This is a genomic window from Streptomyces sp. ISL-43 (assembly GCF_018614195.1).
In the GTDB taxonomy this organism is placed as follows: Bacteria; Actinomycetota; Actinomycetes; order Streptomycetales; family Streptomycetaceae; genus Streptomyces.
The window spans coordinates 57,672-115,106 of record NZ_JAGGOT010000062.1 but is presented as its reverse complement, the minus strand read 5'-3'; the positions used below and the strand labels follow the sequence as shown (position 1 = coordinate 115,106).

The window sequence follows — 57,435 nt, the reverse complement described above, 5'->3', positions numbered from 1 at the left end:
CGCGATGCCGAACATGGCGATGAGCCGGTCGCCGCTGAGTACGAAGGCCAGGAAGACGGAGATCATGATGACCGCCGCCGAGTTGATCACCCGGCTGGTCTCGGCGAGGCCGACGCGCACGGCCCGCTTGTTGTCCCCGGTCTCCAGCCACTCCTCGTACATCCGGCTGACGAGGAAGACCTGGTAGTCCATGGACAGCCCGAAGAGCACCGAGACCATGATCACCGGCAGGAAGGGCTCGATGGGGCCGGCGCTTCCCAGGCCCATCGGTTCGCTGCCCCAGCCCCACTGGAAGATCGCGACGACGACGCCGAAGGAGGAGGCGACGGCGGCGACGTTCATGGCGGCCGCCTTGACCGGGATGCCGATGGAGCGGAAGGCCAGCAGCAGGAGTGCGCAGCCCAGCGCGATGACCACTCCGACGAAGAGCGGCAGTTTGCCGATGATGACGGCGGCGAAGTCGTCGTAGCCGGCGGTCACGCCGCCCACGTGGACCCGCATGGAGTTGCCGTGCCCGGCGCGCGGGATGACCTCCTCGCGCAGCCTGTCGACCAGCTCGCTCGTGGCCCGGGACTGCGGCGAGGAGTCCGGTACGACGGTGACCACGGCCGTGTCGCCGCTCCGGTTGAAAACGGCCGGCCCGGCGGAGGCCACGCCCCTGGTCATGCGGAGCGACTCGGCCAGTCGGTCCACGGCCACCCGGTCGCCGGCGCCGTCGAGGCGGGCGACCACGGTCAGCGGGCCGTTCGTTCCCGGGCCGAAGCCGTCCGCGAGCAGGTCGTAGGCCTTGCGGGTGGTGGAGGTGGCCGGGTTGTTGCCCTGGTCGGAGGTGCCGAGGTGGAGGGAGAGCGTGGGCAGGGCCAGCACCACCATGACCGCCGTGGCGAGGAGGCCGAGCAGCTTCGGGTGGCGCTCGACGAAGGCGGACCAGCGGGCGGCGAAGCCGGTGACCGACTCGGCCCGCGGGCCCTCGACGGCCAGTCTGCGGCGCTCGCGGCGCGAGAGCGCACGCGTGCCGATGCAGGAGAGGAGGGCGGGCAGCAGGGTCACCGAGGCGGCGACGGTCAGGACCACGGTGAGGGAGGCGGCTATCGCGACGCCGTTGAGGAAGTTCAGCCGCAGCACCAGCATGCCGAGCAGCGCGATGCAGACGGTGGCCCCCGCGAAGACGACGGCCCGGCCGGTGGTGGCGACGGCGTTCTCGGCCGCCTCTTCGACCGGCAGGCCGCGCTGGAGCCCCTTGCGGTGGCGGGTCACGATGAACAGCGCGTAGTCGATGCCCACGCCGAGGCCCACGAGGGTGCCCAGCATCGGGGCGAAGTCGGCGACCGGCATCGCGTGCCCGAGGAGGGTGATGCCGAAATAGGCGGTGCCCACGCTGACCAGTGCGGTCGCGATGGGCAGCAGGCTCGCGGCCAGCGAGCCGAAGGCCAGGAAGAGGACCGCGGCGGCGATGGCCACGCCGATCACCTCGGCGAGGTGCGCGCTGGGGGCCTCGGTGAGGCCGATGGCGCGGCCGCCGAGCTCGACCTCGAGGCCGTCGACCTGGGTCGTCGGGTTCTTCGCGGCGTCGACCACGGCCTTCGCCACGGACTTGGGGACCGAGTCGGCCTGCTGGTCGAAGGTGACCACGGCGTAGGCGGTGCGTGCGTCGGCGCTGATCCGGGCGGCGCTCTCGGGTTCGCCGCCGTAGGGGCCGGCGACCGATCCGACGCCGGGCAGCTCGGCTATCGAGTCGAGCGCCCGCGCCATGCGTTCCTCGACGGCGGGTGTCCGCGCGCTCTGATGGTCCGGGGCCCGCCACACGATGGTGTCGGAGTCACCGCCCTGACCGTTGAAGCCCTCTCGGAGCAGGGCGTGCGCCTTGCCCGACTCGGTGCCGGGGACCTCGTAGTCGTTGGAGAACGCCGCTCCGGCGCCGATCGCGGCCGCGGCGGTCCCGCCGAACGCGAGGAGCCAGAGCATGACGGCGACGAGGCGGTGCCGCATGCACCACCGTGCGATTGCTGCCAACGGACGAGCTCCCTGGTGGTTCGGATCTTCACCGGGGAAGGGCCCGTCGCAAAGAACGCTTGAACACTGAACGCTGGACGTCTCAAAACTTATGGTCTACACCTTCACGATCGCAGCGTTCCGTGATCGTTGGCGGCCTTCGTGGGCATCGTCACAAGGGGCCGGGCAGGTGCGGGACCATGGTCACACGGGCTTCGGAGCGGAGGTCCGGCCGGACTGGTCGTCGACCCGGTGGTCGGCCCGGTGGTCGGCCGGGTATCGGCTCGGTAACCGGGCAGCGAGGGCCAGCGCACAGTGAGCACCACCGAGTCCTCCTCCGCGTACCAGGAGTGGTCCACGCCACGCCCCCACACGACGTAGTCCCCCTGCTCGGCGAGCACCACGCTGCGGCCGGGGAACTCCAGCCGGAAGCGCCCGCTGATCAGCACCTGAAGCGCCGTACGCGACTCCCCGCGCACCCATTGCGCACGCTCGTCACCCTCGGGGTGCACACCCCATTTGATCTCCACGTCCTCGCTGTGGCGGGGATCGCCCGGCTGCTTGAAGTGGCCGAGCAGCCAGCCGCGGTCCACTGCGGCGTCGGGTGCGGCCTTGCCGGTGTACACGGCGGGGGTGGGGGGTGCGGAGTCGCTCACCCGGGTGAGGCTAATGCAGTTGTGCAGGTGGTTGACGGCTGGTGAGCTGGCCGGATGACGATCGATCGAGACGACTTGCTGAAACTGCGCGCCGAGTTCGACACCGAGATGCGCCGGGAGGCGCGGCCCGACACGAGCGACGCGCGCGTGGAGCGGGCGGGCTCGGTCGTACGGCAGATCGTGCCCGGATCGGGCGGGAGCACCGTGCTCTGGTCGGACCTGGACGAGGGGACGGCGGACGCCGCGATCGCGGAGCAGGTGGCGTTCTTCAGCGGGCTGGCCGCCCGGGGCGAGATCGCGGGGCCGGAGTTCGAGTGGAAGCTCTACGACTACGACCGCCCCGCCGACCTCGGGGACCGGTTGCGTGCGGCCGGCTTCGTGGCGGAGCCGGCGGAGACGCTGCTGATCGGCCGGACGTCGGAGCTCGCGAAGCTCCCGGCGGAGCCGCCGGCGGGGATCACGCTGCGGGTGGTGACCGACGAGGAGGGCGTGGACCTGATGATGCGGGCCCACCGCGGCGCCTTCGGTACGGACCGCCCGCGCATCAGGGAGCTGATGGTGAACCTGCTGAGGGACGAGCCGGACACGATCGAAGCGGTCGTCGCGATGGCGGGCGACACCCCGGTGTCCGCGGCCCGGATGGAGATGCGCCCGGGCACTTCCTTCGCGGGCCTGTGGGGCGGCGGCACGGTGCCGCAGTGGCGCGGCCACGGCATCTACCGCCTCCTGGTCGCCCACCGCGCCCGCGTGGCGGCGGAGCGCGGCATCCGCTACCTCCAGGTGGACGCGTCGAAGGACAGCCGTCCGATCCTGGAGCGGCTGGGATTCGAGGTGCTGGGGGCCACGGTGCCGTGGGTGTGGGAGGGGTAGTCGCCCCGAACGGCTTCCGCGCCCCGTCCCGACGGGGCAAGATCACAGCCATGGCAGCGACAGAACCCACCCACCGCATCGGGCCGCCCCTCACCGGGGGCGAGCGCGAGACGCTCCGCGCGTACCTCGACTTCCACCGGGCCACCCTCGCCATGAAGTGCGACGGCCTCACCGACGAGGAGCTGCGCCTCCAAGCCTCCCCGCCCTCCACCCTGTCCCTGCTGGGACTGGTCCGGCACATGGCGGAGGTCGAGCGCCACTGGTTCCGCCGGACGGTGGGCGGGGCGGACGTCCCGCACCTGTGGTCGGACAAGCGGGACTTCCAGGCCGCCTACGACGCCTCCGGCTCGACCCGCGCCGAGGCCTTCGCGGCCTGGGAGGCGGAGGTCGAGCACTCCCGCGCGGTGGAGGCGGCCGCCGAGTCCCTGGACGTGACGGCGCACGTCGTGAAGTGGGAGGAGGACGCCTCGCTCCGCATGCTCATGCTGCACATGATCCACGAGTACGCCCGCCACAACGGCCACGCGGACTTCCTCCGCGAGGCCATCGACGGCACGACGGGCGCGTGACCCCGTACGGCGGTGGTCCGGCGGAGCCGGTGCCCGTCAGGGGCGCCAGTAGCCCAGGGCGTTGACACGGGCCTTCGGCACCGCCAGGTCCTTGCGGAGCCAGCTCGTCAGGGTGCGGGTGGTGGCCGTGTCGCAGGCCAGCCAGACGTAGGCGGACCCGGCCTCGCCGAGGAGGGGCGGGAGTTCGGCCCGGACGCGCTCGGTCAGCGCCCTGCCCCCGCCCGCGCCCCGCTCGACCCGGCGTACGTCGTGGCGGTCCGCGTGTACTCGTAGGGGCAGTTCGGCGTCGGTCGCGTGCCGGGTCTCGAACCAGACCGTCGCCGGGGTGTCCGGGAACGCGTCCAGCAGGGAGTTGATCGCGGGCAGCGAAGCCGGGTCGCCGATCACCAGGAGGCGGGCGGGCGCCGGGTCCGGGGCCGTGAAGGCCGTGCCCTGGACGGTCGCCTCGACGGTGTCGCCCGGCGCCACGCGCCGCGCCCAGTCGCTCGCGACCCCGTCGTGCAGGGCGAATTCCAGCGAGAAGGTGCCGGCGGCCGGGTCCGGGTCGACCAGCGTGTAGGCCCGCTGGTGCGGTTTGCCGTCGGCGGCCGCGAACCAGAGCCGGACCCACATCGTCGGGTGCGGCGACCGCCCCGCCGCCGCGAGCAGTCCGCCGTCCGACAGCCGTACGCGCCGGAAGTGTTCGGCGACCTCCTCGGCCCCGGTCACCGTGAAGCGGAAGTCCTTGCCCCGCATCAGTTTGAGGACCACGCCCTCCCAGCCCTTGGCCGTCTTCTCGGCCCCGCTCGCGACGCTCATCGCACCCCTGCCTTCCCTCTATAGTTAGGGCAGCCTAACCTAATGCACTTGGGGAAGAGTGTGAGCCTTGTGAGCACCACGGACGACGGATACAAGGGCGACGACGAGTACGAGCTCTACCGGGACATTTGGGGTATTCCACACCTCCGCGCCCCGGACCCGCTCCGTCTGTCCTACGCCCAGGGCCGCACCACCGCCCTCGACCGCGCCTGGCAGCTGGAGATCGAGCGCCTGCGCGCCGAGGGCGCGAGCGCTTCCCTCCTCGGCGCCGACTCGGTCGCCTGGGACCGCTTCGCACGCCAGAGCCGTCTCGCCGACACCGCGCGCCGCTGCCACGAGGCGCTCGACCCGGAAACCGCCGACTGGGTCCGGGCGTACGTCGCCGGGGTCAACGACGGGCTCGCCTCCGGTGCCGCCCGCGACGCGCGCTTCGCGAACGCCCCCGAGCCCTGGGAGCCCTGGGTCCCGCTCGCCATCTGGATCTCCACCCACATCCTCTTCGCCGGCTTCGCCACGAAGCTGTGGCGCGAGCGCGTGGCCCGCGCCCTCGGCGACGAAGCCGCCACCCTCTTCGCCACCGACGGCCCCGGCACGGCCGGCAGCAACGGCTGGTTGGTGCCGGGCGACCGGACCGCCACCGGATCGGCGATCATCGCGGGCGACCCGCACCGGTTCATCGAGAACCCGGGCGTGTACCAGCAGATACGTATCGCCTGCCCCGAGTACGACGTCCTCGGCCTCGCCGTCCCCGGCGTCCCCGGCATCGCCCACTTCGGCCACACCGGCAGCGTCGCCTGGGCCATCACCAACGCCATGGCCGACTACCAGGACCTCTACGCCGAGCGGTTGCGGCACCTGGCGGACGGCCGGATCGAGGCCCTCGGCCCCGACGGCGCCTGGGAACCCGTCGAGCGCCACACCGAGACCATCGCGGTCGCCGGAGCGGAACCGGTCGAGGTGGAGGTACTGGAGACCGCGCGCGGCCCCGTGATCGTCCGGGAGTACGACGAGGCCGGCGTGAGTGGCGCGGCCGGCGCGGCCGGCGTGAGTGGCGTGAGTGGCGAGGCCGGCGTGAATGGCGAGGCCCGCGCCGGCGCCGCGAGCAGCGAGGAAGACGCGAGCGGCCCGGAAGGCGGCGGCCGGACCCTCTCGCTGCGCTACCCGCCCCGCGTCCGCCGCGACCTCGGCTTCGCCGCCCTGCCCGCCCTCCTGCGCGCCCGGACCGTCGCCGACGTCGACGCCGCCCTGGACGGCTGGGCCGAGCCCGTCAACGTCGTCCACGCCGCCGACACCGAGGGCGGCCTGCTGCACCGCGTCGCCGGGGCCGTCCCGCTGCGCGACCCCTCCAACCGGCTGCGCCCGGTCCCCGCTTCGGACGCCCGCCACGCCTGGCAGGGCTGGGCGAAGACCCCCGCCGAGCCGGTGCAGGGCTTCGCCGTCATGGCCAACGCCCGCGGGATCGCCTCGCCGCTGGGTGTGGAGTTCGCGCCGCCGCACCGCGCCAACCGCATCCGAGAACTGCTCTCCGGATCGGCGGACTGGTCCCCGAAGTCCATGGCCGGCGTACACGCGGACACGCACCTCGCCTCCGCCGCGCCGCTGCTCGCCCTGCTGCCCGCGCTCGACGGCCTCTCCCCCGCCGCCGCCGCGCTGCGCACCCGGCTGCTCGGCTGGGACCGGCACATGGACGCGGACAGCACCGACGCCACCGTCTTCTCGGCCTTCCGGGCGGCGACCGTACGCCGCTTCGCCGCCGACCCGGTTTTCGCCGGCCTCGCGGACGCCCCGGGCGGCCCGGAGGTGTTCCACCCCTGGCTGTACCTGCTCCCCCGCGTCGGCTACGCCCTGGAGGGCCTGCTCACCACCGCCCTCCTGCCCGCCCTGGACCGCGCCGGGCACGTCCGCGCCGCCTTGGAGGAGACGGCGGCCACGGGCGCTCCCGACACCCCGTGGTCCGAGGTGCACCGCCTCGCACCCTGGTCCGCGCTGCCGGACCCGGACACCGAGTGGCCGGGCCTCGGCGGCGACCACGACTGCGTCAACGCCACCTCCACCGTGCCCGGTTTCACCGACCTCGCCTCCCGCGCCTCGGCGGCCCGCTACGTCTGGGACCTGGCCCGCCGCGAGGACAGCCTCTGGGCGGTACCGCTCGGCGCGGACGGCGTCACCGACAGCCCCCACCACCTCGACCAGCTCCCGCTCTGGGCCCGCTGCGAACTCGTCCCCGTCGTCACCGACTGGGCACGCCTCACCAAGGAATCGGCATGAGCACCTGGCCCGCCACCCGGCAGCCCGTCCACACGCACCTCATCGAGGGCTTCGGCACCGTCACCCTGACGCCCGTCGACCCGGTCGCCGACTCCGGGCTGATCCACTCCTGGGTCACCGAGGAGCGGGCCGCCTTCTGGGGCATGGGCGGAGCCAGCCGCGAGCTGGTGCGGGAGATCTACGAGGACGTGGACCGCCGCACCACCCACCACGCCTACCTGGCACGGCGCGAGGGGACGCCGGTCGCGCTGTTCCAGACGTACGACTGCGCGGAGGACCGGGTCAGCGAGTGCTACGAGGTCCAGCCCGGGGACATAGGCGTGCACCTGCTGATCGCCCCCGACGCGGGCACCGTCGAACAGGGCTTCACGGCGGCCCTGTTGACCGCGTTCATGGCGTACGTCCTCGCCGACGGCACGACCCGCCGCGTCATCGCCGAGCCGGACGCCCGCAACGACAAGGCCATAGCCCGTCTGCGGCGCACCGGTTTCGCGCTCGGCCCGGAGGTGGAGCTCCCGGAGATCGACCTCCCCGAGGTCTACCTCCCGGCCAAGCGGGCCCGCCTCCTCATCCTCGACGTGTCGGGAGCTCTGCCAGAAATCCGGTGACCAGCGCCGCCCACTCCTGCGGGCTCTCGGCGAACGGCAGGTGCCCGGTGGCCAGTTCCGCCCATCGGGCACCGGGCAGCGCGTCGGCCACCTCCCGCTGGACATCCAGCGGTACGAGGCGGTCGGCGGTGGTCGCGATGACGAGCGCGGGTACGTCGATCCGCGCGAGGTCGGCGCTCAGGTCCGCCCCCTTCACCAATGCGGCGTGGTCCCCGCCGCCGGGCGGGAAGGACGCGGCGGTGGCGCGGACGGCCGCCTCCACCTGTTCGTCGGTCAGCCCCTCCAGCGCCCGCGGGCTGAGGGTGAGCGGCACGAGGAGCCGCGCGAGCAGCTCGCTCTCCTCGCGCCGGGCCAGCTCCGACCACAGGTCGGTGATGAGCCCGAGCCACTGCCCGGCCCGGGCGAAGGTGGCGGTGAGCACGAGCGCGGTGACCCGTTCGGGGTAGCGGGCGGCGATGCGCACGGCGACGTTCCCGCCGAGGGAGTATCCGAGGACGGCGAACCGCTCCAGCCCCTCGGCGTCGGCGGCGGCGACCAGCTGATCGGCGAGTTCGTCCAGTTCGAGCGGCTGCGTGGCGCGCGGGGTGGAACCGGTGCCGGGGTAGTCGACGCCGACGACGGTGTGGCCGGCGGCCAGGGTGTCGAGGATCGGACCGAAGTTCGACTCGATGGATCCGCCTCCGCCATGGGCGAGGAGCAGGCCGGGCCCGCCGCTCCCCTTGCGGACGGTGCGGGCATAAGTGCTGGTCAGTGTGGTGCTCACGAAAACTCCCCTGATTTCCGTAGCGGTCGCTACAGAAAGAAACGTACCCGATTTAACTAGCGATCGCTACAGAACTCTGGATTTTGTACGGGCGCTGTACGGGTCGACGGTGCGTCAGCCCCCGCCCGGCCGGGGATGTCGCAGGCATGGCAGACGACAACAAGCCCCAGAGGAACGTCTCTTGGCGGGTCCTGGGCGCAATGGCCGCGCATTTCCGCAGGCAGTCGGATTACACCCAGGCGAGCCTGGCCGAGTACCTGCACACCGACCCGGAGACGATCGGCTCCATGGAGCAGGGCCGCCGGCTCCTCCAGCCGCGCATGGCGGCGACCCTCGACGAACTGTTCGAAACGGGCGGCCTGTTGAGCATGTCACTGGCGAAGATCCCGAAGCGGGAGCGGTACCCCGCCTTCGCGATCGACTTCATCACCCACGAACGGGACGCGGAGAGCCTGTTCTCGTACCAGAACTCGGTGATCCCGGGGCTGCTCCAGACCCCGGAGTACGCGGCGGCCGTCTTCGGCTGCCTCTACCCGCCGCTCACCCCGGAGGAGATCGAGGTGCAGACGGCCACCCGGCTGGCCCGGCAGACCATGCTGGCGCGCAAGCCGTGGCCGCCGATGATGCACTACATCCTGGAGCAGTCCGTCCTGGAACGCCCCATCGGAGGCAGGGAAGTCCTCATGGCCCAGCTCCGCCACCTGCGTGAACTGACCGACCTCCCCTTCCTGGGACTCCAGATCATGCCCACTGGGCGCGAGAGCCACGCGGGTCTGGCCGGCCCCATGGTGCTGCTCGAGACCGGTGACCATGACCAGCTCGCCTACTTGGAAGGGCAGGGCGTCAGCTTCCTGCTGGACGACCCCGAGGAGGTCCATCCGCTGAATCTCAAATATGGGATCCTGCGGAACCAGGCGCTGTCCATGGAGGACAGCAGGGGCCTGCTGGACGACCTGCTAGGAGAGTCATGACCCACGAACTGACCTGGTTCAAGTCGAGCTACAGCGGCAGCGAGGGCGGCGACTGCCTCGAAGTCGCCTACCACTGGCGGAAGTCGAGCTACAGCAGCGACGAGGGTGGCGACTGCGTGGAGATCGCCGCCCACACCGCCGCCGTGCACGTCCGCGACTCCAAGGTCACCGAGGGTCCCGTCCTGACCGTGGCCCCCGCCGCCTGGGCCGCATTCGTCACCGCCGCCGCTTGACCATCCCCCTCCCGCGCCGGGAAGCTGATCCCCACTCAAACACTTGGCGCTGGGGGGAAATTGACCAGCCAGAATCTGCACATCGGACCGGACTCGGCGGCAGACCGCTACCGACTGCTCCGGTCCATCGGGCGCGGCGGGGAGGCCGTGCTCTACCTCGCGGAGATCGAGCTCGCCGGCGGAGCCGAACCGGTCGTCGTGAAGGTGCTCGACTCCAAGACCACGATCACCCCGGACGTCTTCGAGCGCATCAGCCAGAAGTGGAACGAGCAGGCGGAGCTGCTGCGCTTCGTCCACCGCCCGGGGGTCGTGGGCGTACGGGAGCACTTCGAGGGGCCTCCGATCCACCGGCCCGGAGAGTCCGGGACGCTGTCCGGGCGGGCCCTCGTCCTGGTCATGAACCATGTCGACGGGCTCGACCTGCGGGACTGGCGGGCCGAGCGGACCCTCGCCACGGCCGCCGAGCGGCGCGAGGTGATGCGCACGCTGGAGCAGCTGGCCGACGTACTGGACTGGCTGCACTCGGGGAAGGCCACCCCGTCCGGGCGCCAGGTGATCCACGGTGACCTGTCCCCCGGCAACGTCATGGTCGATGCCTACGGGCAGGCGACCCTGGTGGACTTCGGCCTCAGCAAGCTGACCGCCGACCACCAGACCGCGGAGGTCTGGTTCACCCCCGGCTACGCGGCCCCCGAGGTCTTCGACGGCAAGCGGACCCCGGGCGCGGACCGGTACGCCTTCGGGGCCATCGCCTACTTCCTGCTGAGCGGGGAATCGCCGCCCGCGACCCCGGAGTTGTTGGCGCAGGCCCTCACCGGGCTGCCGCAGATCGCCGTGCTGGACGCGGAGCAGCGGGCGCGGATCACCTCCATCTACGCCTCCGACCCGCTGAAGCGTCCGGTGAACCTGGCGGGCTGGATGAAGGACGTCCGGCACGCGGTGGTGTCCACGACCACGTCCACCTCGCAGCGGGCGGTCCCGGTCGCGGCTCCGGCCCAGGCACCGGCCCAGGTCCCGCCGAAGCCCGCGGCCCCGCCCCAGCCGTCGGCCGCCCCGCCGTCCGCCCCGCCCGCGGCGCCACTGGCGGCCCCGGCCGTCCCGGCGGCGGCCCCCGCCGCGCCCCCGGCGCAGCCGGTGTACGCCCCACCGCCCACCGAACCGGTGTACACCCCGCCGCCGGTGCAGGCGAGCGTGCCGGAGGGGTACGGTCCCGCGCCGGCCGTCTCCCGTACGGAGCCGCTGCCCGCACCGCCTCCCCCGCGCAAGAAGCGGCGGACCGGACTGGTGCTCGGGGCGGTGCTCGCGGTGCTGGTGGTGGCAGCCGGCGCGGTGGTCGGCGTAAAGCTGCTCGGAGACAAGAAGGACGCGGACGGCGCGAACACGGCGAGCGGCGGGGACAAGGCGGCCGCGTCCTCCCCGGCCCCCGAGAGCCCGACGCCCACCCCGAGCCCGAGCCCGACGCCCAGTCCGTCGAAGTCCACGTCCGACGGCCCGACGACCCAGCCCACGGCGACGGGTTCCCAGCCCCCGTCGGGAGTGGCGCCGGGCGTGAAGGCCGCCGACCTGACCGTCATGGCCCCGGTCAAGGACCTCGGGGGATTCAAGGTCGGGCCCGCCAAGATCAACACCAAGCAGTACGGAGCCGCGTTCATCCAGGAGCGCAGCTGCGACTTCGACGCGTACACGGAGTTCGACCTCAACCGCGAGTGGAAGTCGCTGGAGTTCACCGCGGGGATCGACGACGGCTCGCAGAACGAGAAGGGACGGGTCAGCATCTCGCTCGACGGTCAGCCCGCCGCTTTCTCCGAGCTCGTGGAACTGGGCAAGCCGATCACCCACACGGTGGACGTGAGCGGCGCCCTGCGGCTGCGCGTCAAGGTGGACAAGGGCTGCGACAACGGCACGGTCGTGATCGCCGCCCCCCAGCTCAAGCGGTAGCCCCGGCGCGCCGATACCACGGCGGCCCCGCACCGGTTCTCCGGTGCGGGGCCGCCGTGCGTTGCGTACGGGGAACTACTCGGAGACGCCCAGGCGCTCCAGGATGAGCTCCTTGACGCGCGCAGCGTCGGCCTGGCCGCGGGTGGTCTTCATGACCGCTCCGACCAGCGCGCCGACCGCCGCGATCTTGCCGCCGCGGATCTTGTCGGCGATGCCCGCGTTGCCCGCGATGGCCTCGTCCACGGCCGCGCCGAGCGCGCCCTCGTCCGAGACGACCTTCAGGCCGCGCTTCTCGACGACCTCGTCCGGGGTGCCCTCGCCGGCGAGCACGCCTTCGAGGACCTGGCGGGCGAGCTTGTCGTTGAGCTCACCGGCCGCCACCAGGGCCGCGACGCGCGCGACCTGGACGGGGGTGATGGGCAGCTCGTCGACGACGACGCCCTGCTCGTTGGCGTTGCGCGCCAGCTCGCCCATCCACCACTTGCGGGCGGCAGCCGAGTCGGCGCCGGCCTCGATGGTGGCGACGATGGAGTCCACGGCGCCCGCGTTGAGGATCGACTGCATGTCGTGCTCGGTGACGCCCCAGTCCTGGAGGAGGCGGTTGCGGCGCACGCGCGGCATCTCGGGCAGGCCCGCGCGCAGCTCCTCGACCCAGTCGCGGGCCGGGGCGATGGGCACCAGGTCGGGCTCCGGGAAGTACCGGTAGTCCTCGGCGTTGTCCTTGATGCGGCCGGCCGTGGTGGAGCCGTCCTCCTCGTGGAAGTGCCGGGTCTCCTGCACGATCGAGCCGCCGGAGGAGAGCACCGCCGCGTGGCGCTGGATCTCGAAGCGGGCGGCGCGCTCGACGGAGCGCAGCGAGTTGACGTTCTTCGTCTCGCTGCGGGTGCCGAACTCGGACTCGGGGGTCGGGCGCAGCGACAGGTTGACGTCGCAGCGCATCTGGCCCTTGTCCATGCGGGCCTCGGAGACGCCGAGCGCCTTGATGACCTCGCGCAGCTCGGCGACGTACGCCTTGGCGACCTCGGGGGCCCGCTCGCCGGCGCCCTCGATCGGCTTGGTGACGATCTCGATGAGGGGGATGCCGGCGCGGTTGTAGTCCAGCAGGGAGTGGGACGCGCCGTGGATGCGGCCGGTGGCGCCGCCGACGTGCAGCGACTTACCGGTGTCCTCCTCCATGTGGGCGCGCTCGATCTCCACGCGGAAGATCTCGCCGTCCTCCAGCTGGACGTCCAGGAAGCCGTTGAAGGCGATGGGCTCGTCGTACTGGGAGGTCTGGAAGTTCTTCGGCATGTCCGGATAGAAGTAGTTCTTCCGGGCGAAGCGGCACCACTCGGCGATCTCGCAGTTCAGCGCGAGACCGATCTTGATGGCGGACTCGATGCCGATCTCGTTGACGACCGGCAGCGCGCCGGGCAGCCCGAGGCAGACCGGGCACGTCTGCGAGTTGGGCTCGGCACCCAGCTCGGTCGAGCAGCCGCAGAACATCTTGGTCTTCGTGCCGAGTTCGACGTGGACCTCGAGGCCCATGACGGGGTCGTACGACGCGAGGGCGTCCTCGTACGACAGCAGTTCAATGGCAGTCACAGTGGAAATTCCCTCTCAGCCCAGCAGGACGTCGTCGTCGCCGAGACGCTTGAGCTCGCGGTACAGGATCGCGAGGCCGGTGACGATGGCGGCGGCGGACACGACGGCGTCGATCAGCTTCAGCGTGTCTTGCTCGGTGCGGGCCTTCTTGACCTGCTTGATCACGCTCAAGGCGCCGAAGGCGGTGGTGCCGATCGACAGGTAGGTGCCGGTCTTGGACTTCTTGAAGCCCTTGGCCTTGGACAGTGCACTGGTGCTCACAGCGACGGTGCCTCCTCAAGCAGCGGGTGTCCCCAGCGCTCGATGAAGGCCGCCTCGACGGCGGCACCGACCTTGTAGAGCCGGTCGTCCTTCATCGCCGGGGCGATGATCTGCAGTCCGACCGGGAGACCGTCCTCCGGAGCCAGGCCGCAGGGCAGCGACATGGCGGAGTTGCCGGCCAGGTTGGTCGGGATGGTGCACAGGTCCGCGAGGTACATCGCCAGCGGGTCGTCGGTGCGCTCACCGATCGGGAAGGCGGTGGTGGGCGTGGTCGGGGAGACGATCACGTCGACCTGCTCGAAGGACTTCTCGAAGTCCTGCGTGATGAGCGTGCGGACCTTCTGGGCGGAGCCGTAGTACGCGTCGTAGTAGCCGGAGCTGAGCGCGTACGTGCCGAGGATGATGCGGCGCTTGACCTCGTCGCCGAAGCCGGCTTCGCGGGTCAGGGCGGTGACGTCCTCGGCGGACTTGGTGCCGTCGTCGCCGACGCGCAGGCCGTAGCGCATGGCGTCGAAGCGGGCCAGGTTGGAGGAGCACTCGGACGGCGCGATCAGGTAGTACGCGGCCATCGCGAGGTCGAAGGACGGGCAGTCCAGCTCGACGATCTCGGCGCCGAGCTCCTTGAGGAGGGCGACGGACTCGTTGAAGCGCTGGACGACGCCGGCCTGGTAGCCCTCGCCGGCGAACTGCTTGACCACACCGACGCGCATGCCGGCGACGGAGCCGTTGCGGGCGGCCTCGACGACCGGCGGGACCGGGGCGTCGATGGAGGTGGAGTCGAGCGGGTCGTGGCCGGCGATCACCTCGTGGAGGAGCGCGGCGTCCAGGACCGTACGGGCGCAGGGCCCGCCCTGGTCGAGGGAGGAGGAGAAGGCGACCATGCCGTAGCGGGAGACGCCGCCGTAGGTGGGCTTGACGCCGACCGTGCCGGTGACGGCGGCGGGCTGGCGGATGGAACCGCCGGTGTCCGTGCCGATGGCGAGCGGGGCCTGGAAGGCGGCCAGCGCGGCCGCGGAGCCGCCGCCGGAGCCGCCGGGGATCCGGGTGAGGTCCCAGGGGTTGCCGGTGGGGCCGTAGGCGCTGTTCTCGGTGGAGGACCCCATGGCGAACTCGTCCATGTTGGTCTTGCCGAGGATGACGACGTCGGCTTCCTTCAGCTTGCGCGTCAGGGTGGCGTCGTAGGGCGGGATCCAGCCTTCGAGGATCTTCGAACCGACGGTGGTCGGAACCCCGACGGTGGTGAAGATGTCCTTGAGGGCGAGCGGTACGCCGGCCAGCGGGCCGAGCTTCTCGCCGCGCTCGCGCTTGGCGTCGACGGCGCGCGCCTGGGCAAGCGCACCCTCGCGGTCGACGTGCAGGAAGGCGTGGACCTTCTCGTCGGTCGCCTCGATGCGGGCCAGGTGGGCCTCGGTGACCTCGACGGCCGTGAGGACGCCGGAGGCGATCTTCTCGGCGGTCTCGGCGGCCGTGAGCCTGATGATGCTCTGCGTGTCGGTCATGTTGTTAGTCCTCCCCCAGGATCTGCGGCACCTTGAAACGCTGCTGCTCCTGGGCGGGAGCGCCGGAAAGCGCCTGCTCGGGGGTGAGCGACGGACGGACCTCGTCCGCGCGCATGACGTTCGTCAGCGGCAGCGGGTGGGAGGTCGGCGGGACGTCTTGGTCGGCGACCTCGGAAACGCGGGCGACCGCGCCGATGATGTCGTCGAGCTGTCCAGCGAAGTGGTCGAGCTCTTCGCTCTTCAGCTCCAGACGTGCCAGCCGAGCGAGGTGGGCGACCTCCTCGCGCGTGATGCCAGGCATGCAGCGATCCTCTGGGGGTGGTGAGTGTGTAGGTTTCGCTGCCAATCCTATGGGGCCCGGCCCCCACCCGACGCAACGGTTTCCTCCGGGGGCGGTACGAAGCCTCCAGCGGGGGCCGATTCCACCCCGGTCCGGTCCCTCCGCGGGGCTCCCCCGGCCGCTGCCGGGGGCCGGTCCCCGCAGGGCAGCGGTCAGCCGGTCAGCGCATCACGGGCCGCGGCCAGTGTGGCCGACAGGGTGGGGTGGACCGTGAGGTCCGGGCGGGCCAGCCGCAGCTGGGTGCGGACGTCCGCGGCGCGGGGGTAGCCCGGGTCTGCGCCGACGACCAGACGGCGGCCCGCGGTCGCCGCGGCCGCGCCGAGTTCGTACAGGGTGATCGGCTGGACCGTCAGCGACGCATCGCATGCCGGGAACCAGAACAGCGTCACGTCGGCCAGCCCCAGGTGCCGGTACTCCCACGCGATCTGGATGTCCGTCTGCGAGGGGTCGGACACGTCGAAGTCCGTCCGGCGCGGGTTGAGGACGACGAAGTCGGCCAGCGCCCGCGCCGCCGCCGCCTGCCACGGCGGGCAGTGCGTGATCCCGCCCGCCAGGAAGACCGACGGCGGGTCGCCCGGGGCGGGCCGGTGCACCGCCGGTGCTTCGACGTATCTCACTGGGTCCGCGCCGCGGCCGTCTGCGCCGCCGCCTCCGCCGCCAGTTCGGCCGTGATGTCCGCCGGGCGGCGCCAGCCGCGCTCGCCGCGGGCCAACAGCCAGGCCGTGGCCTCCTGCGGGGGCATCGCCGCGGCGACCAGCCAGCCCTGGACGGCATCGCAGCCGAGGTCGCGCAGCCGCTCCCACGTCTCGTCGTCCTCGACGCCCTCCGCGACGACCAGCAGGCCGAGGGAGTGCGCGAGGTCCACCGTGCAGCGGACGATCTCCGCGTCCTGGGCGTCCACCGCGAGCCGGGCCACGAACGACCGGTCGATCTTCAGCTCACTGACCGGCAGCCGCCGCAGGTGGACGAGGGAGGAGTAGCCCGTACCGAAGTCGTCCAGGGACATCTTCACGCCGTGGCCGGTCAGCCCGGCCATCGTGTCGGCGGCCCGCTGCGGGTCCTCCAGCAGGACGTGCTCCGTTATCTCCAACTGCAGTCCGCTCGCCGGGACCCCGTGCCGGGCGAGGCGCGCGGCCACCGCGCCGGCGAAGCCGGGGGTGTGGACGTCGCGCGGCGAGACGTTGACGGCGACGGGGACCTTGAGGCCCTGGGCCCGCCACCGGGCGACCTGCGCGAGCGCGGTCTCCAGTACGTATTCCGTCAGGTGCGGCATCAGCCCGGAGGTCTCCGCGATGGCGATGAACTCGTCCGGGGAGACCCGCCCGCGCTCCGGGTGCACCCACCGCACCAGTGCCTCGAGGCCGGCCACCTGGCCGTCGAAGCGGACCTTCGGCTGGTAGTGCAGCTCCACCTCGCCGGCGTCGAGCGCCCGCCGCAGGTCACCCAGCAGGCCGAGCCGGTCGGGCGTGTTGCTGTCGCGCTTCGACTCGTACACCTCGACGCCCGTGCGGTCCCGCTTCGCCTGGTACATGGCGACGTCGGCGCGGCGCAGCAGCCCCTCCGCGTCAAGCGCGTGGTCGGGGAAGACGGCGAGGCCGGCGCTGGCCTCCAGGACCAGGGTCAGGCCGTCCAGGTCGAGGGGTGAGCTGAGCTCGGCGACGAGGTGGCGGGCGACGCGCTGGGCGCTGGTGGTGGAGTCGGCGATGGGCAGCAGGACGGCGAACTCGTCGCCGCCGAGCCGGGCCGCCTCGGCGTCCTCCGGCAGGGCCTGTTGGAGCCGGTCCGCGATCTGCAGGAGCAGCCGGTCGCCGGCGAGGTGGCCGAGGGTGTCGTTGACCGCGCGGAAGCGGTCCAGGTCGATCAGCACCAGCGCCGAGCGGGTGCCCAGACGTTCAGCCTGGTCGAGCGCGCTCCAGGCCCGCTCCAGCAGCCACTGCCGGTTCGGCAGCCCGGTCAGCGGATCCCGCAGCTGCTCCTCGGCGCGGGCGCGGGCGATCCACAGCGTGGAGTCCAGGGCGATCAGGGGTACGGCGAACAGCGGCAGCAGGACCGGCTGCGATTCGGCGACCACGCAGATCAGCGGGGCGATGCCGAGGAGGGCGACGGCCACCAGCGCTTGGCGCACCAGCGCGGTGCGGGCGACGGTGGGCAGTCCCCCGCCGCGCGGGGCGAGCGCGAACCACAGCAGGATGCGGGTGACGAGCAAGTAGGCGAGGGCGACCATGATGACTTCGGGGACCGCGTCGGCCTCCCAGCCGGTGGGCTTCCACGGGTGTTCCACGGACGGCGCCTCGCCGAAGGCGGCGAGTACGAGGGCGCCCGCGCCGATGCCGAGGATGTCCGTGGAGCCGTGCAGCAGGCCCTGGCGCCAGCGGTGCCGGCGGGCGGCGCCGACGAGGGTCACCACGGCGAGCGAGACGAGGCCCGCGGGGACCCATCCGTACAGGATGAGGACGCCGAGGGTCAGGGCCGCGCCCGATCCGGTGCCGCCCCACCACCGGTCGCGGCCGAGGGCGACGAGATGGCCGACGATGATGCCGGTGAGCAGCGCGAGCGCCCAGCCGACCGCGCCGCCGGGGAACAGGGCGTGACTGCTTGTCAGCGCGGTGACGATGCCCACGGCGAGCACCGCGGCGGCGAGACCCATGACGACGAAGGGCAGCGCGAGGCGCCCTCGCTCCGCTCCGCCCGCGCCCGTTCCCGTGTCGAGCGGTCGGGATTCCGATGTCCTGGCGCCCAGGACACCGAGCCGGCCCGTCCGCATGGACGGGCGCACCCCGCCGAATTCTGGTGACGGGTCGGCGCTTTCGGTGGGTTTCATGCCCGTCCCTCTCACAGCCGGCGATGCCGATGTCACGCGATGGCCCCGATGTCATGCCATCACGACTGGAAGCGCATCAAGCAGCCGTGCACGACGGGCGCACCCCTCAACAGTAGGACGCGAGAGGCACCCAGGGGCAGCGGTCGGCGGCGGTTGCCCGAATACGACCCAGCCATCCTCATCAGTACGGTATCCGCCGAACGGGTGAGTTTGGACCAGGGCCCTCCAGATCACCCGTCCGATGATCCGACAGCCCACGGCCCGCGACCAGCCATGTACCGGCCTCGGTTCAGCCCTGTACCGGCCGTTCGGCTCCGGATGCCACCTCCGGCCGCGCCTGGCGTGCGCCCGCTCGTACGGCCGCACGCCACGCATCCGTTCACCTTCGCCACTGCCCCGCGACGGCTACCGCGGACGCGGTCCCTCCAGGTACTTACTCCCCTCCGGTGGCGCCGTCCACCGGGAGCGCGGCCTCGCGCGCCGCCTCCGGGCCCTGTTCCAACAGGACGGCGAATCCGGCGTCGTCGAGGATGTGGAGCTTCAGCTGCACGGCCTTGTCGTACTTGGAACCGGGGTTGTCGCCGACCACGACGAAAGAGGTCTTCTTCGACACGGAGCCGGTGACCTTGGCGCCGCGGCTCTGCAGGGCCTCCTTCGCTCCGTCGCGGGTGTGGCTCTGCAAAGTGCCGGTGACGACGACGGTCAGCCCCTCCAGCGGGCGCGGCCCCTCCTCCTCGCCGGAACCTTCCTCCTCCATCCCGACACCGGCCGCCCGCCACTTGCGCAGGATCTCCTGGTGCCAGTCGACGGCGAACCACTCCTTGAGGGAGGCCGCGATGATCGCCCCGACCCCGTCGGTGGCGGTCAGCTCCTCCTCGGTGGCCTGCTCGATGCGCTCGATGGAGCGGAACTCGCGGGCAAGGGCCTCCGCCGCGACCGGTCCGACGTGACGGATCGACAGGCCGTTGATGATGCGGGCGAGCGGGCGGTCCTTGGCGGCCGCGATGTTCTCCAGCATCGACAGGGCGTTCTTCTTCGGCTCGCCCTTCTGGTTGGCGAAGACCGTGACGATCTTCTCCTCGCCCGTCTTCGGGTCCCGCTTGGGCAGCCCGCTGTCCGGGTCCAGGACGTAGGCCTTGATGGGGAGCAGCTGCTCGATGGTGAGGTCGAAGAGGTCGCCCTCGTCCAGCAGGGGGGGCTGGGCCGGCTCCAGCGGGCCGGTCAGCGCGGCCGCCGCCACCATGCCGAAGTTCTCGATGTCCAGGGACTGCCGGCCGCCCAGGTAGAAGAGCCGCTCGCGCAACTGGGCGGGGCAGGTCTGGGCATTGGGACACCGGACGTCGATGTCCCCCTCCTTCATCGGCCGCAGCGCCGTCCCGCACGCGGGGCACTCGGCCGGCATCACGAACTCCCGCTCGCTGCCGTCCCGCAGGTCCACCACCGGGCCGAGGATCTCGGGGATGACGTCGCCCGCCTTGCGCAGGACGACGGTGTCCCCGATGAGGACGCCCTTGGCCCTGACGACCTCCTGGTTGTGCAGCGTCGCGAACTCGACCTCCGAGCCCGCCACCGTCACCGGCTCCACCTGCGCGTACGGGGTCACGCGCCCGGTGCGGCCGACGCCGACCTTGATGTCGATCAGCTTGGTGTTGACCTCTTCGGGGGCGTACTTCCAGGCGATCGCCCAGCGCGGGGCGCGCGCGGTGGAGCCGAGCCGGCCTTGGAGTGCGATCTCGTCGAGCTTGACGACGACCCCGTCGATCTCGTGCTCCACCGAGTGCCGGTTCTCGCCGAAGTCCGCGATGAACCCCCGGACCTCGGCGAGCGAGGAGACCACCTTGTTGTGCCGGGCGGTGGGCAGACCCCACTCCCGCAGCAGCTCGTACGCCTGCGACTGGCGCTCGATCTCGAAGCCCTCGCGGGCGCCGATGCCGTGCACCACCATGTGCAGCGGACGGCTCGCGGTGACCTTGGGGTCCTTCTGACGCAGCGAACCGGCCGCGGCGTTGCGCGGGTTGGCGAAGGGCTTGCCCTCGGCCTCCACCAGCCTGGCGTTGAGCTCCTCGAACTTCTCCATCGGGAAGTAGACCTCGCCACGGATCTCGACCAGGGCCGGGATCCGGTCGCCCTTCAGGCGGTCCGGGATCTCGGCGATGGTGCGGACGTTGGGCGTGATGTCCTCGCCGGTGCGGCCGTCGCCGCGGGTGGCGGCGCGGGTCAGGCGGCCGTTCTCGTAGGTGAGGTTGACGGCGAGGCCGTCCACCTTCAGCTCGCAGAGGTAGTGGTAGTCGGAGGTGTTGGCGTCCCGGGCCACGCGCTCGGCCCAGGCCGCCAGTTCCTCGTCGTCGAAGGCGTTGTCGAGGGAGAGCATCCGCTCGCGGTGCACGACGGAAGCGAAGTCCGTCTGGTACGCCCCGGCCACCTTCTGGGTGGGCGAATCGGGTGTACGCAGCTCCGGGTACTCCTCCTCCAGCGCCTCCAGGGAGCGCAGCAGCTTGTCGAACTCGGCGTCGCTGACGACCGGCTGGTCGTTCACGTAGTACCGGAAGCGGTGCTCCTCGACCTGCTCGGCGAGCAGCGCGTGCTGCTCGCGCACCGCCGCCGCTACGGCCGTGTCGCTGCCCTGCTTCTGTTCGGCTGCCATGCCGTGTCCTCCCGTGGCCCGTCCTGATCCATCACTCAGGGTTGTCGGCGAGCGACCTCGCCGCCCTGACGCAGTGCGCCTGAACGGCGCGCGCGTAGGCGGGCGAAGCGCCCGCCAGTCCGCACGACGGAGTGACCACGACGGACTCCGCCAGAGTCCCCGGGGTCAGCCCCAGCCTGCGCCAAAGCTTCCTGACACCCATGACGCTACCGCCCGGGTCTGACAACGGGCCGTCGGTGCCGGGCACCACTCCGGCGAAGAGTTTCGTACCGCCTTCGACGGCTTCCCCGATGACGTCGTCCTCGCGCTCGGTGAGCAAGGAGAAATCGAACGACACGCCCGAGACGCCGGCTCGCCGCAGCAGGCCGAAGGGCACCTCGGGCGCGCAGGAGTGGACGATGACCTCCCCGTCGTGGACGGCGAACAGCTCCCGCAGCGTCCCCTCGACGACCTGCCGGTCGACGGCGCGGTACGTGCGGTAGCCACTGGCGGACCGCACCCGCCCGAGCAGGACCGAGGTGAGCGAGGGCTCGTCGTACTGCAGCACGATCTCGGCGCCGGGGATGCGCTTGCGGACGTCGGCCAGGTGCTCGCGCACCCCTTCGGCCAGCGAGCCGGCCAGGTCCCGGCAGGCGCCGGGGTCCTGGAGCACGGCCTCGCCGCCGTGCAGCTCCAGGGCGCCGGCCAGCGTCCACGGCCCGACCGCCTGGACCTTGAGCTTCCCCTGGTACCCCTGGGTGAACTCCTCCAGGGCGTCGAGGTCTTCGCCGAGCCAGGAGCGCGCGCGCTTGCTGTCGCGGCCGGGGCGGTCGCTGATGCGCCAGCCGCTCGGCTCCACGTGCGCGTACATGTCCACGAGCAGGCCGAGGGAGCGGCCGATCATGTCCGAGCCGGGTCCCCGGGCGGGCAGCTCGGCGAGGTACGGGAACTCCTCGAAGGACCCGGTGACGGTCCTGGCGGATTCGCGGGCGTCACCGCCGGGGAGCGAGCCGACGCCGGTGGCCCCGCCGGCGGCACTCATCGGCCGGGACTGACGGAGAGGTCGCTGACCACGGCGTCGCGGGGCAGGTCGACGGCCATCACGATGGTCGTCGCGACGGACTCGGGGTCGATCCAGTCGGCGGCGTCGTAGGACTCGCCCTCCTGGGAGCGGACCTTTGCCTGCATGGGGGTGGCGGTGCGGCCGGGGAAGACGGAGGTGACGCGGATGCCGTGCTCCTTCTCCTCCGCCCGGAGCGAGTCCGCGAGGGCCTTGAGGCCGTGCTTGGAGGCGGCGTACGCGCTCCAGTCGGCGTGGGCGGCGAGGCCGGCGCCGGAGTTCACGAAGACGACGGTCGCGTGGGAGGCCCGCAGGGTGGGGAGCAGCAGGCGGGTCACCTCGGCGGGGGCGATGAGGTTGACGTTGAGCTGCTGGTGCCAGGTCTTGGGGCGCAGCTCGCCGACGGGGCCGAGGTCGACGATGCCGGCGATGTGCAGGAGGGAGTCGATGCGTTCGGGGATGGGCTGCTTGGAGAAGGCCCACGACAGCCGGTCGGGGTCGGCGAGGTCCCCGACGAGCGCGCGGGATCCGGGGTACCGGTCGGTGAGCTGCTTGCCGCGGGCGGCGTCGCGTGCGAGCAGGACGAGGTCGTCGCCGCGGGCGTGCAGGCGGTCGGCGACGGCGGCGCCGATGCCGGAGCCGGCGCCGGTGATCAGGTGAGTGGCCATGCCTCCCATGCTCGCAGGTGCCCCGCCCCCACCGGCCCGCCGTATCCGCCCGCGCCGCCGCGGCCGTCTCGGGGGCCCGGGGGGCTTGGGGGGCTTGGGGTCAGAGGCCCGCCGCTTCGCGGAGGGCGGCGGCCGTCTTCGAGGCGTCGTAGTCGGCGGGGACGCCGTCGACGAGGATGATGTCCCCCGCGATGTGGTCGGCGCGCAGCGGGATCAGCGCCTGGTAGGCGGCGGAGGCGTACCAGGCGCGGGCACCTTCGAGGTCCGGGAAGGCGATCATGACGATCGTGCCGGGCCAGGTGCCCTCCATGACCTCGACCTCGCGGCCGTGCACGATGAAGCGGCCGTCGAAGGGATCCATGGTGGCCTGGATCTCCTCGATGTAGCGCAGGATGTCCTCGTTCATGGTCTCGGGGCGTATGTGGGCGATGGCGTAGGCGGTCATCTCGGGCCTCATCTTCGGTGCGGGATCGGCTTGTTGATCCGATCCTGCCCCCCGACGACCCCGAAGGCGATTACCTCCGGGGTCATCGGCGGGTGTGGTGTCAGCCCGCGAGGTAGGCGCGGATGACGGTCACCTCCGCCTTGTTGCCCGTCCGGTCGGTGACGGTGGCCCGCAGGGAGACCGTCCCGCCCTTCGCCGGGGTCCGCACGGCGACCTCGCCGTCCTGCACGCGCAGCGGGTGCCAGGTGTGGCCCTCGTCGTAGGAGACCCGGACGCGCAGGGAGGCCGGGGCCGCGGCCGCCGGGCCCTGCACGGTCACCGGGAACGTCACCGTCCGGCCGGCCGGCAGGGTGCCGTCCAGCGCCGGGCGGGCGTCGAAGCGGACCACCGAGACCGGGAGCGCGGTCGGCCCGTCCGTCTGCTTCGAGCGGAACCACCAGGTCGCGGTGACCTCCGAAGAGGTCCCGGAGAGCTCGGGGCGCACCCGCGTCGTCGTGGTCAGCTCGTACGCCGCCTCGCCCGCCGGGACCGCGAACGGCCCGCTCGACGCCAGCGGGGCCTCGCTGCGGCCCGCCACCACGCCGTCGCGGCGCAGGACCGTGCTGCCGGTGGCGGCGTAGACGTCGCCGACGTGGTTCGCGCCGTCCGCCAGCAGCGGCACGGAGCCCGTGATCGAGTCGCCCTCGCGGAACACCCCGTGGACGGCGTCCGCGCGGGGCGCGAAGACCGCCGTGTTGAAGTGCTCGCGGTAGGTGCGGCCGCCCGTGAACGTGCGCCCGCTCTCCGCGGAGTACGTCGCCTCCTCCAGCGGGAAGCCGTTCCCGTCCTGGCCCGCGCTCTGGGTGAACGAGAGGTCCCACGTCACCTTGTCGACGGTCGACACGTACACCGTGCTCGTGGTCGGCAGCGGCCGCCGGAACGACAGCGAGGTCGCGGAACGGCTGTCGGGGAGGTTGCCGATCGCCATGAGCGAGCCCTCCTTGCCGGGAGCCGAGGCGCCCTGGCCGATCTTGAGGGCCGCCAGGTCGCGCGGCTTCAGGTGCCGGGTGTAGCCGGTGGCGAGGCTCCGTACCGGGCTGCCCAGCACGGCGTGGTACTCCGCCGACGCGCCGTCCTGCCAGTGCACGTCCCACTGCTGGCTGAGCGCGCCGGCCTCGGCCCGCGGACCCAGGTGCCGGGTGCGGAACCCGGTGAGCGAGTCGAGCCAGAAGCCGAAGCCGTACTCCTCGCCGCCCTCGCGCAGGGTGTACGTCGGCATGGCGAACTGGGCCTCGGCCGACTTCGACGGGACCGTGATGTCCACCGGCCGGGTGGTGCGCGCGTCGAGCGTCACCGTGGTGTCGCCGGCGATGTCGAGCTGCGGCTGGACGATCCAGTCGGCCCTCTTGGTGAAGTCCAGCGGGTCGACGACGAGGGACGCGTCGAGCAGGTAGCCGCCCTTGGGGACGCGCAGGGTGACGGTGCCGGAGGCGTCGTACGCCTCGAAGCGCCGGGCCGCCGCACCGCCCTTGGTGCCCTGGAGGGTGGTGCCGTAGTCCTTGGCCGGCTTCCCGTCGCGTCCGACGTGCCGGAGCGTCAGGTCGTAGGACTCGGTCTCGCGTTCGACGACGGCGGCCGTACGCACGCTCTGGCCGCCGCCGGTCGCGGTGGCGGTCGCGTACGCGCTGTACATGCCGTCCACCGCCCCGCCGGGGCGGGTGTCCACGGTCAGCGCGGTCTCGGCGGTGCCGCCCGCCGGCACGGTGAGCTGCCGGGCGCCGAGGGTGAAGAAGCCCTCGGGCGCGGGCTTGCCGTCGGGGCCGCTGCCGGTGACGGCGAGGTCGAGGGTGACGGGCGAGCCGCCGAGGTTCCGGTAGGTGATCTTCCGCGACTGCGGGGTGTCGTCCGCGTGCGGCCAGCGCTGCTCGTCGAAGGCCAGCGCCCCCTCCTGGGCGACCACGCTCTGGCCGAGCGCGGTCTCGACGGCGATCCGGCCGGTGCCCTGCTGATACGGGGTGTACGCCGTCCCCTCGGCGGAGGCGCTCAGCGCGCCCTTGAGCTCGGCGCCCTTCCAGGCCGGGTGCTGCTGCTTGAGCAGGGCGGCGGCGCCCGCGACGTGCGGGGTGGCCATGGAGGTGCCGGAGATCGTCAGGTAGCCGGCCGGGTCCTGGCCGGTCTCGCGGTCGATGACGCTGCCGGGGGCGGCGGCCGCGGTGATGTCGACGCCGGGCGCGGTGACGTCCGGTTTCACGCCGCCGTCGCCGATGCGCGGGCCGGTGCTGGAGAAGGGGGCGAGGACCTCCGCGTCGTCGACGGCGCCGACGGTGAGCGCGGCGTTCGCGCTGCCCGGGGAGTCGACGGTGCCGGGGCCTCGGCGGCCGCGGTTGCCGGCGGCGACGGCGAACAGCACGCCCTTCTCGGCGCTGAGCTTGTCGACGGCCGCTTCGAGGGGGTCGAGCTGGGCGGTGTCGGGGGCGCCGAGGCTGAGGTTGACGATGTCGGCGCCCTGGGCGACGGCCCATTCCATCCCGGCGAGGATCCCGGAGTCGTCGCCGGAGCCGCGGTCGTCGAGGACCTTGCCGTTCAGGAGCTTCGCGCCGGGGGCGACGCCCTTGAAGGCGCCGGCCGAGCCGGAGCCCGTACCGGCGGCGATGGAGGCGACGTGCGTGCCGTGGCCGAAGTGGTCCGCGGCGTCGGCGGCCCTGGAGAAGTTCGCTTCGGCGACGACCTGGCCCGAGAGGTCGGCGTGGGTGGCGTCGATGCCGGTGTCGAGGACGGCGATCTTGACGCCGGCGCCGTCGTACCCGGCGGCCCAGGCCTGGCCGGCGCCGATCTGCCGGGTGCTCTTGTCGAGGGTGGCGGTGCGCACGGCGTCGAGCCAGACCGTCGCGATGCCGGGGGCGGCGGCACGGCGGCCGGTGTCCCGCCCGGGGTCGGTGAGCGCCTCCCAGACGGCGGCGGCGTCCCGGGGGGCCGCGCTGACGGCCTCGGCGTCGAGGGTGGCGTACGTCCGGGTGACGTCGAGGCCGTCGGCGGCGCGCAGGGCGGACCGGGCGGCGGTGGCCCCGCCGGCCTCGTAGCCGACGATCAGCCGGAGCCGGCCGTCGCGGCGGCCCTGGTACTCGGGGCGGCCCAGCTCGGTGACGTCGAAGAGCCGGGGGTCGAGCTTCCCGGCGCGGATCAGGGGCTGGGCGTCGTACGGCAGGACGCTGGTGCGGCCGTTCTCGCGGCGCAGCGAGACCGGTATGTGCTCCCGGCCCGCGGCGCGTTCGAGGGCGATGGGCTCGCCGCCGGCGTCGAGGACGACGCGGTCGCCGGTGATGAGGGTGACGCGGGTGGCCGAGGCCGCCGGCGCGGCGGATGCCGCCGGTTGCGCGGATTTCGCGGCGGCGGAGCTCGGTGCGGGCGCGGCCGAGGCCGGGGTGGTCAGCCCCGCCGCGAGCGCGAGAGCGGCGGCCGCGGCGACCGAAGCCGCCGCCCCCGCCCTGCCGTGGTGGTTGCGCACGTAGTTCCCCCTGAGAGAAGAGTGCAGGAACCAGGCAGTATGCCGACGGAGTGACGGGCCATCAATGCTCTGTAGTCGTAAGGGAGTTGGGCTGGAATGTGCGGCGGTAGCCGATCGGGGAGACACCCAGTGCCGTCCGCATGTGCTGGCGCAGGGAGTTGGCGGATCCGAAGCCGGACCGGTGGGCGACCAGGTCGACGGGCAGGTCGCTGGACTCCAGCAAGTGGCGGGCCACTTCGAGGCGTTGGCCGGTGAGCCACTGGACCGGGGTCATGCCCACCTCGTCGCGGAACCGCCGGGTGAAGGTGCGCAGGCTCATGCGGGCGTGAGCGGCCAGTTCGGCGAGCGCGATCGGCTCGGCGAGGCGTTCCAGGGCCCAGGCGCGGGTGGCGGTGGTGGTGGCGATCGTGGGCTCCGGGACGGGCCGGTCGATGTACTGGGCCTGGCCGCCGTCGCGCCACGGCGGTACGACGCACAGCCGCGCGGCCCGGTTGGCGACGGCCGTGCCGTGGTCCCCGCGGATCAGGTAGAGGCAGAGGTCGACCCCGGACGCGACGCCCGCCGAGGTGAGGATGTCGCCGTCGTCGACGAAGAGCACCTCCTCGTCGAGCTTGACCTGCGGGAAGGCCCGCTGGAACTCGGGCGCGTGCACCCAGTGCGTGGTCGCGGCCCGGCCGTCGAGCAGTCCGGCGGCGGCCAGCACGGTGGAGCCCGTGCAGATGGACACGATCCGGGTGCCGGGCCGGATCGCGGCCAGGGCGTCCGCGATCGCGGGCGGCAGCGGGGCGCCCCGCATCAGCTCGTCCATGGCGTGGGTGGGCGGGACGACCACCGTGTCGGCGGCGGCCAGCGCCTCGGGCCCGGAGGAGACCCCGATGGTGAAACCAGCGTCACTGGTCACGGGCGCGCCGTCGGCGGTGCAGACGGTCACCTCGTAGAGCGGCTTCCCGGCCTCGTCGAGGGCATTGCCGAAGACCCGGGAGGGGATGCCGAGCTCGAACGGGGGAACCCCTTCGAGAGCGAGTACGGCGATTCGGTGCGGGCGCGGGGTCATGGCCAGATCCTGTCACATGGTGGCCGTACGGCCAATGCCATGACCCCGCTCCGGAGCCGAAGCTGGTTCCACAACACCGGACACACCTGAGGAGAAAAACATGCGCGCCATCGTCGTCAGCCAGTGGGGCGGGCCCGAGGCACTGACCGAAACCGAAATGGAGCGGCCGGAGCCGGGCGTCGCCGAGATCCTCGTGCGGGTGCGCGCGGCCGGCGTGAACCCGGTCGACTGGAAGACCCGCGCCTCGGGCGGCCTGATCTCCTGGGGCGCGGTCCCGGTGGTCGGCTGGGACGTCTCCGGCACGGTCGAGGAGGTCGGCCCCGGCGTGACCCTGTTCCAGCCGGGCGACGAGGTCTTCGGCATGCCGCGCTTCCCGCACCAGGCGAGCGCCTACGCCGAGTACGTGACGGCCCCGGCCCGGCACTTCGTGCGCAAGCCGGCGAACATCGACCACATCGGCGCGGCCGCGCTGCCGCTGGCGGCCCTGACCGCCTACCAGTCGCTGGTCGACACGGCGGGCCTCGAGGCCGGACAGCGGGTCCTGATCCACGCGGCGGCGGGCGGCGTGGGCCACCTCGCCGTGCAGATCGCCAAGGCGTACGGGGCGTACGTGATCGGCACCGCCAGTGCCGGCAAGCACGAGCTGCTGCGCTCGCTGGGCGCGGACGAGCTGATCGACTACCGCTCGGCCGACTTCGCCGAGGCCGTCGGCGAAGACGTCGACATCGTGCTGGACTCGGTCGGCGGGGACTACGGGCAGCGCTCGCTGGCGGTCCTCAAGCCCGGCGGGCACCTGGTGACCCTGCCGAGCCCGGACGACGTACCGGCGGACGCGCCCGGCGTACACACCGGCTGGACCCTGGTGGAGCCGGACTACGCGGGCCTCAAGGCCGTCGCCGCGCTGGTGGCGCAGGGCAAGCTGCGGCCGCTGGCCGAGGCCGCGAAGGCGCACGAGATCGGCGAGCGCGGGCGCACCACCGGCAAGATCGTGCTGACGGTGGCCTGAGCACCGGAGCCCTGCCGGAGCGCCGGGGCTCCGGGTCCCAGGGCTCCGGTCCGCGCCTAGACCGCCGCGGTGGTGGCCCGGGTGGTCGCGGAGATCGTGGCGGAGCCGACCACGCGCGTGTCGTCGTAGAGCACGATCGCCTGGCCGGGGGCCACTCCGCGGACCGGCTCGGTGAAGGAGACGCGCAGCTCGCCGTCCACGAGCTCGGCGAAGACCTCGGTCTCGCCGCCGTGGGCGCGCAGCTGCGCGGTGTACGTGCCCGGCGCGGCGGGGGCTCCGCCGCACCAGCGGGGGCGGATCGCGGTGAGGGCGGTGACGTCGAGGGCCTCGACGGGGCCGACGGTGACGGTGTTGTTGACCGGGGAGATGTCGAGGACGTAGCGCGGCTTGCCGTCGGGGGCCGGGTGGCCGATCCGCAGGCCCTTGCGCTGGCCGATGGTGAAGCCGAAGGCGCCCTCGTGGGTGCCGACCTTCTCTCCGGTGGCCTCGTCGACGATGTCGCCCTCGGCCTTGCCGAGGCGGCCGGCGAGGAAGCCCTGGGTGTCGCCGTCGGCGATGAAGCAGATGTCGTGGCTGTCGGGCTTCTTCGCGACGGCCAGGCCCCGCTCCTCGGCCTCGGCGCGGATCTCGTCCTTGGTGGTGAGGGTGTCGCCGAGCGGGAAGAGCGCGTGGGCGAGCTGCTTCTCGTCCAGGACGCCGAGGACGTACGACTGGTCCTTGGCCATGTCGGAGGCGCGGTGCAGCTCGCGCGTGCCGTCGTCGTTCAGGACGACGGTGGCGTAGTGGCCGGTGCAGACGGCGTCGAAGCCGAGGGCGAGGGCCTTGTCGAGCAGTGCCGCGAACTTGATCTTCTCGTTGCAGCGCAGGCAGGGGTTCGGGGTGCGCCCGGCCTCGTACTCCGCGATGAAGTCCTCGACGACGTCCTCGCGGAAGCGCTCGGCGAGGTCCCAGACGTAGAAGGGGATGCCGATGACGTCGGCCGCGCGGCGGGCGTCGCGGGAGTCCTCGATCGTGCAGCAGCCGCGGGCGCCGGTCCGGAAGGACTGCGGGTTCGCGGAGAGCGCGAGGTGGACACCGGTCACGTCGTGCCCGGCTTCGACGGCACGGGCGGCGGCGACGGCGGAGTCCACTCCGCCGGACATGGCGGCCAGGACGCGGAGGGGGCGGGGGCTGCTCGGCAGGTTCTCAGTCATAGCACCGTCCAGGGTACGGGGGAACCGGGCGGGGTCACAGCGCGTTATCGGTGGCAGGGGGTGGATCACCATGGGGAGCAAGGGCGACAAGGGCGGTACGGGGGCCAAGGGGGCCAAGGCGGGCGCCGGGGCCGCGGGGTCCGTGGGGGCCAAGCGCCCGGGGCGCACCCGCAGGGCGGTGCTGTTCGGCGGGCTCGGCGTCCTGGCGGTGGCGGCGGTCGCCGGGCGGGACGAGCTCGGGCGGGCCTGGTGGCTGGTGCCGGGGGTGTCCAAGCCGCGCCAGGACGGTGCGCTGGACCATGCGGGGGCGACGTGGACGGCGGCCTCGCCGGCGAACTGGCGGCTGGCGGACCGGCCCGACGACTACCGGGTGGACCGGATCGTCGTCCATGTCACACAGGGCAGCTTCGAGTCCTCGGTGGACGCGTTCAAGAATCCGTTCCACCGGGCTTCGGCGCACTACATAGTCGGCCAGGACGGCCACATAGAGCAGATGGTGCGCGAGCTCGATGTCGCCTTCCACTCGGGCAACCGCTCCATGAACGAGCGCAGCGTCGGCATCGAGCACGTCGGGTTCGTGGACCGGCCGAAGGACTTCACGAACGCGATGTACGAGGCTTCGGCGCGGCTCGCCGCCGACGTCTGCCGCAGGTACGGCATACCCGCCGACCGCAAGCACATCGTCGGCCACTCCGAGGTACCGGGCGCCGACCACACGGACCCGGGCCGCCACTGGGACTGGGACCGCTACCTCCGTATGGTCGGCGAGGCGGGCGCGGGCGCCGCTAGCTGAGGCCCGCCGTGCGGGCGCGGGCCACGGCCGGGCCGATGGCGGCGACGACCGCTTCCACGTCTGCCCTGGTGGAGGTGTGGCCGAGGGAGAACCGCAGGGTGCCGCGGGCCAGCTGCGGGTCGGTGCCGGTGGCCAGCAGGACGTGGCTGGGCTGCGCCACGCCCGCCGTGCAGGCGGAGCCGGTGGAGCACTCGATGCCCTGGGCGTCGAGCAGGAGCAGCAGGGAGTCCCCCTCGCAGCCGGGGAAGCTGAAGTGGGCGTTGGCGGGGAGCCGGTCGGCCGGGTCGCCGCCCAGGACGGCGTCGGGGACCTCTCGGAGCACGGCGGCGACGAGTTCGTCCCGTAGCGCGCCGATCTCGGCGGCGAACCGTTCGCGCCGCTCGGCGGCGAGCACGGCCGCGACCGCGAAGGCGGCGATGGCCGGGACGTCGAGGGTGCCGGAGCGGACGTGCCGCTCCTGGCCGCCGCCGTGCAGGACGGGTACGGGGCTCTGGTCGCGCCCGAGCAGCAGCGCGCCGATCCCGTACGGCCCGCCGACCTTGTGGCCGCTGACGGTCATGGCGGCGAGGCCGCTGTCGCCGAAGCGGACGTCGAGCTGGCCGAAGGCCTGGACGGCGTCGGAGTGCAGCGGGATGCCGAACTCGGCTGCGACAGCGGCCAGTTCGGCTACCGGCATGACGGTGCCGATCTCGTTGTTGGCCCACATGACGGTGGCGAGGGCGATGTCGTCGGGGCTGCGCTCGACCGCTTCGCGCAGGGCCTGCGGGTGCACGCGGCCGTAGCGGTCGACGGGAAGGTACTCGACCTGGGCCCCTTCGTGCTCGGCGAGCCAGTGCACGGCGTCGAGGACGGCGTGGTGCTCGACGGGGCTGGCGAGGACGCGGGTCCGGACGGGGTCGGCGTCGCGGCGGGCCCAGTAGAGCCCCTTGACGGCGAGGTTGTCGGCCTCCGTGCCACCGGCGGTGAAGACCACCTCGCTCGGACGGGCCCCGAGTGCGTCGGCGAGGGCCTCGCGGGCCTCCTCGACGGTGCGGCGGGCGCGGCGGCCGGCGGCATGCAGGGAGGACGCGTTGCCCGTGACGGCGAACTGCGCGGTCATCGCCGCAGCGGCCTCCGGAAGCATCGGAGTGGTGGCGGCGTGGTCGAGGTAGGCCATGATCCCCCGATTCTACGAGTCCCCCGTCCCACCAATTCCCCGCCGGGGTCCGACAGACCCCGGCGGAACCCGGAACCCGCCCCGCCCCCTACCCAACCCACCCAACCCCGACACCCGCCGGCCCGGGGCGCAGCCGCGGCCTGGCGGTGCCGGGCGGAGCCGGCGCCTGGCGGGTCCGGGCGCAGCCGACGCCCTACGGGCCGGGCGCAGCCGAGAGTTGGCGGGCCCGGGCGAAGCGGACGCCGACCGGGCAGGGCGGAGCCGATGCCGACCGGGCAGGGCCCGCCGGGGTCTTGCCTTGCGCCGGCCGCGCCAGGAAGGAGCAGGGCGCGTCAGGAAAGGCCGCGCGGGGCCCTGGCCAGCTGGCGGGACTGGGCCACCAGGCGGTCCGCCGAGTCCCAGACCTCCGCGTCCTCCTCCAGGAAGCCGCCCGCGAGGTTGCGGGTGGTGATGGCGACGCGGAGCGGACCGGGGGCCGGGCGGTGGCGGACGTGGGTGGTGAGTTCCACCGTCGGGGTCCAGCCGACCAGGCCGAGGTCGAAGGAGGTCGGCGGGAGCGCGTCCACGGCCAGGAGCAGGGAGAAGGGGTCCGCGTCGCGCCCGTCGGCCAGCTCGAACCAGGACCGCATCTCGCCCTTGCCCGAGGGCTGCCCGACCGCCCATCCGGCGGTCGCCGGGTCCAGGCGCAGCCGGAGCCGGTCCACGATGGCGGAGCTGCCGGGGATCGGGGCCGGGCCGGCCTCGGGGCCGAGGCAGTCCTCGTAGGCGGGGATGACGGGCGGGAGGGCCGTGGTGTGGACGGCGTCCGGGAGCGTCGCGAGGTCGCCGTAGGAGGCCAGGACCCGGATCCGCTCGATCTCGGCGCCGCTCTCGTCGAACTGGAAGAGGGAGGCCTGGCCGGTGGAGAGCGTCCGGCCGACCCGTACGACCTGGGTGCGGATCACGGCCGGGCCGGGGACCGACGAGGTCAGGTAGTGCGCGGAGACCGTGAAGGGGTCGGGGTGCGGCAGGGCCGCGGACAGGGCGCGGCCGACGAGGGCCAGCAGGTAGCCGCCGTTGACGGCGGTGATGATCGTCCACCCGGCGGAGAGCTCCGCGTCGTACACCCCGGGCTCGCCCGCGCGGGCGGTGACGGCGGTGTCGCGGTCGAACTCGCTCTCGCCGATGGAGGCTTTGGCAGCTGCGTGTGACATGGAACGAAAGTACACCGGGAACCTACTAAGCGGTAGCTTTCTCTTCCGCGAGGCGCTCGCTTACGGTTCCTCCGCCACCGCCGAGCGGCGGTTCCACGCGAGCGGCGCCCGCCAGTGGAAGCGGATCGCCAGGAGCCGCAGCACGAAGGTGGTGACGATCGCGAGGCCGGTCGTGATCGCGTTCAGCGAGTCGAAGCTGATGAACAGCGCCACCATCGAGGCGCCGATGACGGCCGGGACGGCGTACATCTCCCGGTCGCGCAGCAGTGACGGCACCTCGTTGACGAGCACGTCGCGCAGCACGCCACCGCCGACGGCCGTGGCCACGCCGAGCGCGGCGGACGCGGTGAGGCCGAGGCCGAACTCGTACGCCTTGGTCGTGCCCGTCACGCAGAACAGCCCGAGCCCGGCCGCGTCGAAGACGTTGATCGCGCGGTTGATCCGCTGGACCTCGGGATGCAGGAAGAAGACGAGCGCGGCGGCGATCAGCGGCGTGACGAAGAAGCTGAGCTCGCCGAAGGCGGCCGGGGGGACGGCGCCGATGACGAGGTCCCGGAAGAGGCCTCCGCCGAGGGCCGTGACGAGCGCGAGGACGCCGATGCCGAATACGTCGAAGTTCTTGCGTACGGCGAGCAGCGCGCCGGCCGTGGCGAAGACGAAGATGCCCGCGAGGTCCAGGGCGTGCTGGACACCGGGCGGGAAGAGATCGTGGAGCACGGGCCCATTGTGCAGGTCGCCTGGCGGCGTGCCCGAACGGATGGCCGCGGGGCGGGCTCCGGAGGCGGCGGCCCCCGTGCCCGCCGGGCGTCACCCCGCGGGGGTGGGGACCGTCGCCGGGTGCGGCACCGCTGTCGGTGGCTCCGCCCCGAGCCCCGCGCCTCAAACGCCGGCGGGGCCGCGTACGGCCCGGCGGGGCCGGATCCGCCCCGGCGAGGTCGTGAAGAGTCTGCCCCGGCGGCGTCCGGCAGGGAGGCGGGCGGCGCCGGGGCGGGGTGGGCGTCAGTCCGCGACGACCGTCGCCACCGCTTCCGCCGCGCCGGGCAGGGCCGGGTCGCCCGGGGCCTGGTCGGGGGCGTTCTCCGGGTGGTGGCAGGCCACCTGGTGGCCGGTCTTCAGTGCCACCAGCGGCGGCTCCTGCGTCGTGCAGAGCTGCGTCGCCTTCCAGCAGCGCGTGTGGAAGCGGCAGCCGCTCGGCGGCGAGATCGGCGAGGGCACGTCGCCCTTGAGCAGGATGCGGCCGCTCTTCGCGCCGCGCCGCCTCGGGTCCGGAACGGGCACGGCCGACATCAGCGCGGTCGTGTACGGGTGCATGGGCGCCTCGTACAGGGACTTGCGGTCGGCGAGCTCGACGATCTTGCCGAGGTACATGACGGCGATCCGGTCCGAGACGTGCCGGATGACCGACAGGTCGTGCGCGATGATCACGTAGGTGAGGCCGAGCTCTTCCTGGAGGTCGTCCAGCAGGTTGACCACCTGGGCCTGGATCGACACGTCCAGCGCGGAGACGGGCTCGTCCGCGACGACCAGCTTCGGCTTGAGCGCCAGTGCCCGCGCGATGCCGATGCGCTGGCGCTGACCGCCGGAGAACTCGTGCGGGTAGCGGTTGTAGTGCTCCGGGTTGAGCCCGACCAGAGCCAGCAGCCGCTGCACCTCCGCCTTGAGGCCGCCCTCGGGCGAGACGCCCTGGAGCTTGAAGGGCGCGCTCACGATGGTGCCCACGGTGTGCCGCGGGTTCAGCGATCCGTACGGGTCCTGGAAGATCATCTGCACGTCGCGGCGCAGCGGGCGCATGCCGCTCACGCTCAGGTGCGTGATGTCCTTGCCCTCGAACTCGACCTTGCCGCTCGTCGGTTCGAGCAGCCGCGTGATCAGCCGGCCCATGGTCGACTTACCGCAGCCGGACTCGCCGACGATGCCGAGGGTCTCACCGCGCCGGACGTCGAAGTCGATGCCGTCGACGGCCTTCACGGCCCCGACCTGGCGGCGCAGCAGCCCCTTGGTGATGGGGAAGTGCTTGACCAGGCCGGTCACCTTCAGCAGCGGCTCCGGGGAGTCCGCCGCCTGGGCGGGGACCGTGGCCGCGCCCGTACCCGTCTTCTTCATATCGGTCACAGCTTCGGCGCAATCTCTTCGGTCCAGATCCGGTTCCGCTGCTCCGGGGAGAGGTGGCAGGCGGCCCAGTGCCGGCCGTCGCCCTCCGCGGATCCGTCGACCAGGGCCAGTTCGGGCCGCTGGGTACGGGTGATGCCGCCCTTGGGGAGGTCGGCGTACGGGCAGCGCGGGTGGAAGGCACAGCCGCTCGGGATGTTGATGAGGCTGGGCGGCGAGCCCTTGACCGGGATGAGGCGCTCGGTCTGGTCCCGGTCGATGCGGGGCATCGAGCCGAGCAGGCCCCAGGTGTAGGGGTGCCGGGGCTCGTAGAAGATCTTCTCGGCGCTGCCGCGCTCGACGCACCGGCCGCCGTACATCACGAGGATGTCGTCGGCCATCTCGGCGACCACGCCGAGGTCGTGCGTGATCATGATGACCGCGGAGCCGAACTCCTTCTGCAGATCCCGGATCAGGTCCAGGATCTGCGCCTGGACGGTGACGTCCAGAGCGGTCGTCGGCTCGTCGGCGATGAGCAGCTCGGGATTGTTGACCAGCGACATCGCGATCATCGCGCGCTGGCGCATGCCGCCGGAGAACTCGTGCGGGTAGGAGTCCACGCGCTGGCTCGGCTCCGGGATGCCGACGCGGTCGAGCATCTCGATCGCCCGCTTGCGCGCGGTCTTCTTGTCGACGTCGTGGTGGGTCCGGTAGGCCTCGACGATCTGCTTGCCGACCGAGTAGTACGGGTGCATCGCGGACAGCGGGTCCTGGAAGACCATCGCCATCTTGCGCCCGCGCAGGGTGCGGACGTGGTCGGCGTCGGCCTGGACGAGGTCCTCGCCGTCGAGCACGACCTCGCCGGAGATCTGCGGGCGGTTGCGGACGTGGCCGGTGCGGTGCAGGCCCATGATGGCGAGCGAGGTCACCGACTTGCCGGAGCCCGACTCGCCGACGATGCCGAGGGTCTTGCCGCGCTCCAGGTCGAAGGAGAGCCCGTCGACGGACTTGACCAGGCCGTCGTCGGTCGGGAAGTGCACCTTGAGGTCGCGCACCGAGAGGAAGGCCCTCTCCCGCGCCACGCCCTGCTCGGGTACGAAGGCGGGCGCGGCCGCGGAGGCGGCGTCGGTGGTGTGGTTCTCGGTCACGTCAGCCTCACGCGCGGGTCGATGACGGCGTACAGCAGGTCCACGATCAGGTTGGCCAGCACCACGAAGAGCGCGGAGAGCAGGGTGACACCCATGATCACCGGCAGGTCGCCCGCTCCGATCGCGCCGACGGCGGCCGTGCCCAGGCCCTGGAAGTTGAAGGTCGTCTCGGTGAGCACCGCGCCGCCGAGGAGTCCGCCGAGGTCGAGGCCGAACATCGTGACGACGGGGGTGAGGGTGGAGCGCAGGGCGTGCTTGCGGATGACCACGCCCTCCTTGAGCCCCTTGGCGCGGGCGGTGCGGATGTAGTCCTCGCCGAGCACTTCCAGCATCGTGGCGCGGGTGATGCGGGCGTAGGTGGCGGCGAAGAGGAAGGCCAGGGTCACCCAGGGCAGGATCAGCGAGTTGAGCCAGGCCACCGGATCCTCGGTGAGCGGTTTGTAGTTGGAGACGTCGAGCCAGCCGAGGCTGTAGACGAAGACCGCGGGGGCCACCATGCCGGTGAAGAAGATCGGCAGCGAGACTCCGGCGAGCGCGCCGATCATGACGGTGCGGTCGACCATCGTGCGGCGTCTGAGCGCCGAGATCACGCCGGTGGCCACACCCGCGATCACCCAGATGACGGCCGCCCCGAGGGCGAGCGAGAGGGTGACCGGCATGCGGTCGACCAAGGTGTCCCAGACGGGGACCTCGGTCTTGAAGGAGTAGCCGAAGCACGGGGCGGCACAGTGCGTGATCTCGGTGCCGCCGTCGTAGTCACGGCCGGCGAAGATGCCCTTCATGAAGATCAGGTACTGCTCGGAGATGGGCTTGTCGAAGCCCATCTTCACCCGGATGCCCGCCAGGGCGGTCGCGTTGGTCTCGCGTCCGGCGTACATGAGCGCCGGGTCGCTGCCGGTCAGCTTCGGGACCGCGAAGAAGATGCCGAAGGTGACCGCGGAGACCACCAGCAGCGTTGCGGCGACGTTGAAAAGTCGCCGTATGAGGTAGACGAGCACTGCAGTCGGCCGCTCGGGCCGGCGCCCGCCGCCCCTTGTGGGGACGGCAGCCGCCGCCTGCGGCCTTCACCTGCCCTTCGGACTAGCGCATGTGCGGTGAAGGCGAACCAGCTGTGTCTGACGTGTCGTAGGTGGCCCGGGGCCGCCCGGCTGGGCCGGGCGGCCTGGGCTCCTCGACGGTGGCGACTACTTCACGACGCCGATGGTGGCAAGGTCGATCTTGCCCATCGAGTCGTTGAAGTAGACGTTGGTCAGGCGCGGGTTGTGGTAGACGAAGGCCTTGTCGAAGTTGATCGGCAGGTAGAGGGCCTTCTCCATGATCTTCTGGTTGATCTGGGTGTAGAACGGCGCTGCGGCGTCCGGGGTGGCGGCGGAAGCGGCGGTCTTGAACAGCCCGTTGACCTCAGGGTCGTTGATCATGCTGAAGTTGTTGTTGGCGTTCGGCAGGATGAACGATCCGTCGACCAGCGGCTGCAGGTAGCCCGAGCCGGAGTTGTAGTCGGCGCCCCAGCCCATGACGATGATGCCGTAGCCCTTGGCCTTCACGTTCTCGGGCGAACCGATGACGGAAGAGGAGAGCTTGCCGTCGTACTGGTCGATCGTGACCTTGATGCCGACCTTGTCGAGCGCGGCCTGCAGGGACTCGGCGGTCTTGACCTCGGGGGCGCGGTTGTTGCGGACCGCGATCGTGGTCGTGAAGCCTTCAGGCTTGCCACAGGCCTTGAGGGCTTCCTTGGCCTTCTCGATCTGCGGCTCGCCCTTGGTCAGGTTGTACGGGTCGTACTTCTTGTCCGAGCCGGGGATGCCGGGCGGCAGCATGTTCGCGCCGAGGTCACCGCTGGTCGGGCCGCCGCGGGCGGTCTGCAGCGACTTGGGGTCGGCCGCGTAGATGACGGCCTTGCGGCACTCGACGTTGTCCAACGGAGCGACGGTCGTCGGGAAGACGAAGTAGCGGATGTAGCCCGTGAACGGGTTGTCCGCGTTGGCCTTGAGCGCCTCGTCCTTGAGGACCTTGTTCTTGCCGGCCGCCTGCATGCCCGTGCCGTCGACCGCGAGGTCGATGTCACCGGAGAGCAGACGCGCGTCCATGTCGTCCGGGTTGGTGGTCACCGTCATGGAGATCTTGTCCGGCAGGCCCGTGCGGATGGTGTCCGTCTTCGGGTCCCAGTTCTCGTTGCGGACGAGGGTCGCGCCCTTGTTCGCCGTGAACTCCGAGATCTTGTACGGGCCGCTGGAGACCGGCTTGTTGGTGTACGTGGCGCCCGTGTCCTTGGCCGCCGGGACCGGCGAGGAGGACGGCATGGCCAGCAGGTACTTGAAGTCGGAGTTGGCGGTCGCCAGGTTGAAGACGATCGTCTTGTCGTCCGGCGTCTGGACGGACTTCAGACCCATCTTGTCGGGGTCGGCGTCCTTGTACGGGCCGGGGTACTTCTGGCCCTGGTCGAGGATGTCGATCAGGTAGGTGGGACCGCCGGACAGCACGTCCTGCGCGAAGACGCGCTCGATGCCGTACTTGAAGTCCTTCGAGGTGATCGGCGTGCCGTCCTCGAACTTCACGCCGTCCTTGATCTTGACGGTGTACGTCTTGCCGTCGTTGCTCAGGACCGGGTCGGCCGCGGCGAGGTCCGGCACCAGCTTGGTGCCCGCCTCGCCCGGCTTGCTGTCGTACGCGAACAGCTGGCGGATGTAGAGCCGCTGCATGTTCCAGACCCAGCCGTAGTAGGCGCGGGCCGGGTCGAGGTAGTCGACGTCCTGCGGGGTCCAGAGCTTGAGCTCGCCGCCCTTGGTCGTCGACGCGTTCACGACGCCCGTGGTCGCGGCGTTGAAGCCGCTGGCACCGGCGGCCGGCTTGGCGTCCGGCTTCTTGTCCTCGGCCTTGTCACACGCCACGGCCGACAGCGACAGGGCAGCGACCACGGCGGTGGCCGCGAGTGCCTGCTTTCTGCGAATCACGTTGGTCCAACCTCCATTGGTGGGTGAATCGTTGAAGCGGTTCAGCTGCCCTTGGGGTCGAGTGCGTCACGCAGCCCGTCCCCGAAGAGGTTGAACGCCAGGACGGTGATGAAGATCGTCATACCGGGGACGACCATGTACATGGGGTCGTCCTGGTAGATGGGAACGGCGTCGGACAGCATCTTTCCCCAGGAGGCGGTGGGCGGCTTGACGCCGGCACCGAGGAAGCTGAGGGCCGCCTCCGTCAGGATGTTGGTCGGGATGATCAGCGTCGTGTAGACGAGGATCGGCGCGACCAGGTTCGGCAGCAGCTCCTTGATCAGGATGTAGCCGCGGCCGGCTCCGAGGCTGCGCGCGGCCTCGACGTACTCCCGCTCGCGCAGCGAGATCGTCTGGCCCCGCACGATGCGGCCGATGTACGGCCAGCCGAAGAAGCCGATGACGACGATGAGCACGCCCATCCGGACGCCCGAACCCGTGAATCCCCACAGGGAGTTGGGAACGACGGAGACCAGCGAGATGGTGAACAGCAGCTGCGGGAAGGCCAGCAGCAGGTCCATGGTGCGGCTGATGACACCGTCGACCCAGCCGCCGAGGAAGCCGGCCAGCGCGCCCAGCAGGCTGCCGAGGATGACGGAGACGAAAGCCGCGAGGAAGGCGACGACCAGGGAGATGCGGGCGCCGTAGACGATCCGGCTGAACACGTCGCGGCCGTTGGTCGGTTCGACGCCCAGCAGGTAGTCGGAGCTGATGCCGCCGAAGGATCCGAGCGGCGTGCCGAATTCCGGGTCGAGCAGATCCTCGTGGAACTCGTTGGGCGGGTGGCCCAGCAGGCCCACGATCAGCGGGGCGAAGACCGCCACCAGGATCAGGAGGATCACGACCACGCCGCCCGTCAGCGCGACCTTGTCGCGCTTGAGCCGCATCCAGGCGATGCGGCCGGGCGAGCGGCCTTCGATGGCCTTGGCTGGGACGTCGGCTACGGACACGGGAGCGGGCGTCTCCGCGCTCGTGTCATGCAGTGGTGCCGTCATCGTGGTGGGGACCCCTCTCGGCCGACGGGTGAGCCGGCCCATGCCCGCCGCTGTGGCGGCGTTGGTGCGGAGTGGCGCTCGGAGTGCGAGGTGCGGAAGTGCAGAGTGCGGAAGTGCGGAAGTGCAGCGTGCGCCGTGCGGCGCGTGCGGTGCAGGCGGTACTGGTGGTGCACGTGGTGCCGTACGAAACGACAAGCGGATTTCCCGTGGCGAACCCGGTCCTCGGAGGACTGACCCGCTCTTGGGTGGGGAGTCTTCATCGGGCCGTCGATCAGCCGCCAGACCCGCAGGTGAATGGATGCGCAACCGTGATCTGAGGGTCGAGTTCCCGTTATCCGGACTTCACTGCCACCTCAGCGGAGCAAGACCGTCCGTTCGGTACGGAATCGGACATGGCACCCAACTCGGGTTACTAGCGTGCCTATTGGGCGCACATCGGCGGCGAAATCAGGACAACGCAAAGGCCGCACGGAACGACTGTTCCGTGCGGCCTCGGGTGGCTTGATGCCGATGTCTCAGTAGGCGGGCGCCTGACCCTCGCGGTCATAGAAGGGGCGGGTTTGGGCACGCAGCCACATCGCCACCGGATCGTGCTCGTCGGCGAGCGCGACCGTGCAGACCGGCACTCCCTCGGGCACCGCGCCGACCGACTGGCGCATCATCTCCCGCACGGACTCCAGCGCGTGCGCGGAGGCGTCGTACAGGTCGAGCCCGACGGCGAGGTACGGGGACCCGAGCGCGGGCTGCACCCAGGCGCGGCGCAGCGAGCGGACGGCGGGCGTGCGGTGCGCGTGCTGCGTGAGCAGCCCGTAGAACTGCGGGAGCTCGATGGCGGGCTCGGACAGCCGCAGCGGCCCGGCCGGCATCCGGTCCAGGCCGGTGGCGATCCGGCGCAGGTCGGCCCAGGGAATGCCGACGCCGCCGCCCTGGGCGTGGGGATTGAGCCACAGCCCCCAGCGGTCGGGGTACAGGGCGCGGGCGATGTCCCGGCCCGTGACCACCTCGTAGCCCCGGTTCCAGCCGCTGGCCGCCAGCTCCTGCGGGGAGGTCACGCAGGGCGCGTACCCCAGGCTCTCGACCTCCATGCCGCCGTACTGGGCGTCCGGGGAGCCGGGCCGCCCCTGCCAGAGCAGCATCCACAGCCGCCCCTCGGCCAGGGCGTGCAGGAGCGCCTCGTAGCTCTCGTAGCGCCCGGGAGTCACCTGGCGCAGCATGTGCTCGACCTGCCCGACCGCGGCCGTGCCTGACGCACTCACCCGGTACCCCTCTTCGTCTCTTCGTCCGCCCGTCGTCCACGCGTGTCCGCGACCAGCTTAAGCGTGCCTACGGCAGGTAGAAGGGGCGTACGCGCTCACGGATAAAGTCGACGACCGGGTCCTCGGCAGCGTCCAGGAGGATCAACTGCACAGGCCAGGGCGGTACTACGCGGTTCAGGGCGCGGCCCAGGGCGTCCATCGGGGCGTTTCGCATCTCGGGCTCCCATCCCAGCAGCTGGACGCCGATGTACAGCTCCGGCGCCCCGCCCTCGACGCTGGCCAGGCAGCGGTACGCCGCCGCGACGACTCCGGTGGCGCGGAACTCCTCCCCGGCGGCGGCCAGGAAGTCGACCGGATCCTCCTGCCAGTCCGGCTCGTAGAGCCGGACCCGGCCCCCGGTGGCGGGTCCGTCGAGCGGGCTGCGCCCCGTCCGGCAGAGCTCCGCGACGGCGGGCGGGGGCAGCGGGACTCCGACGGCCCCCTCGGGGTTGACCGCGATGCCGAGCTGCGGGGGCAGGCCGCGGGCGAAGTCGACGGCGGGCGCGACGGCGAAGTCCATGGCGGGACCGGCGCAGGCGCGGAACTGTTCCTCGGAGCTGTAGACGGGCACGTAGGCGGCGCCGTTGATCTCCATGGTGGGCAGGCTCAGACTGTTCACCCCGCCGGGCAGCGGGATCCAGAGCGGGCTCCGCCCGAGCACCTCCAGGATCCGCCCGCCGGCGTCCGCCTGCCCGAGCGCCGCCCCGAGCACCTGCTCCAGCTCGTTACCCGGCCACATGTACGCCTCCGCTAGCTCGCCCTCGTCTCGACCCGAGATTAACGGGCGGCTGCGACCCGCCCGCCGCGGGCCACCCGCCGGGGACCGCCCGCCGCGAGCCGCCCGCCGGGGACCGCCCGCCGCGAGCCGCCCGCTGAGCGCCGCCCACACTGAGCGCCGCCCGGCCGGGTCCTAGGAGCGGAAGCCGATCGTCGTCAGCCGCGAGGCCGCCGGGCGGTCCAGCAGGGTCACCGACGCGCAGCCGGCCGGCGGCCGGCCCGACTCGGCCTCGCGCAGCAGCCGGGCCACCGCGCCCCGATGCCGGGCGAAGGCGTACGCCGACACGCCCCGCCCCCGCGCCGCCTGCCCGGCCCGGGCCTCCTCGGGGGTGGTGTCCAGCAGCACCAGGTGCAGGGCGCGGCCGCGCCGCCGGGCGACCCCGGCGAGGAGGGCCCGTACCCAGCTCTGCGTACCGCAGTCGTGGACGACGGCGGAGGCGCCGGAGCGCAGCACCCGCCACAGCCCCCAGTAGTGCGCGATCCGGACCGCCGGCCGGTACACCGCGTACGGCAGCGCGGCCGGCATCCGGAGCTCCCACCGCTCGCGCGCGTCCTGGGAGTCGATGCCGCGGCCCTGCGCTGCCCGCTTGATCAGGGTGCTCTTGCCGCCGCCGGGCAGTCCGGACACGACCACGACGTCCCCCTCGGCGAAGTGGAGCAGCCCGGGGCCCGCGGCCCCGCGCAGGTCCCGTACGGGCGCCGCCGCCTGCGCCGGCGTCCGGGCGACGCCGCGCTGCGTCGGTACCCCGGACACGGACCCCGGCCCCGCGGCCGCCCCCGTAGCCGCGCCCGCGGCCGTACTCGTCGCCGCCAGTACTCCGAATCTCCGCACAGTGATCGCCTCCCCCGCATCGGGTCACCGGGACCCGTCCCCCTGAGTGTAAAGAGACGGTAATCCGGGACCACCGGTTCCGCTCCGCTCGCGGACCCCCTCCACCATTCGGCCGCACACCGTGCAATGATGTGCGCCATCTGGACACCAACTGCATACCGGCCGCTTGAATCCGCGCGGGAGAGTCCCGGCACGCCGCAAGGCGGTGCCCGGGCGCCGAAGGAGCAAGTACCTCCCTTGAATCTCTCAGGCCCCGTACCGCGTGGATGAGGCAGATCTGAAAAGCGAGCCGCGCCACCGCCCCTGAGGGCACCGGCGTCGGCTCCACCCAAGGTGCAAGTCGAAGACCTTCCCCCGGAAGCGGGGAACTCTCGGCGAACCTCTCAGGTTCCGATGACAGATGGGGAGGAACTCCTCCTCGTCATGTCATGCCCTGGGACCCGGGAGCCACACCCATGAGTACTGCCCCCCGCCTGACCGCCCTCGATGCGCTGCACCGTTCCCTCGGTGCGACCATGACCGATTTCGCGGGCTGGGACATGCCCCTGCGGTACGGCAGCGAGCGCGACGAGCACAACGCCGTCCGCACCAAGGCCGGCCTGTTCGACCTCTCCCACATGGGCGAGATCACCCTGACCGGCCCCGAGGCCGTCAAGGTCCTGGACTACGCGCTGGTCGGCAACATCTCGACCGTCGGCGTCGGCCGCGCCCGCTACACGCACATCTGCCGGGAAGACGGCGGGATCATCGACGACCTGATCGTCTACCGCCTCGGCGAGACCGAGTACATGGTCGTCGCGAACGCCTCCAACGCCCAGGTCGTCCTCGACGCGATCACCGAGCGCGCCGCCGGCTTCGACGCCGAGGTCCGTGACGACCGTGACGCGTACGCGCTGCTCGCGGTGCAGGGTCCCGAGTCCCCGGGCATCCTCGCCTCGCTCACCGACGCCGACCTGGACGGGCTGAAGTACTACGCCGGCCTGCCCGGCACGGTCGCCGGGGTGCCCGCGCTGATCGCGCGTACGGGGTACACCGGCGAGGACGGCTTCGAGCTGTTCGTCTCCCCCGAGCACGCCGTGGAGCTGTGGCAGGCGCTGACCAAGGCGGGCGAGGGCGTCGGCCTGGTCCCGGCCGGTCTCTCCTGCCGCGACACGCTGCGCCTGGAGGCGGGCATGCCGCTGTACGGGCACGAGCTGACCACCGCCCTCACCCCGTTCGACGCGGGGCTGGGCCGGGTCGTGAAGTTCGAGAAGGAGGGCGACTTCGTCGGCCGCGCCGCCCTGGAGGCCGCCGCCGAGCGCGCCGCCACGAACCCGCCGCGCAAGCTGGTCGGCCTGATCGCCGAGGGCCGCCGCGTACCGCGCGCCGGTTTCGCCGTGACCTTCGACGGCCAGATGGTCGGCGAGGTCACCTCGGGCGCCCCGTCCCCGACGCTGGGCAAGCCGATCGCGATGGCTTATGTCGACGCGGCGCACGCCGCGCCCGGCACCTCCGGCGTCGGCGTGGACATTCGCGGTACGCATGAGGCGTACGAGGTCGTGGCTCTGCCGTTCTACAAGCGGCAGAAGTAATCCTGTCCGCTGTTCGCGCCAGAACACCAGAACGCCAGGGCCCAGGCCCAGGCCGCACGGATCTCCCGTACGGCCGCTCCCCCGCGCCCCGTCTCGGTACGCAAGACCACCGTTCGTATCCACTCCCCCGCATCCAGGAGAATCAGGTCATGAGCAACCCCCAGCAGCTGCGTTACAGCAAGGAGCACGAGTGGCTGTCGGACGCCGAGGGCGGCGTCTCGACGGTCGGCATCACGGAGTTCGCGGCCAACGCGCTCGGTGACGTCGTCTACGCCCAGCTCCCCGAGGTAGGCGACACGGTGACCGCGGGCGAGACCTGCGGCGAGCTGGAGTCGACCAAGTCGGTCAGCGACCTGTACTCCCCCGTCACCGGCGAGGTCGTCGAGTCCAACCAGGACGTCGTGGACGACCCGTCCCTGGTGAACTCCGCCCCGTTCGCGGGCGGCTGGCTCTTCAAGGTGCGCGTCACGGAGGAGCCGGCCGACCTGCTCTCCGTCGACGAGTACGCCAAGCTCACCGCCGGCAACTGACCCCAGGGGACCGAAGATGTCCGTACTGAACACCTCTCTGCACGAGCTCGACCCTGACGTCGCCGCCGCCGTCGACGCCGAACTCGTGCGCCAGCAGTCGACCCTGGAAATGATCGCGTCGGAGAACTTCGCTCCGGTCGCCGTCATGGAGGCCCAGGGCTCGGTCCTGACCAACAAGTACGCCGAGGGCTACCCCGGCCGCCGCTACTACGGCGGCTGCGAGCACGTCGACGTGGTCGAGCAGATCGCGATCGACCGCATCAAGGCGCTGTTCGGCGCCGAGCACGCGAACGTGCAGCCCCACTCGGGCGCGCAGGCCAACGCGGCCGCGATGTTCGCGCTGCTGAAGCCGGGCGACACGATCATGGGCCTGAGCCTGGCCCACGGTGGTCACCTGACCCACGGCATGAAGATCAACTTCTCCGGCAAGCTCTACAACGTGGTCCCGTACCACGTCGACGAGACCGGCCAGGTCGACATGGCCGAGGTCGAGCGCCTCGCCAAGGAGTCCAAGCCGCAGCTGATCGTCGCGGGCTGGTCCGCCTACCCGCGCCAGCTGGACTTCGCCGCCTTCCGCCGCATCGCGGACGAGGTCGGCGCGTACCTGATGGTCGACATGGCGCACTTCGCCGGCCTGGTCGCCGCGGGCCTGCACCCGAACCCGGTGCCGCACGCCCACGTCGTCACCACCACCACGCACAAGACCCTCGGCGGTCCGCGCGGCGGTGTCATCCTGTCGACGCAGGAGCTGGCCAAGAAGATCAACTCCGCCGTCTTCCCGGGCCAGCAGGGCGGCCCGCTGGAGCACGTGATCGCGGCCAAGGCGGTCTCCTTCCTGATCGCCGCCTCGCCCGAGTTCAAGGAGCGCCAGGAGCGCACCCTGGAGGGCGCGAAGATCATCGCCGAGCGCCTGGTGCAGGCCGACGTCACCGAGGTCGGCGTCTCCGTCCTCTCGGGCGGTACGGACGTCCACCTGGTCCTGGTCGACCTGCGCAACTCCGAACTCGACGGCCAGCAGGCCGAGGACCGGCTCCACGAGATCGGCATCACGGTCAACCGCAACGCCATCCCGAACGACCCGCGGCCGCCGATGGTCACCTCGGGTCTGCGGATCGGTACGCCGGCCCTGGCGACGCGCGGTTTCGGCGCCGAGGACTTCACCGAGGTCGCGGAGATCATCGCGGCCGCGCTGAAGCCGGCCTACGACGCGGACGACCTGAAGGCGCGCGTCTCGGCGCTCGCCGCGAAGTTCCCGCTGTACCCGACGCTCTGACGTCACGCGAAGGGCCCGGTTCCTGCCTGTTTTCCACAGGTACCGGGCCCTTCTCATGACCATTGGCCCCATCCAACCTGCCGATCGCCACTGATTTGTTCAAATTCATGGCAAATAGGCTTCGAAAAAGGGATTCGCCGACTCGACGGCCTCCTCGGCAGGACGGACAGCACACCTCATGGACATGAGCGCAGCCGGCAAGAAGGGACTCAGCCTCTTCGCGCTGGTCATGATCGGCATAGGTTCCATCTTCGGATCGGGCTGGCTCTTCGGAGCGGGCACAGCGGCCCAGGTCGCCGGGCCCGCGGCCCTCGTCGCCTGGGTGATCGGCGCCGTCTTCATCGGCATGATCGCCATGTCCTACGCCGAAGTGGGCGCGGCCTACCCGATCCCCGGCGGCATGGCCCGGTACGGCTCCATCTCGCACGGCCCGGTACTCGGCTTCATCACCGGCTGGGCGGTGTGGATCGCCGTCGCGTCGCTGATCCCGATCGAGTCGATCGCGGCGACGCAGTACATGTCCTCGTGGAGCTACGGCTGGGCCAAGGACCTGGTCGACGCCCAGTCGCACCAGCTGACCGGCTTCGGCATGTTCGTGGCGCTCGCGCTCACCGTGCTGCTGTGGCTGTCCTGCTACTGGTCGGTCCAGCTGCTCGCGAAGATCAACTCACTGCTCACCATCGTCAAGTTCGCCATCCCCGTCCTCGCCGTCGTCGCCCTCGTCGCCTCCGGCTTCCACACCGAGAACTTCAGCTCGCACGGCGGTTTCGCCCCCAACGGCTGGACGGCCGTCCTGACCGCCGTCACCACCTCCGGCGTCGTGTTCGCCTTCAACGGCTTCCAGGCCGTCGTCAACCTCGGCGGCGCCGCCAAGAACCCGGGCCGGGCCATCCCCATCGCCCTGGTCGGCGCGCTCTCCCTCGGCCTGGTCATCTACCTGGCCCTGCAGACGGCCTTCATCGGCGCCGTCCCGCCGGAGCACCTGGCACAGGCCGGCGGCTGGTCGGGCGTGAACTTCAACTCGCCGTTCGCGGAGCTCGCCAAGCTGCTGATGATCCACTGGGTCGTCGTGATGCTGCAGTTCGGCGCCTTCATCTCCCCGGCCGGCTCCAACATCGCCAACGTCGCCTCGGCCGCGTACATGGTCCGGAACCTCTCCGAGACCGGCTTCTTCCCGAAGAAGCTCGCACGGACCCACCCGGTCTACGGGACCGCCCGCCCGGCGATGTGGATGAACCTCGGCTTCTCGGTCCTGCTCCTGCTGACCGTCGGCCACAGCTGGAAGACCCTCGCGCCGGTCATCTCGGCCGCGATGGTGATCTCGTACCTCATCGGCCCGATCGCGGTGGGCGTCTTCCGCATCACCAAGCCCGGCCTGCCCCGCCCCTTCCGGCTGCCGCTGGCCTCCGTGATGTGCCCGCTGACCTTCGTCTTCGCCGCCTGCGCGCTGTACTGGTCGAAGTGGCCCAACACCGGCATCGTCACCGCCCTGACCCTGCTGGCCGCCCCGATCGCGGCACTGGTGCTGTCCCGCAAGGGAGAGAAGAACCTCATGCGCCAGTTCGCCCCGGCCTGGTGGATCGTCTTCTTCCTCGGCGCCCTGTCCCTGCTGTCCTACCTCGGCTCCACCGACTTCGGCGGCCGCGGCACCATCCCGGGCGGCTACGACATCGCCCTGGTGGCCGCCATGGCCCTGGCCACGTACTTCTGGGCCGTGAAGGCCGGGGTCGAGGCCCACTCCGCGGGCCTGCCGGGCCCCGACCCGGTCCTGGACGGCTCGGACGCGGAGCCCGCCGCACCGGAGCGCGAACTGACCCACGCTTGACCACCACCTTCCCGACCCGTCCGGCAGCCGAGCCGTTCACCTCACCGAGTTAAGCTCGTCTGCCGGACAAAATCCGCAGATCCACCCCTCCTGCCCCGCTTTCCACCCACGAGCAGACATAGGAGTCCGCAACCGTGGCCATCTCCGTCTTCGATCTCTTCTCGATCGGCATCGGTCCCTCTTCCTCCCACACCGTCGGACCGATGCGCGCCGCGCGCATGTTCGTGACCCGGCTCAAGAAGGACGGCGTCCTCGCCCAGACGGCCGCGGTCCGGGCCGAGCTCTTCGGCTCGCTGGGTGCGACCGGCCACGGCCACGGCACCCCCAAGGCGGTCCTGCTCGGCCTGGAGGGCCACTCCCCCCGCACGGTGAACGTGGAGACCGCCGACGCAGAGGTCGAGCGCATCCGCACCTCGGGCCGCCTGCGCCTGCTGGGCACCGAGATAGGCGATGGCCACGAGATCCCCTTCGACGAGCCGAACCAGCTGATCCTGCACCGCCGGCGCTCGCTCCCGTACCACGCGAACGGCATGACGCTCTTCGCGTACGACCAGGCCGGCACCCCGCTGCTGGAGAAGACCTACTACTCGGTCGGCGGCGGCTTCGTCGTCGACGAGGACGCGGTCGGCGAGGACCGGATCAAGCTCGACGACACGGTGCTGAAGTACCCCTTCCGCAGCGGCGACGAGATGCTCCGCCTCGCGAACGAGACCGGCCTGTCGATCTCCTCGATGATGCTGGAGAACGAGAAGGCCTGGCGCACGGAGGACGAGATCCGCGAGGGTCTGCTGGAGATCTGGCGCGTCATGCAGGCCTGCGTCTCGCGCGGCATGTCCCGCGAGGGCATCCTCCCCGGCGGCCTGCGGGTCAAGCGCCGGGCCGCCTCCACGGCGCGCCAGCTGCGCACCGAGGGCGACCCGATGATGCACCGCAGCGAGTGGGCGACGATCTACGCGATGGCGGTCAACGAGGAGAACGCGGCCGGCGGCCGGGTCGTCACCGCCCCGACGAACGGCGCGGCGGGCGTCCTGCCGGCGGTCCTGCACTACTACATGAACTTCGTGCCGGGCGCCGACGAGGACGGGGTGGTCCGCTTCCTGCTGGCGGCGGGCGCCATCGGCATGCTCTTCAAGGAGAACGCCTCGATCTCCGGCGCCGAGGTCGGCTGCCAGGGCGAGGTCGGCTCGGCCTGCTCGATGGCGGCCGGCGCCCTCGCCGAGGTCCTGGGCGGCACCCCGGAGCAGGTCGAGAACGCGGCCGAGATCGGCATGGAGCACAACCTCGGCCTGACCTGCGACCCGGTCGGCGGCCTCGTCCAGATCCCCTGCATCGAGCGCAACGGCATGGCGGCGGTCAAGGCCGTCACCGCGGCCAAGATGGCGATGCGCGGCGACGGCTCGCACAAGGTGTCCCTCGACAAGGTCATCAAGACCATGAAGGAGACCGGCGCCGACATGAAGGTCAAGTACAAGGAGACCGCCCGCGGCGGCCTCGCGGTCAACGTCATCGAGTGCTGACGAGCCCTTCGTCTCCCTCCCGTCCCCGCTGACCCGGACACAAGCGCCCGCGCCGAGCCCGCCCTCCCCCCGGAGGGCGGGCTCGGCCCGTTGTGCGAAGTCGGGCCGAGGGGCCCTGCCGGACGGGACCTTTGGACGGCGGGGGCGGCCCGCGGGTGGGCTAGCTTGCCCGAGTGGGGTGCGAGAACCCGACCCGAGAGAGAGGCCGCCCGCATGACCGGCATCGAACACCGCGTCCTCCCGCTCCGGCTGGAGGCGGCGCCCGCCCCCATCGCGATGCGGGGCGTCTTCGTGTACCGCAGCGACCGGCCCTACGAGGTCCGCGTCGACTTCGAGGCCGCCGGGCTCCACCTCGCGCGCTGGGTGTTCTCCCGGGAGCTCCTGCTCGACGGCCACGTCTGTGCCACCGGCGAGGGCGACATACAGGTGTGGCCGCGCTGGAAGGGAGCCGAGCCGCGGATCTTCCTCGCCTTCAGCGACGGCGACCAGTCGTGCGTGGTGTCCGCGCGCGCGAAGGACGTCCGGGAGCTGTGCCGGCGGATGACCGAGATGGTGCCCCGCGGCCAAGAGCAGCGGCACTACGACCTCGACGCCGAGCTGAGCGCGCTCCTGCCCGGCTGAGTCCGGTGCAACCGCGCTCGCGCGGGCGGCGTCTTCCCTGGTGACACCAGTCCCCGTCTCTCGAGAATCAGGGGGACGTCATGAACCGTCCACGCCGTCGGCAGGCCGCCGCACTGGGTACGGGCGCACTGCTCGCCTCCACCCTCGCCTTCGCCGCACCGGCCTCCGCGGCCTCCTCCTCCCTTTCCTCCGCCTCCAGCACCGCGCTCGTCGTCAATGCCCGCTGGGGCGGGCACTGCACGTACGACCGGCTGGTCGTCGACCTGCGGGGACGCGTCCCCGCGGTCACCGTCACCCCCGTCCCCAAGCTGGTCTACGACGGGTCCGGCAAGCCCGTACCGCTGGCCGGGCGGTACTTCCTGGAGATCCGCCTGAACCCCGCCGCCGGACACGACGACGCGGGGCGCAACGTCTACCACGGGCCCAAGGTCCTCAAGATCTATCTGCCCAAGCTGAAGGGCGTCGCCCTGACCGGCGACTACGAGGGTTACGTCACCCTCAGCGCCGCCTTCGACACCAAGCCCGCCTTCACCTCGTTCAAGCTGCACGGACCCGAGCGGTTCGTGCTGGACATCGCGCACCGCAACGTGTGCTGAGCGCGGCGGCGCTCACCAGGCCGAGGCACGCGGCCATCGCCTTCTGTCCGTGGACGTTGGGGTGCGTGGACTCCTCCAGCGTGCCCTGCGTGTTCGTGTAGTCCAGGAAGCGGAACCACTCGTGCTCACGCGGGTCCGGTCCGCCCTGGTCCACCTGCTCGGTGCCGAGCGCGCACACCTCGTGCCCGGCCAGCGCGTCCCTCAGGTCCATGAAGTCGGTGCCCTTGGCGACCGCCACCGACTCGACCATGCCGCCGATCTGCGGGACCAGCGTGTACGCCGCCCAGGTCGCGTCGCGGTCGTTGAAGGGGCAGCCGTCCTTGAACATCCGGTCCGAGTCGTTCTGCGACAGCCGGAAGGACTCCCCGCCCGGGAGCGGTGACGGGTAGGACTGCAGGACGAGGCGGTAGTCGCCGTCCGCGTAGCCGGCCCCCCGCATGGCGGAGCGGATGTCGTCCACGACCGCCGCGACCTTGGCCTTGACCCCGGGGAGCTTCCCCTCCACGACCGGCGCCTGCTTCTTCCAGCACAGCCGCCTGAAGTACCAGTCGTACGCGCAGTCGCCGATGATCTGGCCGAAGCCGAGGTCGTTCCCGCCGATGGACAGCGCGATGAGCTTGACCCGCTTCGTCTTCGCGAGCGCCGCCAGCCGGTCCGTCTGCGGGGCCTCGCCGTTGTACGGCTGCCCGCCCTTCGCGGCGCTGAGCACGTTGACGGTCTCGGCGCCGGAGCAGGCGAGGTTGATCCGCTGCTCTATGCCGGGCAGCGGGGCGACCGCGATCTCCGAGACGTCGGAGCGGTGGCAGCCGCCGACCGCGCCGGACGCCCCGTAGACCTTGGCCGGATCGTATGCCGAACCGCTGGTCCAGGCCCGGTCGGTGCCGTTGCGGCTGCCGGCGTAGCGGTCGGTGTTGCCGAGCCAGCGGCCGGCCTCGCCGGAGATGAAGCTGTCGCCCATCGCCACGGCGACGGCCGGGCCGGAGGGCGGCGATGCCGCCGAGGCCCGGGCCTGGGCCGTGGCCTGGGCCGTGGCCTGGGGAACGGTGAGACCGGCCAGGCCGAGCACGGCGGCGGTCAGCAGCGCGGCGGTGCGCGTGCGGGAACGCATCGGGCATGTCCTCTCGGAGCGGTGGGCAGGGGCGTCGCCGGGGCGCGGGGAGGTGGGGTGCGCCCCGGCGCTCCCTGGCCGGAGCGGAATGTGTGGCACCCCTGCTCCGGCCGGGTGGCCAGACGTTACGATCGCGGCCCACCGGCCGCCCATCCGTCGTCCATCCGTCCTCGACGCAGTGTCAGGGAGTCCGCGATGACCCTCGTCTTCTCACTGCTGGGCCCGGTCGGCATCACCCTGGACGGCGTCCCGCTCGCGACGGGCGGGCCGCGCGGGCGGCGGGTGCTGGCGGCGCTGGCGCTGGAGGCGGGGCGGGTGGTCCCGGTCGCCGGGCTGGCGGCGGCGGTGTGGGACGACCCGCCGGCGACGGCGCGCGAGCAACTGCAGAACACGGCCGGGGCGTTGCGGCGCGCCGGCGTGGCGGTGGCGCGCACGGAGGCAGGTTTCGCCCTGGCGGCGGACGCGGCGGAGATCGACGTACGGGACTTCGCGCGTCTGCGCCGAGCGGGAGAGGCGGCCCGCCACGACCCGGGCGAGGCCCGCCGACTGCTGGGACGGGCGCTGGAGTTGTGGCGGGGTCCGGTGGCGCTGGCCGGGCTCCGGGGGCGGGTCTTCGAAGCCGCGTCGGCCCGGCTGGCCCAGGAGCGGCTCGACTGCGTGGAGCACGCGCTGGCCGCGGACCTCGCGCTCGGCCGGCACGCACGGGTGTGCGCGGAGCTGTCGGAACTGTGCGCCGAACACCCCTTGCGGGAGCGGCTGGTGGAGCTGTACATGCTGGCGCTCCACCGCTCGGGGCGGCGCGGCGAGGCCCTGGCCGCGTATGCCGCGGCCCGGCGTCGGCTGGCGGAGCAGGCGGGCCTGGACCCGGGGTCGGAGCTGGCGTCCCTGCAGGCGGCGATCCTCGCCGACGCCCCCGCGCTGCGCCGTCCGCCCTCACCCCCGGCCGAGCGGGCCGCAGGGTGGTTGCGGCCCGCTCAACTGCCCGCCGGGCCCGGGGCGCTCACGGGACGGGACGGGGAGGTGGAGGCGCTGCGGCGCGGGCTGCGCGCCGGCACCGCCGTGGTCTGCGTCGTCACCGGGGCACCCGGGATCGGGAAGACCGCGCTCGCGCTGCGGGTCGCGCACGGGCTGCGCGGGGAGTTCCCCGACGGCCAGCTGTACGTGGACCTGCGCGGCGCCGATCCGGCCGGCGCGGCGGATCCGGCCGAGGTGCTGGCCGGGTTCCTGCGCACCCTTGGCGTCGACGGTCCGGCAGTTCCCGCCGATCCGGGTGAGCGCGCGGCCCTGTTCCGGAGCCTGCTGGCGGACCGGCGGGTACTGGTGGTGCTCGACAACGCGGCGGGAGCGGACCAGGTTCGGCCCCTGCTGCCGGGGACGGGCGGGGGCGTGCTGGTCACCAGCAGGTACCGGCTGGGCGGGCTGGAGCGGCGGGTCGCCCTCGCGCTCCCGCTCCTCGACGAGCCGGCCGCGCTCGCCCTCCTCGCCCTGGCCGCCGGCCCGGAGCGGGTCGCCGCCGAGGCGCGGGCGGCCCGGGAGCTGGTGCGGCTGTGCGGGCGGCTCCCGCTCGCGCTGCGCGTCGTCGGCGCCGAGCTGGCCGCGCTCCCCCACCGGGGCCTGGCCCACCTGGTGGCCCGGCTGGAGGACGAGCGGGCCCGGCTGGACGTGCTCGACGGGGTGCGGGCCGGACTGCGGCTCAGCTACCGCGCGCTCCCGGCCGACGCGCGGGCGCTGCTGCGCGGCCTCGCGCTGCTCGACGCCCCCGACTACGCGGCCTGGACGGCGGCCGCCGTCCTGGACCGGCCCCTGCGGGCCGCCGAGGAGGCGCTCGACGCCCTGACGGCGGCCCACCTGCTGGAGGCCTCCGGCCCGGACGGGACGGGCCGGCCGCGCTACCGCATGCACGACCTGGTCCGCGCCTTCGGGCGGGAGCTCGCCCCGCGGGACGAGGCGGTGCCACGCCGGGTCCTCGCCTGCTGGGTGGCGCTCGTACGGGAGGGCCGGCGCGCCCACCAAGGCCTGGACTACCCCGGGCTCGGCGGCCGCACGGCCGCCCGGGTCCCCGACCCGGCGGTGCTCTCCGGGCCGCGTGCCGACCCGGTGCGCTGGCTCGGCGCCGAGCGGGACGCGCTGGTCGCCACCGTGCGGCAGGCCGCGCGGGTGGACCCGTACGCCTGCTGGGAGCTCGCGGCCGGCGGCGAGTACCTCTTCGACCTCCGCAGCGACCTGGCCGGCTGGCAGGTCGTCCAGGAGGCGGGGCTCGCGGCGGCCCGCGCGGCGGGCGACCGCACGGGCGAGGCGGTGCTGCTGGTCGGGCTGGGCCGGCTGCGGACCTGCCGCGAGGAGTGGGGCCCGGCCCGGGCGATGCTCACCACGGGCGAGGCGCTGTTCGAGGAGCTCGGGGACGCGCACGGGGCGGCGTACGCGGGCTGGCTGCTCTCCTACCTCGACCGGATCCAGGGCCGGCTCGGCGAGGCGGCCCGGCGCTGCCGCCGCATCGCGCCCGTCTTCGAGGCGGCCGGGGACCGCTACGGCCAGGCCCACGCGCTGCGCGGCATCGGCCAGGTGCTGCTCGCGCGCGGCGAGACCGGGCGCGCCCTGGAGGTGCTGCGCGAGGCACTGGCCGTCGCCGTGCTGGGCGGCGCGGCCTGGCCCCGGATGTGCATGCTGCGCTGGGTCGCCGACGCCCACCGGCTGCTGGGCCGGCTGGACGAGGCGGAGGCGGGCTTCGGGGAGGTGCTGGCCTTCACCGTCGGGTCCGGGGACCTGGCCGGGCAGAGCGCGGCCCGGATCGGGCTCGGCCGGATCGCCCAGGACCGCGGGGACACGGAGGGGCCCTGCGCCATCTGCGGGAGGCCGACGAGCTGGGCCGCCGGTCGGGGCAGAGCCTGGTGCGGGCGCTGGCCGTGCCGCCGCTGGCCCGCGCGCTGCTGGCTTCGGGCGACGCCCCGGCGGCCCGGGCCGTGCTGGAGGAGGCCCTGTCGAGCTGCCGCAGGATGAACGCGCGGCCGCTGCTGGCGCAGTTGGAGTCGTCGCTGGCCGAGGTACCGGTGTAGCGGAAGGGGGCTGCGACTCAGCGGTGTTCGGGGTTCGGGAAGTCGAAGCGGCAGCCCGCGTCCCACAGGGAGCGCTGGTTGCCGTGCGCCGGCATCCCGCCGGACCGCTTGAGCAGGGCGGCCAGGTGCATCAGGTTCCAGCTCATGAAGGCCGTGTTGCGGTTGGTGAAGTCGTTCTCGGGACCGCCGGAGCCGGGGTCCAGGTACGAGGGCCCGGGCCCGGCCTCGCCGATCCAGCCGGCGTCGGCCTGCGGCGGGATCGCGTAGCCGAGGTGCTGGAGGCTGTAGAGGATGTTCATGGCGCAGTGTTTGACGCCGTCCTCGTTGCCCGTGATCAGCGCCCCGCCGACGCGCCCGTAATAGGCGTACTGGCCCTGCTCGTTCAGGATCGAGGAGCAGGCGTAGAGCCGCTCGATGACCTGCTTCATCACCGAGCTGTTGTCCCCGAGCCAGATCGGGCCGCACAGCACGAGGATGTCGGCGTCCATGATCTGGCTGTAGAGGACCGGCCACTGATCGCTCTCCCAGCCGTGGTCGGTCATGTCGGGCCAGACACCGGTGGCGATGTCGTGGTCGACGGCCCGGATGAGCGAGGTCCGGGCGCCGGCCGCTTCCATCACGGCGCGGCTCTTGTCGATCAGGCCCTCGGTGTTGCTGGGCTCGGGCGAGCGCTTGAGCGTGCAGTTGACGTAGACGGCGGTCAGGTCGGAGTAGTCGAAGTCGGCAGCCACTCCCCCACCCTCGCCGCCGCCGTCCGGGCCGGCCACCGGACCGCGTCCGTACGGATTGGGGCGGGTTGTTACTGGTCCGTCCGGGCGACTAGGTCATCGGGCCTTGGTGTTCGGGAAACCGGTGGAAAACCGGTGCGGCCCTCGCCACTGTGATCGGGAAGTCCGGCTCCACTCCTGCGGGAAAGCCACTGGGCTGCGCGGGAGGTTCCGCGCTGCCCGGGAAGGCGGAGACAGGACATCAGCACCCGTGAGCCAGGAGACCGGCCGGGGCACGTTGTCCATCCACGAGGTGCTGGAGAGGTCTCCCCACTCATGCATATAGCCGAGGGGCTCTACCTGTGAACCCGTTGGTGGAACTGGCCGGCGCGGGCTACGCCTACGAGGACGGCCCGGCGGTGCTGAGCGGCGTCGACTTCGCCATCGCGCCGGGCCGGGCGCTGGTCCTGCTGGGCCGCAACGGCAGCGGCAAGACCACGCTGATGCGGCTGCTGAGCGGGGGCCTGCGGCCCGGCACGGGCGCGCTGCGGCTCGACGGCACGGCGGTCGCGTACGACCGCGCCGGCCTGACCCGGCTGCGCACGTCCGTCCAGCTCGTGGTGCAGGACCCGGACGACCAGCTGTTCGCGGCCTCGGTCGAACAGGACGTGTCCTTCGGCCCGATGAACCTGGGGCTGCCCGAGCCGGAGGTCCGCGCCCGGGTGGACTCGGCGCTCGACGCGCTGGACATCACCGGGCTCCGGGACCGCCCCACGCACCTCCTGTCCTACGGCCAGCGCAAGCGCGCGGCGATCGCGGGGGCGGTGGCGATGGCGCCGCGCGTGCTGATCCTGGACGAGCCGACGGCCGGCCTGGACCCGGACGGCCAGGAGCGGCTGCTGGCCGTCCTCGCGGGCCTCCAGGCCTCCGGCACGACGGTGGTCATGGCCACCCACGACGTGGACCTGGCGGTCCGCTGGGCCGACGACGCGGCGGTCCTGACCCCGCCGGGCATCCGCTTCGGCCCGGCGCGGACCCTCCTCTCGGACCCGGACCTCCTCGCCTCGGCGGGCCTGCGCCAGGCCTGGTCCCCGGCGGTGACGTCCTTCCTGCGCGCGCACGGCCTCCTCGACGCCGACTCCCCCGGCCCCCGCATTCCGGAAGCGCTGGCCGCCTGGCGGTAGACAGGTCCGACGCCCCCGGACAGGCGGCGGGTGCCGTCCCCGCAGCCGATCGCGGTGCTCGGGCTCCCGCAAACCTAGGATGGGCGCATGTCGCTCCCGCACGCCATCCTCACCGCCCTGCTCGAGAAGCCCTCGTCGGGGCTGGAGCTGACCCGGCGGTTCGACAAGTCGATCGGGTACTTCTGGTCCGCGACGCACCAGCAGATCTACCGCGAGCTCGGCCGGCTGGAGGACGCCGGGCTGATCCGGGCGCTTCCCAGCGCGGTGCCCGTGCGGGGGCAGAAGAAGGAGTACGAGGTGCTGGCCGCGGGCAGCGGGGAGCTGGCCCGGTGGGTCGGGGAGAGCCACGACCCGAAGCCGGTGCGCGATCCCCTGCTGCTGCGGATCCGGGCGGCGGCGGTGGTCGGGACGCAGGGCCTGGGCGAGGAGCTGCGGCGCCATCTGGAGCTGCACCGCTCGCAGTTGGCCGTGTACGGGGG

The 57,435-nt window shown here is 72.3% G+C and carries 48 protein-coding genes, 1 pseudogene and 2 riboswitches (2 of these 51 running past the window's edge); of the genes and pseudogenes, 19 read left to right on the top strand and 30 right to left on the bottom strand.

Annotated elements, in window-relative coordinates; all coding sequences use genetic code 11:
* Together J7F03_RS32350 and J7F03_RS32345 are read right to left on the bottom strand one after the other, a co-directional pair.
* On the bottom strand, positions 1-2,013 hold the 5' portion of the coding sequence (locus J7F03_RS32350) for an MMPL family transporter (RefSeq protein ID WP_214955837.1). The gene continues 237 nt to the left of window position 1, outside the view; only the first 2,013 of its 2,250 coding nucleotides appear in the window; its start codon is at positions 2,011-2,013; its stop codon lies beyond the left edge, outside the window.
* A 257-nt stretch (positions 2,014-2,270) separates the two neighbouring features.
* Positions 2,271-2,648, bottom strand: a pseudogene (locus J7F03_RS32345) (signal peptidase I); the annotation flags it as partial.
* A gap of 54 nt (positions 2,649-2,702) precedes the next feature.
* On the opposite strand from J7F03_RS32345, the gene J7F03_RS32340 reads away from it, so the two are divergent.
* Positions 2,703-3,518, top strand: a complete 816-nt coding sequence (locus J7F03_RS32340; protein WP_214955835.1) for a GNAT family N-acetyltransferase — start codon at positions 2,703-2,705, stop codon at positions 3,516-3,518.
* A gap of 50 nt (positions 3,519-3,568) precedes the next feature.
* Complete coding sequence (locus J7F03_RS32335; RefSeq protein WP_214955834.1) at positions 3,569-4,087, top strand: DinB family protein; 519 nt, start codon at positions 3,569-3,571, stop codon at positions 4,085-4,087.
* 36 nt (positions 4,088-4,123) lie between these two features.
* Here the strand turns inward: J7F03_RS32335 and J7F03_RS32330 are convergent, their stop codons facing one another.
* Positions 4,124-4,885, bottom strand: coding sequence for a siderophore-interacting protein (locus J7F03_RS32330; RefSeq protein ID WP_214955832.1), 762 nt, complete (start codon positions 4,883-4,885; stop codon positions 4,124-4,126).
* A gap of 42 nt (positions 4,886-4,927) precedes the next feature.
* On the opposite strand from J7F03_RS32330, the gene J7F03_RS32325 reads away from it, so the two are divergent.
* Positions 4,928-7,153 (top strand): penicillin acylase family protein, encoded by a 2,226-nt coding sequence (locus J7F03_RS32325; RefSeq protein WP_214955831.1) that lies wholly within the window; start codon positions 4,928-4,930, stop codon positions 7,151-7,153.
* A complete protein-coding gene (locus tag J7F03_RS32320; protein ID WP_214955829.1) occupies positions 7,150-7,761 on the top strand; it encodes a GNAT family N-acetyltransferase in 612 nt (203 codons plus the stop codon). Before J7F03_RS32325 ends, J7F03_RS32320 begins: the two co-directional genes overlap by 4 nt.
* Here the strand turns inward: J7F03_RS32320 and J7F03_RS32315 are convergent.
* Complete coding sequence (locus tag J7F03_RS32315; protein WP_308380046.1) at positions 7,721-8,524, bottom strand: alpha/beta hydrolase; 804 nt, start codon at positions 8,522-8,524, stop codon at positions 7,721-7,723. The genes J7F03_RS32320 and J7F03_RS32315 overlap by 41 nt on opposite strands.
* Before the next feature lie 146 nt (positions 8,525-8,670).
* Here J7F03_RS32315 and J7F03_RS32310 point away from each other — a divergent pair, with 146 nt between their 5' ends.
* Genes J7F03_RS32310 through J7F03_RS32300 form a run of 3 tightly spaced genes read left to right on the top strand, consistent with a single transcriptional unit; the run spans position 8,671 to position 11,666 of the window.
* On the top strand, positions 8,671-9,495 hold the full coding sequence (locus J7F03_RS32310) for a helix-turn-helix transcriptional regulator (protein ID WP_214955827.1): 825 nt from the start codon (positions 8,671-8,673) through the stop codon (positions 9,493-9,495).
* Complete coding sequence (locus J7F03_RS32305; RefSeq protein ID WP_214955825.1) at positions 9,492-9,728, top strand: DUF397 domain-containing protein; 237 nt, start codon at positions 9,492-9,494, stop codon at positions 9,726-9,728. Before J7F03_RS32310 ends, J7F03_RS32305 begins: the two co-directional genes overlap by 4 nt.
* Positions 9,729-9,788: 60 nt before the next feature.
* Positions 9,789-11,666 (top strand): protein kinase, encoded by a 1,878-nt coding sequence (locus tag J7F03_RS32300; RefSeq protein ID WP_214955823.1) that lies wholly within the window; start codon positions 9,789-9,791, stop codon positions 11,664-11,666.
* 75 nt (positions 11,667-11,741) lie between these two features.
* Here the strand turns inward: J7F03_RS32300 and gatB are convergent, their stop codons facing one another.
* The 12 genes from gatB to J7F03_RS32240 all read right to left on the bottom strand — a co-directional run bounded on the left by gatB (position 11,742) and on the right by J7F03_RS32240 (position 27,505).
* Positions 11,742-13,250 (bottom strand): Asp-tRNA(Asn)/Glu-tRNA(Gln) amidotransferase subunit GatB, encoded by a 1,509-nt coding sequence (gene gatB, locus J7F03_RS32295; protein WP_214955820.1) that lies wholly within the window; start codon positions 13,248-13,250, stop codon positions 11,742-11,744.
* Positions 13,251-13,265: 15 nt separating this feature from the next.
* Entirely contained in the window at positions 13,266-13,511 is a 246-nt protein-coding gene (locus tag J7F03_RS32290; RefSeq protein ID WP_214955818.1) for a hypothetical protein, read from the bottom strand.
* Positions 13,508-15,010, bottom strand: coding sequence for an Asp-tRNA(Asn)/Glu-tRNA(Gln) amidotransferase subunit GatA (gene gatA / locus J7F03_RS32285; protein ID WP_214955816.1), 1,503 nt, complete (start codon positions 15,008-15,010; stop codon positions 13,508-13,510). Before gatA ends, J7F03_RS32290 begins: the two co-directional genes overlap by 4 nt.
* Before the next feature lie 4 nt (positions 15,011-15,014).
* On the bottom strand, positions 15,015-15,311 hold the full coding sequence (gatC, locus tag J7F03_RS32280) for an Asp-tRNA(Asn)/Glu-tRNA(Gln) amidotransferase subunit GatC (protein WP_007266718.1): 297 nt from the start codon (positions 15,309-15,311) through the stop codon (positions 15,015-15,017).
* Positions 15,312-15,502: 191 nt separating this feature from the next.
* On the bottom strand, positions 15,503-15,967 hold the full coding sequence (locus tag J7F03_RS32275) for a nucleoside 2-deoxyribosyltransferase domain-containing protein (protein ID WP_214955814.1): 465 nt from the start codon (positions 15,965-15,967) through the stop codon (positions 15,503-15,505).
* On the bottom strand, positions 15,964-18,171 hold the full coding sequence (locus J7F03_RS32270) for a bifunctional diguanylate cyclase/phosphodiesterase (protein WP_214955812.1): 2,208 nt from the start codon (positions 18,169-18,171) through the stop codon (positions 15,964-15,966). The genes J7F03_RS32275 and J7F03_RS32270 overlap by 4 nt, the downstream gene beginning before the upstream one ends.
* 433 nt (positions 18,172-18,604) lie before the next feature.
* Positions 18,605-20,815: an NAD-dependent DNA ligase LigA gene (ligA, locus tag J7F03_RS32265; RefSeq protein ID WP_214955810.1), complete on the bottom strand. Its 2,211-nt coding sequence runs from the start codon at positions 20,813-20,815 to the stop codon at positions 18,605-18,607.
* A 31-nt stretch (positions 20,816-20,846) separates the two neighbouring features.
* Entirely contained in the window at positions 20,847-21,836 is a 990-nt protein-coding gene (locus tag J7F03_RS32260; protein ID WP_214955808.1) for a methionine synthase, read from the bottom strand.
* The gene (locus tag J7F03_RS32255; protein WP_214955806.1) at positions 21,833-22,522 is read right to left on the bottom strand and encodes an SDR family oxidoreductase; all 690 of its coding nucleotides are present in this window, start codon (positions 22,520-22,522) and stop codon (positions 21,833-21,835) included. The genes J7F03_RS32260 and J7F03_RS32255 overlap by 4 nt, the downstream gene beginning before the upstream one ends.
* A gap of 100 nt (positions 22,523-22,622) precedes the next feature.
* The gene (locus J7F03_RS32250; protein WP_214955804.1) at positions 22,623-22,967 is read right to left on the bottom strand and encodes a DUF1330 domain-containing protein; all 345 of its coding nucleotides are present in this window, start codon (positions 22,965-22,967) and stop codon (positions 22,623-22,625) included.
* 100 nt (positions 22,968-23,067) lie between these two features.
* Positions 23,068-26,451: a S8 family serine peptidase gene (locus tag J7F03_RS32245; protein WP_214955802.1), complete on the bottom strand. Its 3,384-nt coding sequence runs from the start codon at positions 26,449-26,451 to the stop codon at positions 23,068-23,070.
* Positions 26,452-26,512: 61 nt separating this feature from the next.
* Positions 26,513-27,505 carry a GlxA family transcriptional regulator gene (locus tag J7F03_RS32240; protein ID WP_214955800.1) on the bottom strand — a complete coding sequence of 331 codons (993 nt, stop codon included), beginning with the start codon at positions 27,503-27,505 and terminating at the stop codon, positions 26,513-26,515.
* Positions 27,506-27,605: 100 nt separating this feature from the next.
* Here J7F03_RS32240 and J7F03_RS32235 point away from each other — a divergent pair, with 100 nt between their 5' ends.
* Positions 27,606-28,511: an NADP-dependent oxidoreductase gene (locus J7F03_RS32235; RefSeq protein WP_214955798.1), complete on the top strand. Its 906-nt coding sequence runs from the start codon at positions 27,606-27,608 to the stop codon at positions 28,509-28,511.
* Between the two features lie 56 nt (positions 28,512-28,567).
* Here J7F03_RS32235 and mnmA read toward each other — a convergent pair whose 3' ends face one another.
* Positions 28,568-29,704 carry a tRNA 2-thiouridine(34) synthase MnmA gene (gene mnmA, locus J7F03_RS32230; RefSeq protein ID WP_214955796.1) on the bottom strand — a complete coding sequence of 379 codons (1,137 nt, stop codon included), beginning with the start codon at positions 29,702-29,704 and terminating at the stop codon, positions 28,568-28,570.
* A 70-nt stretch (positions 29,705-29,774) separates the two neighbouring features.
* Between mnmA and J7F03_RS32225 the strand changes: the two genes are divergently transcribed.
* Positions 29,775-30,497 carry an N-acetylmuramoyl-L-alanine amidase gene (locus J7F03_RS32225; protein WP_214955794.1) on the top strand — a complete coding sequence of 241 codons (723 nt, stop codon included), beginning with the start codon at positions 29,775-29,777 and terminating at the stop codon, positions 30,495-30,497.
* Here J7F03_RS32225 and J7F03_RS32220 read toward each other — a convergent pair.
* From J7F03_RS32220 to J7F03_RS32170, 11 genes are all read right to left on the bottom strand, one after another.
* Complete coding sequence (locus tag J7F03_RS32220) at positions 30,490-31,653, bottom strand: cysteine desulfurase family protein (protein WP_214955792.1); 1,164 nt, start codon at positions 31,651-31,653, stop codon at positions 30,490-30,492. The two genes, J7F03_RS32225 and J7F03_RS32220, sit on opposite strands and share 8 nt — an antisense overlap.
* 332 nt (positions 31,654-31,985) lie before the next feature.
* The gene (locus J7F03_RS32215; protein WP_214955790.1) at positions 31,986-32,846 is read right to left on the bottom strand and encodes a thioesterase family protein; all 861 of its coding nucleotides are present in this window, start codon (positions 32,844-32,846) and stop codon (positions 31,986-31,988) included.
* 60 nt (positions 32,847-32,906) lie between these two features.
* Positions 32,907-33,563: a trimeric intracellular cation channel family protein gene (locus tag J7F03_RS32210; RefSeq protein ID WP_214955787.1), complete on the bottom strand. Its 657-nt coding sequence runs from the start codon at positions 33,561-33,563 to the stop codon at positions 32,907-32,909.
* 282 nt (positions 33,564-33,845) lie between these two features.
* The gene (locus J7F03_RS32205) at positions 33,846-34,949 is read right to left on the bottom strand and encodes an ABC transporter ATP-binding protein (RefSeq protein ID WP_214955888.1); all 1,104 of its coding nucleotides are present in this window, start codon (positions 34,947-34,949) and stop codon (positions 33,846-33,848) included.
* A gap of 5 nt (positions 34,950-34,954) precedes the next feature.
* Positions 34,955-36,016, bottom strand: coding sequence for an ABC transporter ATP-binding protein (locus J7F03_RS32200; RefSeq protein ID WP_214955889.1), 1,062 nt, complete (start codon positions 36,014-36,016; stop codon positions 34,955-34,957).
* 62 nt (positions 36,017-36,078) lie between these two features.
* Positions 36,079-37,080, bottom strand: coding sequence for an ABC transporter permease (locus J7F03_RS32195; RefSeq protein WP_214955785.1), 1,002 nt, complete (start codon positions 37,078-37,080; stop codon positions 36,079-36,081).
* Between the two features lie 186 nt (positions 37,081-37,266).
* Positions 37,267-39,033: an ABC transporter substrate-binding protein gene (locus J7F03_RS32190; protein WP_214955783.1), complete on the bottom strand. Its 1,767-nt coding sequence runs from the start codon at positions 39,031-39,033 to the stop codon at positions 37,267-37,269.
* A gap of 41 nt (positions 39,034-39,074) precedes the next feature.
* A complete protein-coding gene (locus J7F03_RS32185; protein ID WP_214955781.1) occupies positions 39,075-40,067 on the bottom strand; it encodes an ABC transporter permease in 993 nt (330 codons plus the stop codon).
* A gap of 515 nt (positions 40,068-40,582) precedes the next feature.
* Complete coding sequence (locus J7F03_RS32180) at positions 40,583-41,323, bottom strand: enhanced serine sensitivity protein SseB C-terminal domain-containing protein (protein WP_214955778.1); 741 nt, start codon at positions 41,321-41,323, stop codon at positions 40,583-40,585.
* 67 nt (positions 41,324-41,390) lie between these two features.
* Entirely contained in the window at positions 41,391-42,101 is a 711-nt protein-coding gene (locus tag J7F03_RS32175) for an enhanced serine sensitivity protein SseB (protein ID WP_214955776.1), read from the bottom strand.
* Between the two features lie 171 nt (positions 42,102-42,272).
* Positions 42,273-42,893, bottom strand: a complete 621-nt coding sequence (locus tag J7F03_RS32170) for an AAA family ATPase (protein ID WP_308380045.1) — start codon at positions 42,891-42,893, stop codon at positions 42,273-42,275.
* A gap of 245 nt (positions 42,894-43,138) precedes the next feature.
* Positions 43,139-43,242, top strand: a riboswitch (glycine riboswitch).
* Positions 43,243-43,426: 184 nt separating this feature from the next.
* On the opposite strand from J7F03_RS32170, the gene gcvT reads away from it, so the two are divergent.
* From gcvT to J7F03_RS32135, 7 genes are all read left to right on the top strand, one after another.
* A complete protein-coding gene (gene gcvT, locus J7F03_RS32165; RefSeq protein ID WP_214955774.1) occupies positions 43,427-44,542 on the top strand; it encodes a glycine cleavage system aminomethyltransferase GcvT in 1,116 nt (371 codons plus the stop codon).
* A gap of 149 nt (positions 44,543-44,691) precedes the next feature.
* Positions 44,692-45,072: a glycine cleavage system protein GcvH gene (gene gcvH, locus J7F03_RS32160; RefSeq protein WP_214955772.1), complete on the top strand. Its 381-nt coding sequence runs from the start codon at positions 44,692-44,694 to the stop codon at positions 45,070-45,072.
* Between the two features lie 16 nt (positions 45,073-45,088).
* Entirely contained in the window at positions 45,089-46,345 is a 1,257-nt protein-coding gene (gene glyA / locus J7F03_RS32155) for a serine hydroxymethyltransferase (protein ID WP_214955770.1), read from the top strand.
* A gap of 178 nt (positions 46,346-46,523) precedes the next feature.
* Positions 46,524-48,170 (top strand): APC family permease, encoded by a 1,647-nt coding sequence (locus J7F03_RS32150; RefSeq protein ID WP_214955768.1) that lies wholly within the window; start codon positions 46,524-46,526, stop codon positions 48,168-48,170.
* 134 nt (positions 48,171-48,304) lie between these two features.
* The gene (locus J7F03_RS32145; protein WP_214955766.1) at positions 48,305-49,687 is read left to right on the top strand and encodes an L-serine ammonia-lyase; all 1,383 of its coding nucleotides are present in this window, start codon (positions 48,305-48,307) and stop codon (positions 49,685-49,687) included.
* Between the two features lie 213 nt (positions 49,688-49,900).
* Positions 49,901-50,308, top strand: a complete 408-nt coding sequence (locus J7F03_RS32140; RefSeq protein WP_214955764.1) for an SsgA family sporulation/cell division regulator — start codon at positions 49,901-49,903, stop codon at positions 50,306-50,308.
* A gap of 80 nt (positions 50,309-50,388) precedes the next feature.
* Positions 50,389-50,904: a hypothetical protein gene (locus J7F03_RS32135; protein ID WP_214955763.1), complete on the top strand. Its 516-nt coding sequence runs from the start codon at positions 50,389-50,391 to the stop codon at positions 50,902-50,904.
* Here J7F03_RS32135 and J7F03_RS32130 read toward each other — a convergent pair.
* Positions 50,846-52,012, bottom strand: a complete 1,167-nt coding sequence (locus J7F03_RS32130) for a GDSL-type esterase/lipase family protein (RefSeq protein WP_214955762.1) — start codon at positions 52,010-52,012, stop codon at positions 50,846-50,848. The two genes, J7F03_RS32135 and J7F03_RS32130, sit on opposite strands and share 59 nt — an antisense overlap.
* 195 nt (positions 52,013-52,207) lie before the next feature.
* Between J7F03_RS32130 and J7F03_RS32125 the strand changes: the two genes are divergently transcribed.
* Positions 52,208-55,009, top strand: a complete 2,802-nt coding sequence (locus J7F03_RS32125; protein ID WP_214955761.1) for a BTAD domain-containing putative transcriptional regulator — start codon at positions 52,208-52,210, stop codon at positions 55,007-55,009.
* Positions 55,010-55,082: 73 nt separating this feature from the next.
* Here J7F03_RS32125 and J7F03_RS32120 read toward each other — a convergent pair whose 3' ends face one another.
* The gene (locus tag J7F03_RS32120) at positions 55,083-55,796 is read right to left on the bottom strand and encodes a flavodoxin family protein (RefSeq protein WP_214955760.1); all 714 of its coding nucleotides are present in this window, start codon (positions 55,794-55,796) and stop codon (positions 55,083-55,085) included.
* A gap of 65 nt (positions 55,797-55,861) precedes the next feature.
* Positions 55,862-56,080: riboswitch (cobalamin riboswitch) on the top strand.
* A gap of 54 nt (positions 56,081-56,134) precedes the next feature.
* Here J7F03_RS32120 and J7F03_RS32115 point away from each other — a divergent pair.
* Both J7F03_RS32115 and J7F03_RS32110 read left to right on the top strand, forming a co-directional pair.
* A complete protein-coding gene (locus tag J7F03_RS32115; RefSeq protein WP_214955759.1) occupies positions 56,135-56,956 on the top strand; it encodes an energy-coupling factor ABC transporter ATP-binding protein in 822 nt (273 codons plus the stop codon).
* Positions 56,957-57,043: 87 nt separating this feature from the next.
* Positions 57,044-57,435, top strand: the 5' portion of a protein-coding gene (locus J7F03_RS32110) for a PadR family transcriptional regulator (RefSeq protein WP_214955758.1). 157 nt of this gene lie beyond the right edge of the window; the window shows 392 of its 549 coding nt (coding positions 1-392); its start codon is at positions 57,044-57,046; its stop codon lies beyond the right edge, outside the window.

Excerpts from the sequence above, each read along its gene's own strand:
- J7F03_RS32305 (WP_214955825.1), top strand. The coding sequence starts at position 9,492 with ATGACCCACGAACTGACCTGGTTCAAGTCGAGCTACAGCGGCAGCGAG.
- glyA (WP_214955770.1), top strand. The coding sequence starts at position 45,089 with ATGTCCGTACTGAACACCTCTCTGCACGAGCTCGACCCTGACGTCGCC.
- J7F03_RS32205 (WP_214955888.1), bottom strand. The coding sequence starts at position 34,949 with ATGAAGAAGACGGGTACGGGCGCGGCCACGGTCCCCGCCCAGGCGGCG.
- J7F03_RS32335 (WP_214955834.1), top strand. The coding sequence starts at position 3,569 with ATGGCAGCGACAGAACCCACCCACCGCATCGGGCCGCCCCTCACCGGG.
- J7F03_RS32240 (WP_214955800.1), bottom strand. The coding sequence starts at position 27,505 with ATGACCCCGCGCCCGCACCGAATCGCCGTACTCGCTCTCGAAGGGGTT.
- J7F03_RS32130 (WP_214955762.1), bottom strand. The coding sequence starts at position 52,012 with ATGCGTTCCCGCACGCGCACCGCCGCGCTGCTGACCGCCGCCGTGCTC.
- J7F03_RS32175 (WP_214955776.1), bottom strand. The coding sequence starts at position 42,101 with ATGTGGCCGGGTAACGAGCTGGAGCAGGTGCTCGGGGCGGCGCTCGGG.
- gcvT (WP_214955774.1), top strand. The coding sequence starts at position 43,427 with ATGAGTACTGCCCCCCGCCTGACCGCCCTCGATGCGCTGCACCGTTCC.
- gcvH (WP_214955772.1), top strand. The coding sequence starts at position 44,692 with ATGAGCAACCCCCAGCAGCTGCGTTACAGCAAGGAGCACGAGTGGCTG.
- J7F03_RS32225 (WP_214955794.1), top strand. The coding sequence starts at position 29,775 with ATGGGGAGCAAGGGCGACAAGGGCGGTACGGGGGCCAAGGGGGCCAAG.
- J7F03_RS32320 (WP_214955829.1), top strand. The coding sequence starts at position 7,150 with ATGAGCACCTGGCCCGCCACCCGGCAGCCCGTCCACACGCACCTCATC.
- J7F03_RS32260 (WP_214955808.1), bottom strand. The coding sequence starts at position 21,836 with ATGAGTGCCGCCGGCGGGGCCACCGGCGTCGGCTCGCTCCCCGGCGGT.
- J7F03_RS32340 (WP_214955835.1), top strand. The coding sequence starts at position 2,703 with ATGACGATCGATCGAGACGACTTGCTGAAACTGCGCGCCGAGTTCGAC.
- gatC (WP_007266718.1), bottom strand. The coding sequence starts at position 15,311 with ATGCCTGGCATCACGCGCGAGGAGGTCGCCCACCTCGCTCGGCTGGCA.
- J7F03_RS32220 (WP_214955792.1), bottom strand. The coding sequence starts at position 31,653 with ATGGCCTACCTCGACCACGCCGCCACCACTCCGATGCTTCCGGAGGCC.
- J7F03_RS32185 (WP_214955781.1), bottom strand. The coding sequence starts at position 40,067 with ATGACGGCACCACTGCATGACACGAGCGCGGAGACGCCCGCTCCCGTG.
- J7F03_RS32250 (WP_214955804.1), bottom strand. The coding sequence starts at position 22,967 with ATGACCGCCTACGCCATCGCCCACATACGCCCCGAGACCATGAACGAG.
- J7F03_RS32310 (WP_214955827.1), top strand. The coding sequence starts at position 8,671 with ATGGCAGACGACAACAAGCCCCAGAGGAACGTCTCTTGGCGGGTCCTG.
- J7F03_RS32330 (WP_214955832.1), bottom strand. The coding sequence starts at position 4,885 with ATGAGCGTCGCGAGCGGGGCCGAGAAGACGGCCAAGGGCTGGGAGGGC.
- J7F03_RS32255 (WP_214955806.1), bottom strand. The coding sequence starts at position 22,522 with ATGGCCACTCACCTGATCACCGGCGCCGGCTCCGGCATCGGCGCCGCC.
- J7F03_RS32150 (WP_214955768.1), top strand. The coding sequence starts at position 46,524 with ATGGACATGAGCGCAGCCGGCAAGAAGGGACTCAGCCTCTTCGCGCTG.
- ligA (WP_214955810.1), bottom strand. The coding sequence starts at position 20,815 with ATGGCAGCCGAACAGAAGCAGGGCAGCGACACGGCCGTAGCGGCGGCG.
- J7F03_RS32235 (WP_214955798.1), top strand. The coding sequence starts at position 27,606 with ATGCGCGCCATCGTCGTCAGCCAGTGGGGCGGGCCCGAGGCACTGACC.
- J7F03_RS32135 (WP_214955763.1), top strand. The coding sequence starts at position 50,389 with ATGAACCGTCCACGCCGTCGGCAGGCCGCCGCACTGGGTACGGGCGCA.
- J7F03_RS32325 (WP_214955831.1), top strand. The coding sequence starts at position 4,928 with ATGCACTTGGGGAAGAGTGTGAGCCTTGTGAGCACCACGGACGACGGA.
- mnmA (WP_214955796.1), bottom strand. The coding sequence starts at position 29,704 with ATGACTGAGAACCTGCCGAGCAGCCCCCGCCCCCTCCGCGTCCTGGCC.
- J7F03_RS32140 (WP_214955764.1), top strand. The coding sequence starts at position 49,901 with ATGACCGGCATCGAACACCGCGTCCTCCCGCTCCGGCTGGAGGCGGCG.
- J7F03_RS32270 (WP_214955812.1), bottom strand. The coding sequence starts at position 18,171 with ATGAAACCCACCGAAAGCGCCGACCCGTCACCAGAATTCGGCGGGGTG.
- J7F03_RS32215 (WP_214955790.1), bottom strand. The coding sequence starts at position 32,846 with ATGTCACACGCAGCTGCCAAAGCCTCCATCGGCGAGAGCGAGTTCGAC.
- gatA (WP_214955816.1), bottom strand. The coding sequence starts at position 15,010 with ATGACCGACACGCAGAGCATCATCAGGCTCACGGCCGCCGAGACCGCC.
- J7F03_RS32125 (WP_214955761.1), top strand. The coding sequence starts at position 52,208 with ATGACCCTCGTCTTCTCACTGCTGGGCCCGGTCGGCATCACCCTGGAC.